This window comes from Pseudomonas monachiensis (assembly GCF_047345015.1).
GTDB classification, from domain to species: domain Bacteria; phylum Pseudomonadota; class Gammaproteobacteria; order Pseudomonadales; family Pseudomonadaceae; genus Aquipseudomonas; species Aquipseudomonas monachiensis.
This window is the reverse complement of record NZ_CP178857.1, coordinates 3596461-3652480: the sequence shown is the minus strand read 5'-3', so window position 1 is coordinate 3652480 and position 56020 is coordinate 3596461. Positions and strand designations below refer to the sequence as shown.

Below are 56020 nucleotides of genomic sequence, written 5' to 3'. Positions count from 1 at the left end.
GACTCCGTTAAATCGCTCTACACCGAGAAGGAAGGAAAGTTTGTCCTCGGTATTGAAGGCTTGCCCCAGTCTGAGGATGTCTCTGGCCTGAAGTCCAAGGTCCAGGAACTGCTGGACGAAAAGAAAGCCGCCGACAAGGCGCGCAAGGATGCTGAAGAGCAGGCCCGCCTCGATCGCGAGGAAGCTGCTCGCAAGTCCGGCAATGTCGAAGAGCTCGAACGATCCTGGACTGAAAAATACAACCGCCGCGAAGCTGAGCTGAACGGCATGCTGGAGCAGGAGCGTGGAACGCTGAGCGGACAGATCCGGGATCTGACCGTTGGCCGTACCGCTACTGACATCGCGTCCGCCTTGGCAATCCCAGGCAGCGCAGAAGCCCTGCTGCCCCACATTGAGCGCCGTCTGAGTGTCGAGCAGCGTGACGGGAAGCCTGTGGTTGTCGTGCTCGATAAGCAGGGCAAGCTTTCGGCGTCTTCGCTGGACGAGCTGAAAGCAGAATTTGCAAACAACACCGCCTTCGCGCCGTTGATCGCGGGTAGCAAGGCATCTGGCGGCGGGGCCGGAGGTGCTGGAAATGGCGGTGGGGCCGCTCTGAAACGCTCTGAAATGACGTCTGTGGCCAAGCGTGAGTTCATCACCGCAAACGGCCAGGACGCTTACCTGAAATTGCCCAAATAATGGAGTAACCCATGGCGACAACCGTCAACTCGGACATGATCGTTTACAACGACCTTGCCCAAACCGCCTATCTGGAGCGTATCCAGGACGTTATCGACGTTTTCAACGCATCTTCCAACGGCGCGTTGATTCTGGACAACGAGCTGATCGAGGGCGATCTGCGCAAGCGTGCTTTCTACAAGCTCGGCGGCGCCATTGCTCACCGTGATGTCAACTCTGTCGCGGCCGTTACCGGTCAGAAGATTGGTTCCGGCGAAATGGTCGGTGTGAAAGTGCCCTTCAAGTATGGCCCTTACGAAACCACCGAAGAGGCGTTCAAGCGCCGCGCACGCTCACCGGAAGAGTTTTCCGAACTGGTCGGTATGGATTACGCCGACGCAGTGCTGGAAGGCTATATCCAGTACGCAATGGCCGCTCTGAAAGCCGCCATCGGCGCGAACGCCAACATGGTTGCAACCGCCAGCTTTGCCACCGATGGCAAGAAGGCGTTGACCAAGGGTATGCGCAAGTTCGGTGACCGCTTCGGCCGCATCGCACTGTGGACCATGGACTCGGCGACCTACTTCGACATGGTCGATCAAGCCATCACCGAGAAGGTCTACGAAGAAGCCGGCGTGGTCATCTACGGCGGCCAGCCGGGCACCATGGGCAAGCCGGTCCTGGTATCCGACACCATCCCTGCTGAAACCATTTTCGGCCTGCAGGCGGGCGCGATCAAAATCACCGAGTCCCAGGCTCCGGGCTTCCGCTCGTACAACATCGACAACCAGGAAAACTTGGCGATGGGCTTCCGCGCCGAAGGTACTTTCAACCTGGACCTGTTGGGGTACAGCTGGAAGGACTCCACCGGTGGTGTTAACCCGAACCTGGCTGCAATCGGTGCAGGTGCCAACTGGACCAAATACGCGACCAGCGACAAAGTTACTGCCGGCGTCCTGATCGACCTGTCCGCGCCTTAATCGGCTTACTCGCAGCGGGCGGCCTTCAATGGTCGCCCTGGAGGTATTCATGGAACTCATCTATTCCGCTCAGAAGTCGGATTTTGATCCGCAAAAGCGCTACCGGAACCCTGAGCACTTCGAACGGCCAGAAGCCGGCGTGACAAGCGTGTTGGTGGTTGGCGACTGGCCGAACGTTGTTGATGCCTACGAGAATGTCGGCGTCGAAGTGGAGGTGAAGAACGTTGCGCGGGTGCTGATTGTTGGTGCTGGTGATACCAAGGCTGAACTCGAAGAGCTGATCGGCAAGCTGCGTATCGAAAGCGATATGGTCCGCGCTGTCATTGATGGGCTTGACGCTGGCGAGATTGAAAAGCCGGAAGCCGGCGAGCTCGCAATCCGTCTGTTTCAGGCGCTCGACGGCATCCGCCTTCAGATGGTCGATTTGGCCGGTCAGCGCGATGATCTCGCAATGGAAAATGAGACGCTACGCAATGAACTCGCCGAGTTGAAGGCGGCGGAAGACGTTGACGTCGAAGCCCTGAAGGCCAAGCTCGACGCTGCTGGTGTGAACTACCGGGCCAACGCCTCGAAAGAATCCTTGGAAAAGCTCGTCGCTGATCTGCCCAAGGCGTGATACTGCAGGCTGTCGGTAACCCGGCGGCCAATCGTTCAAAACTCAATCCAGCGAGTTGATCCATGACACTCATCATCGAGGACGGCACCGGCAAGCCAGACGCCGAAAGCTACGCGAGCGCCGAGGACCTGGTCATGTACGCCGGAAAGTTCGGCGTGACCATCCCGGCGGAAGTTCCTGCGCAAGAAGCGCTGCTGCGCCGTGCCGCCTTGGCGATGGATGGCATGATCTGGAAGGGGCGCAAGATGGACGGCGATCAGGCTTTGTCCTGGCCGCGCCGGGGAGTCGAACTGGATCGGCAGATCAAGCCCGACAACTACCTGCCGGCCCGCATCCAGTACGGGCAGATGGCTTTGGCTGCCGAAATCCATCAGGACGATATTGATCCGATCGAGAAGCGCAAAGGCGCGGTGACGTTGGAGCGTGTCGAAGGGGCGGTGACTCGCGAGTACGCAACGATTCCGAACACAAGCGGCCGACTGCTACCGGCGGCGCCGGACCGGCCGAGCGCCACGCAGTTTGCTGATTACCTGCAGCGGCGCGGGTTGTTTGCTGTCCGTGCTTAGAGTACGTTTCGAACTTCAATAGAATGGAGTTCTAAAATGGCAGATTTTCCGCCAAAACTTGAAGCATGGATGCGGTATAGCCAGGAAGCTTTAGGGGCAATTATTATCGCAAAAAGCGACTTGAACCCGGCAGCTGCAGCACTCGAAGCTGCTGATTATGCGGATCGGATGTTGGATATTTGGCTGCAGAAAGCTGGTTTTTTGAAGCGGCAAAAATCGGACCCTGATCGAGAGTAATCGAATGCATGCCCAGCCACTGCGCTGGGCTTTTCACATCTGGAGCCCACCATGGCCTTCTACGACGAAATGGCCGTGATGGCTCTGGAGATGATCACGGAGTTCGGCCAACCCGTGACTATCCGCGCGGTAACAGTTGGTGAGTACGATCCGGAAACCGGTACTGCACCGCCCGACACCATCACCGAGCAGACCGCCCAAGGCATCCTGCTCGACTTCACCGGCCAAGAGTTCCAGAACAACAGCCTCATCAAGCAGGGCGACAAGAAGCTGAAGGTCGCCGCGGAGGGGCTGGCGTGGGCACCTGATCTGCTGAACAAGGTCATTGCCCAAGGGCGCACCTGGTCAATCGTTCCTCCGTTGAAAGAGATCAACCCAGCCGGTACGCCGATTCTGTATGAGCTGCAGGTGAGGTCATGAGCCGCGCGGGTTCCGGGCAGTCCGGCAGCTTTGCTTTGAGTCTGGCTGAATTCGCGGCTCAGGCCACGGAAGCTATCGACGCCAGTCTGCGCGAGATCATCATCGAGGTCGGCAGCAGCGTGATCCGCATGTCACCTGTGGGCAATCCCGAGATATGGGCGCAGAACACTGTAGCCCGTCAGTACAACAAGGCCGTAGACGATCACAACAGTGATCTGCGCAGCGATCCGGCCAACTTGACGAAAGCGGGCCGCCTCAAGCCAGGACGTAAGCTGAACGATGGCATGGATATCGTTACGCCAGAAGGCTACGTCGGCGGACGGTTCCGGGCCAATTGGCACCTTTCGATTGATGTCGTTGAGAACGTCACCTTCGACGAGGTGGACCCGAGTGGAAGCGAAACCATCGCCGCGCTGGTCTCGGCAGTCAGCGACTTCAACGCCGGCCAGACTGCCTACCTCATAAACAACCTGCCGTACGCGACCCCTCTCGAGTTCGGGCATTCGACCCAGGCACCCGGCGGTATGGTCCGCATTACCGTGGCCCGCTTCCAGCAGATCGTGCAGGAGGCCATCAGGAACAACCAGGTATGAGCCACAACATCATCGCGTCGATCTTCGAAACTAAGCTGATCAACTGGGCGAAAGCCTTGCCGGTACCGCTGAAAGTCGTAGTCGAGAACGAGACCTACACGCCCGTAGACGGCACCACCTACCTGAAGGCGTTCACGCTGCCCGCCGACACCGCAAGCAACACGCTCGGCGGCGACCACAAGCTGTATACCGGCGTGTTTCAGGTCAGCATCGTGACGCCATCCGGCAAGTACCGCGGCGCGGCAGGCGCACTGGCCGACCAGATCGCCGCGTTGTTCCCGTTGTACGAGCGAAACACGAAAGGCGCGCTTACGGTGGTGACCATGAGCCCGGTAGACCCCGGCCCCGGCATTCCGGACGACACCACCTACACGGTGCCGGTCTCGTTTCTGTACCGAGCCGACACCAACTAAATCCGCCCGTTGGGCATCCCCGAAACCCGCCATTGAGTGGGTTTTGTCATATCTGCAAAGAGGAAAAACCAATGGGCTACAAACTCCCCAACGGCGCGACTATCCAGCACGGTGCCACCTACGCCGCCGAGCTGCCATTCACTGCGATGTCCAATGCCACAGAAGCAGTTGCCACGGTGGTAGGCAGCACATTGGCAGCAGGTGACATCGTCTTGGTCACTGCTGGCTGGAGTCGCCTGAACAACCGTGTAGTGCGAGTAAAAACGGCCACTGCAACGTCGACCACTCTCGAAGGCATCGATACGTCCGACATCCAGGTCTATCCGGCTGGCGGTGGTGTTGGCACCCTAAAGAAGGTCCTCACCTGGGTGCAAATCCCGCAAGTGACTGACGTCGCGTTCTCTGGTGGAGAGCAAAACTACCTGGACGTGGTTTTCCTCGAAGACGACCAGGGTAAGCAAATCCCGACAGATAAATCTGCGGCGAGCATGGCGCTGACCATTGCCGATGATCCGGCGCAGGCTTTCAACGCAGTGCTGCTCGCAGCAGATGCGGGTAAGAAGATCCAGGCTGCACGGATGAACCTTCCTGGTACCGATACCGTTCTTTACGGCGCGTACACCTCGTTCTCGAAGCAGCCGGCGGTGTCGCGTAACAACCTGCTCACCCGCACCGTCAACTTGGCGCTGCAGGCTGAACCTACCCGCTACCTGTCGTAAGGAATTCTCATGGCAAAGTTTTCCATCGCACCGAAGCCGACGTTCACTGTCGACGTAGCTATCCCGCAGGTCGGCGGTAAGGCGGCCGTGGTGCCGTTCACGTTCAAATACCGTGATCGCACTGCGCTGGCTGAACTGTTCGACGCTTGGAAGGAAAGGGCAGAAGCCATCGGCGAGCGCTTCAAGGGCACTGAGCCGACGTTGTCTGAGGTCACCGCCGCAGAAGTCGAGCAAGGCATCGACCAAATCAAGGACCTAGTCGTGTCTTGGGGCTTCACCGACAAGCTCAGCGACGAATCCATCACCGCATTGGTGAAGAGCTGCATCGGCGTTTCGGATGCCGTGGTGAAGGCCTATAGCGAAGCGTTCGGTAAGGCCCGCCTGGGAAACTGACCGACGTCGCACGCGCGCTGTACGAGCAGACCACTGATTCCGATGTCCTTTCGGTATTTGGGCTTTCTCCTTCAGATATCGATGACTCCATTGAAGTCTGGCCGGACAACTGGCCGTCTTTCCTCGTCATGGAGTCGATGGGGACTCAGTGGCGTACCGGCACGTGCGGCGCAACCGGTCTCGATTACGGCGTTCTGCCCAGTGTAATGAAGTTCGTCGGCATCCCGGTGAAGGATCGCCCCGGTGTGTTTCAGGACATCCGCGTTATGGAGTCGGAAGCCATCGCGGTTATGGCTGACGCACGCGACAACAGCCCGTGAAAGCGGGCAATTATTCAAGGTGAGTCGATGAACATTGCAGAACTCGGCATCAAGGTCGATTCGGCTGATGCCGCCAACGCTGCGACCGATCTCGACAAGCTGACGAAGGCCGGTGATCGCGCTGAGCAGTCCGCCGTCGGCCTGATGAAAGAGATGGAGGCGCTGGAGAAGTCGCTTTCGAAAGGCGCGACCTCCACGCAGGAACTGGCCAAACAACGTGACAGCCTGGCTAAGCTGACCCAAACCGGTGCCTATGGTGAAGCTGAATTCACCAAGATCAGCGCCCAGCTGGATAAGCAGCAGGTGGTATTGGCAAAGTCGACGCTGGATGAACAGAAGGCCCTCAACAGCCTGCTGGGTGCGATCGACCCCGCCCGGGCGGCCATGACCAAGCTGGACACCCAAGTTGAGCAACTTGGGAAACACCTCGACGCCGGTCGCATCAGCCAGGACCAGTACAATTCGGCCCTGAGCAAGATCGATAAGGATTACGCCAAGCTCGAAAAGACCGCAACCGGTTTCGACAAACTTCGCCTCGGCACCCGTCAGGCGCAAGAGAACGTCGTGCAGTTGGGGAATGCCTTGTCCTCGGGTGACTGGGGTAGCGGTGTTCGTGCGGTCGCTCAGTTGGGCGCAGGTGCGGGCGAGGGGGCTGCGGGGTTGCTCGCGATCCTTGCGCCGCTAGCGCTGGCCACCGCCGCTGTTGGCGTGCTTGCGTACGCTTATTACAAGGGCAGCGAAGAACAGGACAGCTACAACAAGTCCCTGATCCTCACCGGCAACTATGCTGGTGTTAGTTCTGCGCAACTGGGGGAGATGGCGCGGCAAGTGAGCGCCACTGTCGGCACGACCGGGCAGGCTGCTGAGGTTCTGGCTCTTCTGGCCGGCAACGGCAAGATTGCGGGCGAGAGTTTCACCGGTATCACCCAGGCTGCCGTGTCTATGCAGGAGGCGACCGGAAAGGCTGTCAGCGAAACCGTCGCTGAGTTCTCGAAGCTGGCAGATGACCCGGTCAAGGCTTCCGCTGCACTGAACGAGCAGTACCACTACCTGACCGCATCGGTTTACTCGCAGATCGCCGCACTGGAAGAGCAAGGCGACCACGCGGGCGCCGTGAAGCTGGCGACTGAGCAGTACGCGGACGCCATCAACGAGCGCACGCCGAAGATCCTCGAAAACCTGAGCTTCTGGGAGAGGGGCTACAACGCTGTCGCGCGCGCCGCGGACAATCTGAAGAACATCGGGCGCCGTGACATAAATGCGGAGATCGAGACTGCGCAGAACGATCTCCGTGAAGCCGAGACCATGGACGGCTTGTTTCAAAGCCAAAAATCCAAGGATGCCCTGATCGAGTTCAGACGCAATCGGCTGAACATGCTGGAGGACGAGAAGGCAGCTCAAGCAGACATCGCCAAGTGGGAGGGTGAGCAGGCGAAAGCCCAAGGCGCTGCGGTTATTGCGATGGGTAAAGTCGACGCTCTCACCAAGTCTTCGTGGACGAATGAACAAAAGCGCACCGAGGCTCTGAAGGAATACAAGCAGCAGCTCGACGATATCCGCAAGGTGACGCCGAACGACCCACGCCTGAGCCAAGTGGCCATCGACAAGAACATCGCGAACATCAACGACAAGTTCAAGGATCCAAAGGTCGCCGCAGGTAGCGTCGACACAACCGGATTCAATAACGCGAAGAACTCACTGGCCGAAACACTGGCCTACTACAAAAACGCCGACAAGGAGCTGGAAGCCTCCCAGCGCGCCGGCGTGATCAGCCAGGCCAGCTACACCGAGCAACGGGGCAGCCTGTTGAAGCAGCAGGCCGACGAAGTTGCCCAGGGCTATCAGGCGGAAATCGATGCGCTCGAAGCAGCCAAGGCCAAGAAGGGCACAACCGCTGCGCAGGTCATCCAGATTGATCAAAAGATCTCGGATGCCCGATCGGCCATGGTCAAGGCCCAGCATGACAGCGACAGCGAACTGGCCCTCATCGCTACCAACGAGGAAGGACGCCTGCGCAAGCAGACCCTCGCAGTCAACACTTACACCAGCGCCCTACAGCAACAGGTCGACACGCTGCGGCAGCAGGGATTGCGGGCGGCATCTGGCCTTGGTCAGGGTGACCGGCAGCGCGCACTGACGGATCAGCAGAACGGAATCGATGACCGCTTCAACCAGCAGCGCCTAGAGTTGGCCAACCAGTACGGCGACGGCTCGCGCGGCATGAGCCTGGACGAGTACAACGCCAAACTGAAGGCGTTGAAAGCGACTCAGCAGGATCTGCACGACACTGTTCAGGCCAATTACGACGATATGACCGCCGCCCAGGGCGACTGGAGCGCCGGCGCATCGTCGGCATGGCAGAACTATCTGGAGTCGGCGCGTGACGTGGCCGGGCAGACCAAAAGCCTGTTCAGCAATGCCTTCAGCTCGATGGAAGACGCGATAGTCAACTTCGCCATGACCGGCAAGTTGTCGTTTGCGGACTTCACCAAGTCGATTCTGGCCGACATGGCGCGCATCGCTACACGGCAAGCCAGTTCGGCATTGCTCGGCAGCCTGGTTGGTGCCGCTACCAATTATTTTGTTGGTAGTGGCACGGGTAATGGGCTGCCTGCTGGTTCTGCCGGTGCTACCTCGTCGAATCTTGGTGCCTCGCAGGCTGGCTACACCAATGTCGATTTCTCAGGCTACCGAGCCTCTGGCGGTCCGGTCGCGGCGAACTCGTTGTATGAGGTCAATGAGTTGGGGCCTGAGCTGTACAACGAGGGCGGCCGGTCCTTCCTCATGACCGGGGCGAATGGCGGCAGCGTCACGCCGCTAACTTCTGGCGGCGGGCCAGCGCTGGCCGCGATATCTGGTGGTAGTGGTGGCAACACGTACAACTTCCCCGTGGCGGTTTCAGTGCAGACCACTGGGGAGAATGGTGCGATACCGCAAGAAGCCTCAAATCAGCTCGGAAAAAGCATCCAGCAGGCGGCCAAAACCGAAGCGGAAACGGCAATTGCCCGAGCGCTTCAGCCGGGTGGATCAATCTGGCGCCTGACAAATGGGAGGGGCTGATGGCCATCGAGAAATTCACCTGGCCAACCGAACGTGGTGACTCACCTGAGATTTCTTACAGGGTGCGTACCGCGCAGTTTGGAGGCGGCTATAAGCAGCAGGTCGGCGACGGCCCCAACAACAAAGAGGATTCCTACCCGATCACCTTCACCGGCCTGAAAGTAAAGGTGCTGGAGATCATGGACTTCCTCGACCGGCACGCCGGAGCGAAAGCCTTTCTCTGGACAACGCCCCTCGGCCAGCTAGGCCTGTTCACCTGCAAAAATCCCGTGCCCACCCCGGTGGGCGGTGGTGTTTTCAAGCTCACGGCTACGTTCGAGCGAGCCTTCCAACCATAAGGGGCAATCATGCCGCTGATCAGAGATATCCAGGTGCTCGAGCCTGGCAGTGAAGTGTTGCTCTTCGAATTGGACGGCAGCGACTACGGCGCAGACGTTCTGCGCTTTCACGGGCATTCGATCCCGCACACGGCGGCCGAGCTGATCGCCGCCGGCGCCAATGCCGACCAGCTCCCGGCCAAGGCTATCTGGTGGCAGGGTAACGAGTACGGTGCCTGGCCGATGCAAATTGACGGTATCGAGTCGAATGGCGACGGCACAGCAGTGCGGCCGACGCTATCAGTCGGAAACGTCAGTGGGCGCATCACCGCGCTCTGCCTGGCGTTCGCCGATCTGCTCGAGTTCAAGTTCACGATGCGCCACACGCTGGGCACGTACCTGGATGCCGTGAACTTCCCGGCCGGCAACCCGACGGCAGATCCAACCCAAGAGATGATCGAGGTCTGGTACATCGACCAGAAGACCAATGAGGACGGCGAGACGGTCAGTTGGGAGCTGGCCAGCCCGGGCGATGTCGGCGGCGAGTCCGTTGGCCGACAGGCCACAACGTTGTGCCATTGGTGTCTTACTGGCGGCTACCGTGGACCGAACTGCGGTTACACCGGTGACTACGTCACCAAGGATGGCGTGCCCACCGATAACCCGGAACTCGATGCCTGTGATGCAACGCTGGGCCGGGGCTGCATTCCGCGCTTCGGTGAGGGCAACCCAATGCCGTTCGGTGGCTTTCCCGCCGTTTCCCTGATTGCCCGGAGCTGAATATGCGCAAGCACATTTTGAGCGCGATCCAAGTGCACGCCGCTGCTGAGTACCCGAATGAGTGCTGCGGGCTGTTGCTGGCGGTCGGACGCAAACAGCAATACTACCCGTGCCGAAACATCTCCACCGAGCCGAGCGAGGAGTTCCGGATCGATCCGGAGGAGTACGCCGCGGCTGAGGACATCGGCGAAGTGATCGGTGTGGTTCATTCGCATCCGGACACGACCAGCAGACCTTCGCCGCGTGACCTGGCAATGTGCGAGGCTACGGCGCTGCCGTGGCACATCCTCAGCTGGCCAGAGGGCGATCTGCGCACGGTCATGCCGACCGGCGACGTCCAATTGCTAAAACGTCCTTTCGTACACGGTGCCTGGGATTGTTGGCAGGTCTGCGCCGACTGGTACAAGCGTGAATGGGGCCTTGAGTTTGAGGCCTTCAAGCGGGCCGATGGTTGGTGGGAGAGCAAGGACAACGCCAGTCTGTACGAAGCGAACTACGAGGCAGCCGGCTTCTACAGGGTGGATCAGCCGCAGCGCGGTGACATGGTCGTCATGGAGGTGGGCCGCACGGTTTACCCGAATCATGCTGGCATCTTCCTCGGCAGCGATGCGGCACTACCTGGCGAGGATGCGGCGACCTTCGGTCCCGGGCCTTTCCTGTTGCACCACCTGTACGGCAGGCCATCGGAGGTGATTGTGTTCGGTGGGCCGTGGCTCGACCGGACTCGTCTGATTCTCAGGCACAAGGATGCCCAATCAATCACATGATGCGGCGGTGCCGCGGAGGTGTTTATGGATGTTCGTGCTGTGAGCGCTGATCAGAAAGCGATGAACGCTGAGGACATTCCAGTCTCTAGGGCGATGGTTGAAGTGGGATTGGCTGTTCTGGAAGAGACTGGACAATGGCCGATATCAAGGTCTACGGTCGAAAGAGCTTTTCGGGAGATGTACCTTTGCGGATTTCTAGAATCTGAGCGCGCGTCCTCACGCCCCTGATGATTTCTCCGTTTAGCGATATTGCCTGCAAAATTTTCATGAGCTTTAGGCACTGTTCTCTAAGCTCGCTGATGTTGAGTGTTGCATTCGATTTTTTTGAGTTCTTCGGCTTAATCAGGTCGGTTAACGATGCTGTTGGACCTTCATTCAGCCCCCATTGCCAATGAACAATTTTATGCCTCAACGCACTGATTGCATCGAACGATTTGAGCGTGTGCAAAAGATCGTCTACGGCCTGTTGATCGCTGATTTCCGAATGGGCTATTTGTCCTTGAACGTACCTGATCATCCCAGCCATCGAGATGTTGGCTTCGACTGAAAGCCTTTGGGCTTCGGAAACTGGCATTTTGAGAAAGAAGGCAAAGAGCTCAGAAAGCTGCCATTCGACTGCTGAGTAATTGACGATGAACTGCCCCATCGCGTGAAGGTGTTCGTCTGAGGGGCCAACATTGTATTGGCGTGGCCAATCGATAGAAAAAGGCTCTCTAGGCTTAAAGTCTTCGTTGCTCACATGACCTCCAGGTCATAAACGCGCCGGAAATGGCGCTATCCCAGTCCTTGGGCTTGCAGGCAAAGGACTGGGGAATCCGTTGCGTGAAGGCAGGAGGCTACTATCCGGTGATGGAGGGGCGTTACTGGGTATTCGTACAGGCAATAACTTTAGCCGATTCTATGATAGGAGTCGGTTACATGCTTGAGTCATTTTTAGATGAAGGTTCGCTGACAGGGTCGGTATGTAATTGAGGGGGGACCATTCGTTGTTGAGAAAAATTAGCATGCATTTTCTTTTTTTCGTTTTGATAGGTATTGAACCCAATGAAGAGTGCGAAGGCGATGATGGCGTAAAAACCGAGTAGGACGGTAATTAACGAAGAAGTTCGAATTACTCGATACCATGGTTCTCCACGCTTAACTAAATCCCAAGTGCTTTTTAGTATTGGGGCTGCTGCATTTCTTATTTCCTCGCAGCATTGAAGGATTTCTTTAAAGTCTTTATTTCGTAGTCTTCTGGCTTTTAAAACCGCTTCCATTAGCTTCGCCTCAGCGCCATTAGGGTTTTCTCTGATGTGTTCAGGATTCAGTCTAAGTTGAATTTTGCTTAGGTTTTCAACAGCTCTGGCGTAAGCTTCTTTAGTCTCCTTGTAAAACTCGATTTCTAGATTGTGTTTTTCTGTTATTGAGTGGAATTCTTCTCCGCTGAATTTGTTCGGGTTACGTGCTCTGTAGATTTCTTGTGCTGCGGAAGTGTACTCCGCAATTTCATTTCTCAAACCGTCTATCCACGCTAAACGAAATTCAGAAACTTTATTTTCTTTGGCGCTAACCATGTTCATTATAGAAAAAAAGCCAGTTAGGAGTGCGGCGGTAATAACACCGAAAGCCACAAAGACCGTTGGTGGTAAAGAGGTTATGTCCATTTAACTATCCGGATATGATTGAGGTTGTAGAGTAACGTCTTCATTATTTGAAGCGGTGTCATTATGCCATCGTGGTTGCGATAGCCAGACCTGTGGATTCATACATAGAAAGGTCCGGACAGGATCGGCTTTTTTTTCGTTTCTGCCCCTCCGATGCTACATTGCCGCCTTTCCACAGGAGTGACCTGCATGAAATTGATCGTAGGGGCGTTGGCTATAGCGTTGTTGGCGGGATGTTCTACTGCTAGCGATATCCGGAAAAACGCACCACTATTGACGCTTTCCTCTGAGAAAAAAGCGAAAAATGTAGCTGAGTGTATTCGTGACGGATGGCAATCCACATCGTTAATAGGTGGGAGCGTCGGCGGGGTTTTACAGTCCTCCGGTGAGCGATATTCAGTGATTGCGCCGGATCCTGAATCCCCTTGGCATGTTGTTGATATCACCCCCACTCCAAGCGGCTCAACTGTTGCCTACCATTTCTTTCGTACATGGCAGGACCCTTCTACGAAGGTGACAAGCGTTGTTGAGAGCTGCGCACGATAGAGAGTGTGCCTTTTGCTAAACCGCCTTTTGGCGGTTTTTTATTGTCCGGAGAAAAGAATGGCGACAACGGTAGCGCATTACTCACCACGCACTCGGGTTCAGTTGACCAGGCAGCTTGCCAATAAATTTGGCGAAGTTCATCACTTGCTCTTGGATTCCGGGCAAGGGCTGGAGGTTTTCAAAGCGCTCAATGCGACGATCCCAGGCTTTCAGGAGGAGATTAAACGACTCGATCGGCTCGGGATGTGTTTTGCAATTTACAGAAATGGGAAAAATGCAGGGCTATCTGACCTGAATCTATCTGGAACGCAGGTTCTAAAAATCGTCCCGGTAATCTCTGGTAGCAAGCGCGCAGGTGTTCTTCAAACAGTTGTGGGGGCGGTGTTGATTGCTGCCGCATATTTCAACCCATTCGGTGCTTTCACTGGGTCGGCAGTGTCTGCTCTTTACGCCGCAGGTATTGCATCAACCGCTGGCGGCGTGATTCAGATGCTCAGTCCACAGCAGGGTGGTCTCTCGTACAGCTCATCCCCCGAAAATGCGCCGTCCTATGCCTTCGGTAGCGCCAAGAACACCACGGCCAGCGGCAACCCGGTGCCGATCTGCATCGGCGAGCGCCGGTGGGGCGGCATGATCATTTCCGCCTCGATCAACGCTGAAGACAAAACGTAATTAGCACGCAGCACACAGACCGCCCAAGAGGCGGTTTTTTTATGCCTGGAGGAACGCATGGGCGCAGCACAACAGATCGAGATCCATGGCGAGAAGGGCGGCAGCAGTAAGCCAAAGTCGCCGACCGAAGCCAGCGACAGCCTGCGTTCCACGAACTTGGCCAAACTGTTGATCGCCGTGGGCGAGGGCGAGTTCGACGGTACTCCGACCGATTACGACATCTACCTGGACAACACGCCGATCCGCGATGCCAGTGGCAATTACAACTTCCCCAATGTGAAGTGGGATTGGCGGCCGGGCTCGGTGGATCAAACCTACATCCCGGGCATTCCGTCCGTGGAGAACGAAACCTCGCTGAACATCGAATTGCGCAGTGATGCGCCGTGGGTGCGCTCGATCACCAATACCCAGCTGTCGGCCGTTCGGCTGCGTTTTGCGTGGCCAGCCCTGCAACGGCAGGATGACCAGGGCAACGTGGGCGGCTATCGAATCGAATACGCCATCGATGTGGCCACCGACGGCGGCGCCTATCAGCAGGTCTACCCTGATGCCGTGGATGGCAAAACCACCACGCGCTACGAGCGCTCGCGCCGGATCGATCTGCCCGACGCCACTACTGGCTGGCAGATCCGCGTGCGCCGCCTGACGCCGAACCAGAACAGCAACAAGATCGCCGATACCATGCTGATCGCCGGTATTACCGAAGTGATCGACGCCAAGCTGCGCTACCCGAACACCGCGTTGCTCTATATCGAGTTCGATGCCGAGCAGTTCACCAACATTCCGGCGGTGACGGTACGGTGCAAGGCGCGGCGCTGGATGGTGCCGAGCAATTATGACCCAGTGGCCCGCACTTACGCCGGTACATGGGACGGCAGCATGAAGTCGGCCTGGACCAACAACCCTGCGTGGATCACCTACGGCGTATGCACCGAGGACCGCTTCGGCCTGGGCAAGCGCATCAAGCCGTGGATGGTCGACAAGTGGGAGCTGTACCGGATTTCTCAGTACTGCGACCAGATGGTGCCGAATGGCTTGGACAGTACCGAGCCGCGCTTTCTGTGCGACATGAACTTGCAGGGCAAGGCTGATGCCTGGTCTCTGCTGCGCGACATCGCCGGTATCTATCGGGGCATGACTTACTGGGCCCAAGGGCAGTTGGTAATGCAGGCTGATATGCCGCGCGCCCAGGACTTCGACTACGTCTTCACCCGGGCCAACGTCATCGATGGCAAGTTCTCCTATGGCAGCGCCTCGGCGAAGACCCGCTACACTCGGGCGCTGGTCAGCTACGACAACCCAGCGAACAACTACGACACCGATGTCATCCCGTTCGCTGATCTGGATCTGCAACGGCGTTATGGTGACCGGCCGACCGAACTGAGCGCCATCGGGTGCACCCGAGCTTCCGAGGCCCAGCGCCGTGGCAAGTGGGCGATCCTCAGCAACAACCAGGACCGCACCGTGTCGTTCAAGACCGGCATGGAAGGTGTGATCCCGTTGCCGGGCCATATCATCCCGGTGGCGGACTCGCTGCTGGCGGGGCGTGAGGTGGGCGGGCGCATCTCGGCGGTCGCCGGTCGCGTGGTGACCCTCGACCGTGACACCCAGGCCAAGGCTGGTGATCGCATGATCATCAACTTGCCCGGTGGGCGTGCCGAAGGTCGTACCGTGCAGAGCGTGAGCGGCCGCGCGGTGACCGTGACCACCAGCTACAGCGAGCCACCGTTGCCGCAGTTGCAATGGGCGCTGGATGCCGATGACCTGGCGATTCCGCTGTATCGCGTCCTGCGGACCAAGCGCACGGCCGAGGGCGACTACGAAATCAGCGCGCTGCAGTACGAGCCGAGCAAGTTCGCGTTCATTGACACCGGTGCACGTCTGGAGGAGCGTCCAATCAGTGTCATTCCGATCACGGTGGTGCCGGCGCCGGCCAGCGTCACCCTGGCTGCAAGCTCGGTAGTTTCACAAGGCATTGCTGTCGCCACCATGACGATCACTTGGCCGGCGATTCCCGGCGCGGTTGGCTATGACGTGGAGTGGCGCAAGGACAGCGGCAACTGGATCAAAGTGCAACGCACCGGGCTGACCAGCGTCGACGTTACCGGTATCTATGCTGGTGCCTATGTGGCTCGCGTTCGTGCCGTGAGCGCCTTCGACATCTCGTCGATCTGGCGTAACTCGATCCTCACCGACCTCAAAGGGAAAAGTGGTTTGCCGCCGGCGGTGGCATCCCTGACCGCAACAGCGTTGTTGTTTGGCATTCGCCTGAAGTGGGGCTTTCCAGCTGGCGCCGAAGACACCCAGCGCACAGAGCTCTGGTATGGCCCGGCCAACAACCTGGCCGCTGCAACGAAGCTGGCAGACCTTGCCTACCCGCAATGCGATTACTCGATGCAGAGCCTGCTGGCGGGCACCACGTTCTTCTTTTGGGCGCGCCTGGTCGACCGGATCGGCAACATCGGCCCGTTCTACCCAGTGATAGACGGCGTAATGGGACAGGCCAGTTCAGAAGCCGGCCCGATCCTGGACATGATCGCCGGCCAGATCACCGAGTCCGAACTTGGCCAGCACCTGCTCGATGAGATCGACAAGATCTCCGGCTATGGCCCGGAGTCTGTCAATGGTCGAATTGAAGCGGCAAAGAGCGATCTTGAGGATCAGATCAGCCAAATCACTGATGCACTGGAATACGTTCCGGCGAACAGCTACCTGAAAAACGACAACGTGCGCAAAGGGCAGCGCCTGTACACCGCCATTCTGGCCGTGCCCGCTAACGCCGGCGGGGCCAATGCGCCGCCTAATTCGACCTACTGGCTCGACATCGGCGGCATCGTGTCGACGGTCAACGCCCAAGCTGTGCAGATCGATAAAAACACGACCGACATCACCACGGTGGACGGCAAGGTCACGGCTACGTCGTCTTCCCTGCAATCACTGCAGGCGTCGTACCGGGATGAGGATGGGGAAGGGGACTTGGCTGGGGCCCTGAATGAGTGGGATAGCGCCGCGAGGTTTGCGGTGGAAGTGCGAACCAGCGCTACGGAAAGGGAGGCAACGACCACTCGCCTGACCACACTCGATGCGCAGGTCGCAGGCAACCAAGCCGGGATCAGCACTCTGGAAACGGCGATGGCCAACGACCGCGCTGCATCAGCGAGCCGCCTGGATCAGTTGAAAGCCGAGACTGACAGCAATACAGCGGCCATCGGTACCGAATCCCAAGCCAGGACGACAGCGGATGATGCGCTGGGGGTAAGGATCGGAACGGTTGAAGTAGATGTCGATGATAACGCGGCGAAGATTCAGGACGTGCAGGAAGCACTGGTGACAACCGACGCGGCGGTGGCTTCGATGCGGTCAACCGTGGAGGCCGCTTACACGGCCGGGCGGGATGACGACGCAGAGGGCGATTTGGCTGGAGCGCTTGGGGCGTGGGGATCTACGGCGAAGTTTGCCGAAGAAACCCGCGTCAGGGCTGATGGTGATACAGCCCAGGCTCGGCGCTCGGAACAGCTGGAAGTGTCGATTGGCAACACAAACGCAGCCGTGCAGACGGTCAGTCAGGCGGTGGTATCGCTCGACGGCAAAGCCAGCACGATGTGGTCGGTAAAAATGCAGCTGAATAGCCAGGGGCAGTACGTTACGGCGGGAATCGGGCTGGGCATTGAGAACGGCCCGGCAGGATTGCAAAGCAAGTTCCTGGTAAGTGCAGATCTTTTTGCCGTGGTTAACGGCATCAACGGCACGTTGTCCTCTCCGTTTGCTGTCACTGGCGGGCAAGTGTTCATGAACTCAGCCTTTATTCAGAACGCCTCAATCGGCGTTGCAAAACTGACCGACAGCCTTCAGTCCGCAAATTACGTCGCTGGACAGACGGGGCTGAAAATCAATTTTGTGACTGGCGAATTTGAACTGAACTCCGCTCTGGGAGGTGGAGGCCGGCAAACGATCAACAACCGTGGCGGTAAGGTTTTCGACGAAAACAACGTTAAGCGGTATCAATGGGGAGATCTTTCCGCATGAGCTTCGGCATAAGGACATGGGGGGCTGACGGAGCGACTCAACTTGACGAGAATTCGTTCACGATGCGGGTGGTGCTGTCGACACTGGTGACATTCTCGACCACCAATAAAGGGAGTCAGGACTTTTCTGTGCCAGGCTGCGACGCCTCCAACTCGGTCGCCATCGTTATCCCAGTCGAAACTTACAACGAAAACACCGCTTATCAATTTGAAACAGAAATGGTTTCAGGGGTTGCGCGTGTTTACAACTACACCCGTACTTTTGCGGCCAGTCTGTCCACCAGCGGAACCATGCGATTAATGGTCATAAGGTTTGCCTGATGTCTTACGGACTAACTTTCATCAACAACAACAATCAGGTGGTGGTCGACTCCGAATTTGCCCGCCTAACTGTAATTTGCAGTGGGCGATATGCGCCGACTCAAGAGTCCGGACTTGGATCATCGACGAGTTTCCCGCGTGTTATCACTAGCCAAGAGCCTCCACTGGTGTTTTGTCGACCCGACACTGGCGGCATTGCCGGTCTAACGGCTATGCAGTTGATCGGATCCCCCGGAAATTGGACCGGGTTCTATGTCCGGGCCTACGACGTGAATACCAATCAGCCAAACGGTCGGTATTTTGCAGCAAGTTTCGGTGCTCAGCCGGTGGCTTCGTTTGGCTTTCGATTATGGGATGGATCTTCGAAATTACTGTTCGATTCGGGAACACCGGCTGCGCTGTTCACGCGTGCCTTTCAGAACTGGACCTATGTTCGATATGAAACAAGCGCAACTGGTAGTACCAGAATTTTCTACACGGTCCCGTTTAACTTTCCAGAAAACGAATACCTGCTGATCAACACCTTCGGTATGAAGATGGTGACTGGGGCCGGGTCGGGAAGGCTGGTTAAAACCCTGTGGGATTTTGCAAGCGGAACGCTCTATGCCGTGACTGACGGCTTCAGTAATCCATTCGCTTTTTTCATGCCAGCTGTGTTTGCCAAGATCAACGCATAAACAAACTAAAGCCAGCCCGCCATGAGCGGGTTTTTTATTGCCTGGAGAAAACCCATGCCCTGGTATAGATCAGGAACAGTCGCTGTCACTAGCGGCAGCACCACCGTGACCGGCACCGGTACGGCCTTCGCCGCCAACGCTCGCGTGGGCGATGCTTTTCAAGGCCCGGATGGTCGTTGGTACGAAGTCTCGAACATTGCCAGCACTACGGTGCTTTCGATTCTCCCCGCCTATCAAGGTGCTACCGCCGCTGGCGGGGCGTATGCCCTGGCGCCGATGCAGGGTTACGTGAAAGAGTCCGCCGACCGCCTGCGGCAATTGGTTGACCAATGGGGCGCCACGTTGGCCGGGCTCGGCACGGTCTCTGTCGAAAACGTGGTGCCTGTTGCAAAAGGCGGGACGGGTGGCACTACTCAGGCCGCGGCACGCGCAGGCTTGGGTTTGGGCGCCGCTGCCGTCGCGGCTATTCTCGGAACCGTCTCGCAAGGCGGCGGCGTACCTTCCGGCGCCATTTTTGAAAAGGTGGTGAACGCGAACGGTGAGGCCACGAAATTTGCAGACGGCCGGCTGATTTGCACGGGGCCAATTGCGGACTTCACCGTTGCTGCCGGCGCCATCGCGACGGTGTCGCCGCTGGGCGTGTTTCCGGTTCTGTTTGTGGACACCACCTACACCTATCAGGCCTTTGGCACCCCTCAATCAAGTCTTGATGTGTATGGCTACACCACAGATAACGCAAGGGCCAACTGGTCTGCCAAGGCGATCTACCGCAATGGTCCGACCGCTCAAACAATCTCCGGTGGCCGGTATTTAGCAATAGGAAGGTGGTTCTGATGATTATCAAGCTTTCACCGCAGGGCGGCCGGGTGCCGCTTTCAGTTCAAAAAACCGGCGATGTGCTGATCATCAACGGGGAGTCGTTCGACTTTCGGCAACTGCCGGAGGGTGCGGTTCTGCCCTGGTCGGCGGTTCACTGCCAGCATGTGGTGGGGGATGTGACCCGTCTCAATGGGGATCTCATTATCGCCCTGGGGATTCCTTGCGACGAGGATTCCAGTATCGCGGTCCGCTTCCCCAGCGACATTGTTAACCCGCCCGATGGTGATGTGAGGCTTCCAGAATGAACATCGACTTCAGCCAAATGATCACCGCCGAGCAGCAGCAGGAAGATCGCAAGAATGCGGAGCTTGAAGCTGCGCTCAATGCGCGTCGGACCGCTTACCTTGCCGAGTCAGATCCGTTGCGTTTGGAGGCGGACTATGACGCGCTATCCCAAGGCCTCGAGCCTGACTATACCGCGTGGCTCGCGTCGGTGGCCGCCATCAAAGCCCGGTACCCGTTGCCGGTGAGTGCCGAAGCGTCCGAGTCCAACGAAACCTAAGTGCCTAGCGCACACCAAGGCCCGCCAAGTGCGGGATTTTTTTTGCCCGGAGAAAAGTGATGACCGTATCCGAGAATGACCGCGACATCCTCGCTCGCACGTTGTGGGGCGAGGCCCGCGGCGAATCCCTGGCTGGCCAGATCGCCGTGGCCTGGACCATCTGCAACCGCGTGAACGACGGCAAGACCAAGTCGTGGTGGGGGGAGGGCTATGCCGGTGTGTGCCAGAAGCCGTACCAGTTCAGCTGCTGGAACAGGAGCGACCCGAACTACGTCTACCTGAGCGGCGCCAAGAAGATTCCTTTTCGTGAGCTCGCGCAGGCGCGGATTGCCGCTGACCAAGTGATCGATGGAAAGGTGCCGGATCCCACCGGCGGTGCCACGCACTATTACGCGACCACTATGCCCAAGCCGCCGGCCTGGGTGAAAGGTGCCAAGCAGACATTGAAGCTCGGTCACCACGTCTTTTTCAAGGATGTGCCATGAGTCCCACCGCGCTGAAGTTGGCGCTGGTGGGTGAGCTGGCGTTGCTGCTGTTCACCGCTAGTGGCGTGTGGAAGGTGCAGGACTGGCGCTATGGAAAGCAGCTCGCCCGTCAGGACGGCCTGTATCAGGGCGATCTGACCACCAACAGCAACGCGGCTGCTTGTTAATATTTATACTTCATATCCCAGACTCTCCAAGTGTCATGGTTGATAAATGATTTTGATCGTTGCTTTAGATCTTCAATAAATAAACAAGAAAATGTTGATGGTGTTTGGCTTAGGCATTCGAGTGTGAATTTATGGCAGTTGTTGTTGAGTAGATTATATTTTACCTTTCTGCCAATTTGCGCTTTGGCGTAAGCAGCAGCTTTTCTGGAGCCGATTGGCTTGCCTCCTTTGCAGGATGTGTAAATTGCTAGCGCTGTATTTGAACCTTTTAGTCTGTTCATGAAGACATTTGCAGTCACGCATTCGATACGTCCAGAACCGTCCAAATGCACCACTCGGCCATACCCGACATATATTCCAGAATGGTCGGCTGCGCCCGAAACCAAGCCGCTGTAGACAACCCCGCCGATTGCGGGAGTTTTGATTTTGTCTAAAATAAAATGTCCTGAAAAGCCACTAATTACAGAGTCTATGATTGGGTTGCTTTCTTTTTTTTTCCTGCTGTCTGGATAGCCGGAGGTTGGCACTGACATTTCTAATATTTTACCGATGGTGCTAAGCCAGCTCATATTAAACATCCTTGTAAGAGTCAGTTAATTGAAGCATTTATCACCCATAATCAAAATGAGATCAGTAGTTGGACAATGAATCTCATATCAGGCGCTCTGTTGGTGGGCGAGTTGCCATCATACAAGCCGGGTGGAATTTTACCAATCGCGCCGATTCCTTCTGTGCGCACTTTTATGAGCTTTGCTTGGGCATCATGATGTTCAGGGCTAGCCGGTTCCGAAACCGGCGGCATGGTTTACCGAGGAGCGCGCGCCCAACTCGCCCCAGCGCATGCTCAACGAATTATCGGAATCACCGACGCGGGTGACCAAGGACTGATAGCGCTGGCGGCGTGCCAGGCATATGTGAGAGAGTTAAATCGATAGTTCTTCGCAAAGAAGTGAGCGAGCGAATAGGGGGCAGACGAGTTCTATCCATCGGCATCAGATGTTAGCTTGTAATAAAACTGATACACACGGTCTGCATCCGCACATATTTGCGCATATTGAGCAGGAGTCTTTCCAAGCCTTGCCGATTCCATGCCGAGGAATCTCTCAAGGAACTCATCACCACCTGGCATCTTGGTCGATTTCTGGAACTCAGCCATCTGCACGAGGGTAGTGCATCCACCTGAGATCTTTGCCGATACGAATGCGCCGTGAAGCTGCTGCGACTCTGTTTGATCCGCACTTGCTAACGCGCAGGAGATTAAAAGAAGCAGGCCGATGTACTGGGAAAGTCGTCCACACATGGTAATAGCCTCCTGTTTTAGCCTCAGCTTAGCTTCATAACACACTAGGGTACGAGGCCTTCCACGTAATCGTGCGAAGCTTATTGTAGAACTCGCTAATGAGCTTATTGTTGGAAAATGTTTGGAGTGACGAGCGGTCGGCAGGACGCCTGAGATGGCTGGGCCAATTTATCGGGGAAGGGCGGAGGGCTGCGGGGAATTCTTGGGGCTGGACCCTTGGATTCAAAGGCCAATCCCCCGTCTATCCACGTGTTGACGTCATAATTAAATGTCGCGTTTACCTAGCAAGTGACTGAAGAATCCTCCAAGTACTGGTGAAGCTCTGACAAGAAGTTGCAGTGCCCTTTGACCTTATCCAGTTCGGTCAACAATGCATCAATCCGGAAAGCCATCAGTTTGGCTTTGCCGTCATCCAATGGGATGCCATCGCGCTTTTCCGCATCCGACTTGTTCTTACTGATTGCCACTAGGTGCTGCCCGCCAACGTGCCTTTTGACAACCCAATGAGAAAAGGTATGTCGGAAAACCCTGTGCATTTCGATGGTTTCTACCGCTGATATAATCCTGGCTGTATTGATTTTCAGGCCGGTTCGCTCAGCTTCCTTCCTGGTATGGAGTAACACGTCGGCATCATTTAGTTTGTACGCAAAGTCACTTGGAGCACCGACCCGCTTTTCACGAAGCATGGCAATCAAACCGCGGCACAATGTGTCCGCCACGCAATACATCTGGATAAGCCCACCGATCAGGGCGAGCTCCTCCTTGCCGATCCCCTGCAGGAGTCGTAGAAGTTCGATAGTGCTATCTGCGGCTTCCAGCCGGTTCACGAGTTCCAGAGTCTCTTTATCAACATTACTCGGGGTCGAACCAGTTTTTCCATTTTTTCCTCGATTTACTGACCTGGCATGGTGGCACTCAAACGGTCTGCACCCAGCTGGCGCAGGGTGACCGATTCAATAGGGTTTGAGGTCGATCAGATAGCTGGCGATATCTTCGCCACGTTGCGCGAACTCTTCGATATCGCTTTCGAATGCCCCCACGTCCCCTGGGCGGTGCTCTTTCAGACAAGCCGCGATTGCTTTACGAAAATCGTCCGAGCTTATTTGTACGCCAAGTTCATCAAATGCTGCTTTCAACGCTCGGTGGAAGCGCTGGTCGTCCATCGGATGACCGGTATGCCAAGTGTCCACACGTAGCCAGGGTTTCAGCAGGAGCGAGAGCTTTTCAATATCCATACTTGCCTCAACGTTAAATCAACCGATGGCGGTCGGAAGTCCGTACCAATTTTTGTATCACTGACCGTGTAAAGCAGGTTAAAGCCGGGTATTCCAAAGTAAGGAAGTGCCCGGTTTCATTGGCCTTGAGTACTTTACCTTACCCCTTTAGGGTCGCGGTGTGATTATGTAGGGCAGCAATCTAGCGTTTTTCTTTTGATAGAGCGGATGGACTGGAGACCCGTTCTGGTTGAGGCCTAAACAAAAGACCTTTGCTGGGTCGCACACCTCCCGCAGAATTTTCTCCACCTCAAGTCCTCGCTTGTGACCGGCATTCCCCCAACTCACTATAACTATTCCTGCCCTAGCTGCGATCCGCCGAATGTGATCGTCGTTTTCCGAGAGGTTGACTTCCGATGCTGTGGCAAGGTGCGACGAATCGGTACCGCGAATTGACATCACGTTGAGCTGGTAATAGGCGCCGAAGCCCAAGTCCATTGCTCTGCGTATCATGCGATCAACAGTTGGATCGTCCCCTTCTTCCGCCGCACCTGAAGGGTTCATGCTGATTCCGCACGCGTAATGCTCTGGGTTGCCCCAGTGCCGGAAAAGCGTGAATCGGTGAGTTCGGTCGTCGTTGAAAAATGTGCGCTGCTCGACAAGTGCATCTACGGGGTTTTTAGGCAGCGGGGCCGCAGATCCGAAGTCAGCGGCGACGAATTTTGACATTGATAAATCTCGAAAGGAGGAAAGGACTTATTTTTCTACTTTAGCATTGGATCATCGTCGGCCACCTGGAGTCGGCCTGTTGAATCCACAGCTGATAGTCGTCACTCCGGCGTCATCATCAATGCGATAGTCATCTTGATGAATTCTTCATTCTTATCGATGGCTTCAATGGCGGCGCGCACGTTGTCGGCGACGTCGGCTGACCCGCGCTGCTCAACCCAATTCGAAAGCTCCATGATGGCTGCTTCCAGGGCGAGCTGGTTTTCATTGATCTTGTACAGCAGGGAAGGGAGTAGGTCTGAGTTCGGCATCGCGAATCCTCTATGGAGATTTCAGCGTAGCATCGGAAAATAGTGCACGTAGAGGTTGGTGTTCGTCGGCAGGACGCCGGGGAGGGGAATGTAATGCTGACATAAAGCTGTCATTGCATAGCCAAACTGAGCCATACAAACCCCAAAGGGGGATTTTTGAGGGCCTGAAAGCCGCGGTCTGCGCGGCCCTCAGGGTTGCCCTTCAAGATGATGAACCTGGATCGCTTCAATCTAAAATAGGAGAAGTTGTCGTAACGTTGGTATTGCCGGCAAAAAGTCTCCCGGCTCGCCCTCCGGCTCCTGCATCGGCGGAGGGCATTCAGCGACCATAAATCTTGGCGATCGGGGTCCAGTCTTTGTGGGCGAGTTGCTTGGCTGCCCACATTGGATTCTCGCCCGCAGATAACCTTTATCTATCCGGTTTCTGGTCCGCCAGGTAGTTATTGGTCGATCCATATCAGGCACAACGCTGCGGCAGCGCTGAACATGATTGACTGTCGAGTTGGACTTTCTCCGACGAACGATATCGATTAAATAAAAAGGCCCGCTGATTAGGCGTAATGCTGTTCACTTAAGAGATAGAACAAACAATAAGCTCCCTCGCCACAGATACAGTGTTCGTCCTTAAGTGAGCTGCATTACGCCACTAAGCAAGCCCAGCACGTAAACGCCAATGCGATGAGCCAACAGGTTGATTACGATGTCGAAGATGAACTCCATTTTTGATCCGCGTATTTCCTTGTCGGTTTTTCTACGCACATCCGAAAGACTATTCTGGTCGATGGAATGCTTAAGTAGCTGTTGCGATTGGCCATTTCTCGCCAAGCTTGGAGTCACCATAGGTTTTGATGACCTCAGAGATGATGACTTGATAACCGGCAAGCCAATTTTCCTGGGCAGCCTTTGCCTCCAGGTGACGGGGATGCTCAACCAATATCTGAAGTGCTTCGAGAGAACTCCAGTAGTACACATTGGAGAAGAGGCCAGTCTGTGGATTCTCCCAAGCTTCTTCGCCAAGGTAACCAGGGATCGATTTTGCGATTGCAGCGATTTCCTGATCGAGTCGGTGGAAGGCTTCATCAAACTGCTTTTTGGCAAAGATGAACGTTGAAGAGTACATAGGCTTTGCTCCTTTCGCGGCGTTTGGTTGCCGATGATTGGACTGACCGGACTTGGGTATGCCTCAAACCTATGCTAGCTGGTTGGCTTCCCAGCTATCAGTAGACGATGCATCTGGCGTAATGTTTTCCGCCGATTGTGTCTGATAGCGTTCCTTGTCCATGCGTAACTCCTTGTTCGGCTTGAGTGTCGCGCTAGAAACGCGACATGAGGTGAGGAGGAAAAGCGACATGACTTTTGCGCCCATTACTGGCGCATTAGCGGCGCGCCCATGGTCTGCTTTTGGCCGTTTTCTGCCTGTGGTGACCGGCAGAAAACGACCCACGCTGTGTAAAAACGCAGGCACTGTTTTGAAGTCTGCGTCGCTACGTAAAATCTGCCAGTGATTGGTTAATCAGCGGACCTGAAATTTGCGTAGGAATGCGATTTTCATTCAGGTTCTGACCATCAAACCTGTTCTAAAACGTTTTTACACAGCCTCGACTAAAAGCGGCCGGTGGTACGGCCGTAATGAGATTAGGTAGTGACTACAAAAATAGGGGCGATTCACGTTTAAATCGAAATTTCGCAAAACCGTGGTCCGCCCCTTATTGGCGGGCGGTAATTTGCTACCTGCGCCCCCTGTATTCCGGAGGACGCGTTTCAGCCTATTGCGATTCGCCGCCAGAGGTAGTCGTCGTAGTTTTCAAGTATTGATCCAGCGGTATCAGCAGATTTTTGGCTTGGCCTAGCTCATCCGAAAGTGTCTGGGCTGTTGTGATCATGTTGGCGGTTAAACCCCTGGTCGCTGCAATGTTACTTTTGGCTTTGTTTGTGGGCGAGTTGTCCATGGTTGCCGACTGTATAAGCAGAGCTAGGCCCAGATTTTTGTCCACCTTCACGCCATCGCCGCGCATATAGAGCATGCCCAGATTACCGACGGCGAGCGCATCGCCTTGCGCTGCTGCCTTGCGATACCACTGATTGGCCTGCGCAAAGTCCACGGCAGTGCCACGACCGTTTTCATACAGCACACCGAGATTGTATTGCGCGTTGGAGTTGCCTTGCTGCGCAGATTTTTCATACCAACTAATTGCTTGTGTTTCGTCCTTGGCAACCCCGATGCCCTGCTCGTACATTAGAGCCACATTGAACTGGCCATCGGCGTTGCCTGTGTCCGCAACGGTGCTAAATTCCTTAAATGCCAGCGGCAAGTCACCGGCTTGATAGGCCGTAACACCTTCCTCTAAGCCGGCTTGCGCCGGTCCGCTCAGGAAGCTGAAGATCGTCGCGAGCGCTAGGGCTGTGGTGGAGTGAAGTATTCGATTCATCGCTATCATGTGAAAGTCTCTGGTTCGTTGGTGAAGACCGCTGATCTATGATTAACACTTCTAATGACTACCAGAGGCAGACCACAGCTTAGGCTGTTACGGTTTAATCGTGGTCTATCCGTCGATACTACTGCCCTCACATCTTTTTCGCGAAACTTCTCCGGTCTTACCGGTCACCTCTCGCTACAGCCCAATGCCAAGCCTTCGCCCCGCAATTCTGCAAGTTGCGACCGGCTGTTTCTGGCCGATTTCTGCCTTCCACAATCGGCTGAAATCGACCCAGGCTGACGGTGGCGACAAACAAAAAATCGGCCGATAGCTGTCCGTCACGAAGGGCCGCAGTCAACTGATGCAGTCATTTGTGATCGTCAAGCGTATGCCAAAAAGTAAGGACCACCGTCGAGAGCTAGTCCTGCCACCGGAGTCCAAATTGGAAAGTATGTCATCCACTGTTCTGTCCTAGCCTGCTTACCCAAGTGATGGGAAGCGACGACCGGACAAGCGAAGTGGCAAATGGCTATATACACTGAGTGCCACTCTCTGTGCGGCCGGGCTCTGGAAGGTTGCAAGCGGGCGCTCTACGGCGACACCGATGCGGACAGCACAACCGAGTTTGTCACCCGGTTCACCGGCGCAAGCACCTTGGCCATGAGCGAACTGAATGAAAATGAGTGCTGACCTAAGTGGCCTCGACGAATTTCGATGCAATGCCCGGCGGCTTCATCTCGCCTGTTACTGATGACAAATAACAACACCGCCGCGTGGGTTGCCACTTGCGGCCCTGCATAAAGGAAAAATCCCACATGGCCGTGATAACAGGCACTACGAGCAATGATGATCTATTGGGGACAAGTGAGGCCGACAGCATTACCGGGCTGGCGGGGGATGACATTCTCGACGGCGGTGGTGGTCAGGATACGGCTATCTATTCGGGCAACGCCGGCGACTACCGCTTCGGATGGAGCAACGGCCAACTGACGGTCACCGACCTGAATGTCGTTGGTGGCGATGAGGGTACCGATTACCTGCGCAATATCGAAAGCCTGCAATTCGCCGACAGGGTTCTGAGCGTCAAGGCGGGCGGTGAAAGCCGGGTCAGTACGTTGACGCCGATGACTCAGGACAGTATCTCCATTACCGGGCTGGCCGACGGTGGGTGGCTGGTGTCCTTGCAGTCCTCTGATCCAGTCAATGGGAACGATATTTTAATCCAACGCTACAGTGCAGCAGGCGAGCGGTTGGGCGATGAGATTGCTGTCGCCCCTTCGCAATACAATCAGGAATACTCCGATGTCGCCGGGCTGGCTGACGGTGGCTGGGTGGTTACCTGGTACACCTATCTGCAGGTCGACACTGGCGACATCTATGCCCGGCGTTTCAACCAGGCTGGTGAAGCCGTGGGTGAACCATGGCGCGTCAATACCCACACGACTGAGAGCCAGAACAGCCCGGCTGTGACAGCACTGGGTGATGGTGGTTGGGTGGTGGTATGGATGTCGCGGGACGTCGCTGGCAATAACTTCACGATCGAGGCCCAACGCTATGACGCAGCGGGCATCGCTGTGGGGGGTGAAACCCAGGTCAACACGACGACAGGCGATAATCAGATCGTGCACTACAGCACTGACGTGACGGCCCTGAAGGACGGTGGCTGGCTGGTGACCTGGCATGCGAATCACCCAGACGAAAGCCGCTTCGATATCTATGCCCAGCGTTACGATGCAACCGGTAACAGGGTCGGCAGCGAAACTCAGGTAAACACCAACACGCTGGATGTCCAGTACATTCCTGCGGTCACGGCCTTGAACGATGGTGGCTGGCTGGTGAGCTGGTCATCCTCCAGCCTAGCTACCAATAGTAACGATATCTACTTCCAGCGCTATAACGCCAATGGTCAGGCGGTCGGCGGTGAAACCCTCGTCATAAACAGCCCTCACTATGCCACGCAGTCTCAGAGTCACTCCGATGTAACGGCATTGGCTGATGGCGGCTGGGTGGTGACCTGGGAATCGGGCGGCGAACAAGATGGCAGTGGGATGGCTATCTATGCCCAGCGCTACAACGCCGCGGGCCAAGCCGTCGGTGGCGAAACGCTGGTCAATACCACCACTGACGGCCATCAGGTTGCCGCCAAGGTCACGTCTCTGGAAGACGGTGGCTGGGCAGTGACCTGGGTGTCTATAGGACAGTCCAGTCATGTCAATGACGGCGTCTATGTCCAGCGCTTCAGTGCCGATGGCACCGCGGTACGGCTGGAGGTCACTGGCGGGAGCGGTGATGACACGCTGAACGGTCAGGGTAACATGCTGCTGGCCGGGGGCACTGGCAATGATACTTATGCAGTGGGCGACAGCCTGATTCAACTTCGTGAAGAGCTGGGTGCCGGCACTGACACGGTCAAGTCGGCTGTGAGCTGGGTGCTGGGAGCCAACCTGGAGAACCTGACGCTTACAGGGACTTCAACGATCAATGGCACCGGTAACGGCCTCGCCAACACGCTGACCGGTAACGCCGCCGCCAATACGCTCAACGGCGGTGCCGGCGCCGATGTGATGAGCGGCGGCCTGGGCAATGACATCTACTACGTCGACCATGCCAGCGACGTGGTCAACGAAACCTCCGCCACCGGCGGCGTCGACACCGTCGTTTCCAGCGTCAGTCGCACCCTCGGCATCTACCAGGAGAACCTGACCCTCACGGGCAGCGCGGCGCTCACTGGAACGGGTAACAGCCTCGCCAACACGCTGACCGGCAACGCCGCCGCCAATCACCTCTACGGCGGTGCCGGCAATGACTTTTTAAATGGCGCCGCAGGTATCGACAGGATGACGGGCGATGAGGGTTCCGACATCTACTACGTCGACAACGCGGCTGACGTCGTGGTTGAAACCAATGCCACGGCCAGCACCGGCGGCAGCGACACGGTCTACAGTTTTCTCAGCGCCTACACCCTCGCTGCCAATGTCGAGAATGGGCGCGTCCTCGCCACCGGGATCGCCGGCCTGACGGGTAACGGCCTCGACAACACCCTTTATGCCGGGGTCGGCAACAACGTCCTCAATGGTGGCACCGGCGTCGATACCGCCTCCTACCTCTATGCCGCCAGCGCAGTCACCGTCAGCCTGGCCGTGACCACGGCCCAGGCCACCGTCGGATCAGGCGCCGACACCCTGATCGCTATCGAAAACCTCACCGGCTCCAGCTACAACGACACGCTCAGGGGCAACGCCGCCGCCAACCTGCTGAGCGGTGGTGCCGAAAACGATACGCTCGACGGTGGTGCGGGCAATGACGTTTTGAATGGTGGCACTGGCGCTGACGGGATGACGGGCGGTGATGGCTCCGACCTCTACTACGTCGACAACGCTAGCGACGTCGTGGTGGAAACCAATGCCACGGCCAGCACCGGCGGCAGCGACATGGTCTACAGCTCTCTCGGCGCCTACACCCTCAGCGACAATGTCGAGAACGGTCGCCTCCTCGCCACCGGGGGCGCCGCCCTCACGGGCAACAGCCTTAACAACACCCTCTATGACGGGACCGGTAATAACGTCCTCAATGGCGGCACCGGTGTCGACTCTGCCTCCTGGCTCTATGCCGGCAGCGCCGTCACCGTCAGCCTGGCCGTGACCACGGCCCAGGCCACCGGCGGCTCAGGCGCCGACACCCTGATCTCCATCGAAAACCTCATCGGTTCCAACTACAACGACAAACTCACGGGCAACGCCGCGGCTAACTTGCTCAACGGTGGCAGCGGTAACGATACGCTCGACGGTGGGGCGGGCAATGACGTTCTGGATGGCGGCGCAGGCCTCGACCGGATGACCGGCGGCGATGGGTCTGACCTCTACTACGTCGACAATACGGGTGACGTCGTGGTTGAAACCAATGCAACGGTCGGCACCGGCGGCAGCGACACGGTCTTCAGTTCCCTCAGCGCCTACACCCTCGGCGCCAATGTCGAGAGTGGCCGCCTCCTCGCCACCGGAGTCGCCGGCCTGACGGGCAACAGCCTCAACAACACCCTTTATGCCGGTGCCGGCAACAACGTCCTCAATGGCAGCACCGGTACCGACACGGCGTCCTACGCCTATGCCGGTAGCGCAATCACCGCCAGCCTCGCCGTGACCACGGCCCAGGCCACCGGCGGCTCAGGTTCCGACACCCTGATCGCCATCGAAAACCTCACGGGTTCCAACTACAACGACAGGCTCACGGGCAACGCCGCCGCCAACCTGCTGAACGGTGGGGGCGGGAACGACATCCTCATCGGCGGTACAGGCAAGGATGTCCTCACCGGCGGCGCCGGCAGCGACATCTTCGATTTCAACGCCCTCGCAGAAACGGGGCTGACCAGTTCCACCTGGGACATCATCACCGACTTCACCCGGGGAGCCGACAAAATCGACCTGTCGACGCTGGATGCCAACACGGCGACGACCACCAATGACGCCTTCAGCTCGGTCATCGGCAGTACCGCTGCTTTCAACGCGGCCGGACAGTTGAAGGTTTCAGGGGGCGTGCTGTATGGCAATACCGATGCCGACAGCGCCGCCGAATTTGCCATCCAGATAGTCGGTCTCAACAGCGCGACCACGGCGGACTTTATACTTTAACTTGCGGATCTGGCATCTGGCAGGGTGACGCGGAGCGGGTCACCCTGGATTTTCCAGACGCATCTGACTGTCTCCTTTTGGGCGTTTTATGCCCGTCGCGAAAGGCAACTAACTGCCAGAAACAGTCATTCGTGATCGTCAAAGCATGTCATCCACTTCTCTGTCTTGATCTGCTAGCCCAAGGCGAAGGCCACTCTGCCTCCATCAATACCGATTCAACGAATCCCGGCAAACCAAACAGGCTGATCTGCAGTAGTTTGCCTGGTATAGCGGCAATGCATTGCCGGCATATCCCCCCATGAGAGGCGACAATCGGGCAAGCACGATGGCAAATGGCTATATATAATGAGTGCCACTATCTTTGCGGCCGGACAGTAGCAGGTTGCATGCGGGGCGCTCTACGGCGACACCGATACGGGCAGCTCAGCCGAGTTGGTCACCCCACTCACCAGCGTAAGCACCTTGGCCATGAGCGAACTGAATGAAAATGAGTGCTGAACTACGTGGCCTCGACGAATTTCGATGAAATGCCTGGCACCCCGCCCGTCATTGATGACAACGAACAATACGGCCGCGTGGGTTGCCACTTGTTGCCGTGATTAAAGGAAGAAACATGGGCGTGATAAGAGGCACTACGAACAACGATGTTCTGGTCGGGACAATTGAGGCCGACAGTATTACCGGCCTGGAGGGGGATGACATTCTCGACGGCGGTCTAGGTCTGGACACGCTGGAAGGCGGCAACGGGGATGACACCTACATTCTCGACAAGATTCCCGAGCTGAAGTCTGGCTTTACCGATGTATCCGGGCTTTTGATTTTCGGCGTCCTGGACCCCATGTATGTATGGGGCGCTGTTCCACCGCCAATCAACGCTATCTTCTTTTCCGAATCATCCGGACTGTATTGGGGCCAAGCCAGCTACCAGTCCCGTGGCAGCGGTATTGCCACCCACTGGGTTTCCTTTGAGTCTGCGGGGGGATTAGCCTCCCCACAGGGCGTCGGCGACAGCTTCTTCTACAACTACCACGTAGACCAGGACCAAATAGTGGACAGTGGTGGTACCGATCTGGTCAAGTCCAGCCTGGACAGCTACATCCTGGACAGCTACATCCTGGACAGCTACATCCTGGGCAGCACCCTGGAAAACCTGGAGCTGACAGGCAGCGAAAATATCAATGGTTATGGTAACGACCTGAACAACCGGCTAACCGGCAACAGCGGCAAGAATACCCTGATGGGCTACGGTGGCGACGATGTCCTGGACGGAGGCGCGGGTGCCGACTCCATGCAGGGCGGTGATGGCGCCGACACCTATTACGTCGACAATCTCGGCGATGTGGTCAGCGAAACCAGCACAGGCGGCGTTGACCTGGTCGCCAACTCCCTCGCCAACTACGTGCTCGGTGCCAATATCGAGAGTGGCCGCATTCTCTCGACCGGAACCTCCAATCTGGGCGGCAACGCTCTCGACAACGTACTCTACTCAGGTAGCGGCAATAATAGTCTCTACGGTAATACAGGCTTCGATACCGTTTCATATGAGTATGCGGGCGCTGCTGTCACCATCAATCTGGGCACCGTAACGCAAGTCACGGGTGGCTCTGGCACGGATACCCTGGGAGCCATCGAGGCGGTGATCGGAGGCCGGCTCAACGACACCCTGATCGGTAACTCGCAAGACAATACCCTGGATGGCAATGTCGGCCGTGATCTTGTCAAGGGAGAAGGCGGCAACGATACCCTGATGGCTGAAGGGGGATATTCGGCGACGCTGGAGTCGATTGAATACGGCACGACATACGATGAATCTGGCAATCTGATCAGCGGCTATGACTTCTGGTTCTACCACGGCGAAACCCTCGACGGTGGCACCGGCAACGATTTCGTCAGTTATGCCAATGCCCAATCGAGCGTGGTCGTGAACCTGACCAGCGGCTTTGGGTATGCAACGGGTGCCATTTCTGTGCTCAACAGCAGGCCCCCTCCGGAGACCGGCATAGGGAACTTCATCAACGACGTCGAGCAAGCCATCTCAGACTTTGCCGACCAGTTGTGGAGTATCGAAAACATCATCGGCAGTAGTTTCAACGATATTCTGACCGGCGATAATGGGGCCAATATCCTCAGCGGCAAGTCGGGTGCCGACACTTTGATCGGCGGACTTGGCAACGACACCTACTATGTCGACAACATCGGCGACGTCGTTACCGAAACCGATGAGACGCTCAGCAGCGGTGGTAGCGATACGGTCCATAGTTCTCTCAACGCCTACACCCTCGGCGCCAATGTCGAGAACGGTCGCCTCACCGCCACCGGGGTTGCCGCCCTCACAGGCAACAGCCTCAATAACACCCTCTTTGCCGGGACCGGCAACAATGTCCTCAATGGCATGACCGGCGTCGACGCGGTCTCGTACGTCTATGCCGGCAGTGCAGTTACCGTCAGCCTGGCCGTGACTACGGCCCAGGCCACCGGCGGATCAGGCTCAGACACCCTGATCGCCATCGAAAACCTCACCGGCTCCAACTACGACGACACGCTCACGGGCAACGCCGCTGCCAACCTGCTGTACGGTGGCGCCGGCAATGACGTTTTGAATGGCGGCGCAGGCCTCGACAGGATGACGGGCGGTGAGGGTTCTGACACCTACTACGTCAGCAGCGCCGACGACGTCGTGATTGAAACCAATGCGACGGCCAGCACCGGCGGCAGCGACACGGTCTACAGCTATCTCGACGCCTACACCCTCGGCGTCAATGTCGAGAGCGGTCGCCTCCTCGCCACCGGGGTTGCCGCTCTCACGGGCAATAGCCTCGACAACACCCTGTTTGCCGCGGCCGGTAACAACGTCCTCAATGGCAGCACCGGTGTCGACACGGCCTCTTACGTCTATGCCGGCAGTGCAGTCACCGTCAGCCTGGCCGTGACCACGACCCAGGCCACCGGCGGATCGGGCGCCGACACCCTGATCGCCATCGAAAACCTCACCGGCTCCAACTACAACGACACGCTCACGGGCAACGCCGCCGCCAACCTGCTCAATGGTGGCGCCGGCAATGACGTTTTGAATGGCGGCGCAGGCCTCGACAGGATGACGGGCGGTGAGGGTTCTGACACCTACTACGTCAGCAGCACCGGTGACGTCGTGATTGAAACCAATGCGACGACCAGCACCGGCGGCAGCGACACGGTCTATAGCTATCTCGACGCCTACACCCTCGGCGCCAATGTCGAGAACGGTCGTCTCCTCGCCACCGGGGTTGCCGCCCTCACGGGCAATAGCCTCGACAACACACTCTTTGCCGCGGCCGGTAACAACGTCCTTAATGGCAGCACCGGCGTCGACACGGTCTCTTATGTCTATGCCGGCAGTGCAGTCACCGTCAGCCTGGCTGTGGCCACGGCTCAGGCAACCGCTGGATCAGGCTCGGACACCCTGATCGCCATCGAAAACCTCACGGGCTCAAACTACAACGACACGCTCACGGGTAACGCCGCCGCCAACCTGCTCAATGGTGGCGCCGGCAATGACGTTTTGAATGGCGGCGCAGACCTTGACAGGATGACGGGCGGTGAGGGTTCTGACACCTATTACGTCGACAACATTCGCGACGTCGTGATTGAAACCAATGCGACGGCCAGCATTGGCGGCAGCGACACGGTCTACAGTTTTATCAGCGTCTACACCCTGGGCGCCAATGTCGAGAACGGTCGCCTCCTCACGACCGGGGCCGCCGCCCTGACGGGGAACAGTCTCGACAACACTCTCTATTCCGGAGCCGGCAGTAACGTGCTCGATGGCAGCACCGGCGTCGACACCGCCTCCTACCTCTATGCCGCCAGCGCCGTCAGCGCCAGCCTGGCCGTGACCACGGCCCAGGCCACCGGTGGATCAGGCTCCGACATCCTGCTGGGCATCGAAAACCTCACCGGTTCCAACTACAACGACAGGCTCACGGGCAACACCGTAGCCAACCTGCTGAACGGTGGCGCCGGCAATGACACTCTGCAGGGTGGGGGCGGGAACGACATCTTGATCGGCAGTACAGGCAAGGATGTTCTAACCGGTGGCATCGGAAACGACATCTTCGATTTCAACGCCCTCGCAGAAACGGGGCTGACCAGTTCCACCTGGGACATCATCACCGACTTCACCCGGGGAGCCGACAAGATCGACCTGTCGACGCTCGATGCCAACACGGCGACGACCGCCAATGACGCCTTCAGCTCGGTCATCGGCAGTACCGCTGCTTTCAACGTGGCCGGACAGTTGAAGGTTTCAGGGGGCGTGCTGTATGGCAATACCGATGCCGACAGCGCCGCCGAGTTCGCCATCCAGATAGTCGGTCTCAACAGCGCGACCACGGCGGACTTTATACTTTAACTTGCGGATCTGGCATCTGGCAGGGTGACGCGGAGCGGGTCACCCTGGATTTTTCAGACGCATTTGATATTCAACCGGTCGAACATAGAACGCTCAACTTCTATATTTCAGCGCCTCCACCAATGCAGAAAAGGCGGGAGACGCCTGGCGTCTGTTGGGGTAATACAAATGGTAGCCCTGAAACACAGGGCACCAGTCGGCGAGGACTTCTTTGAGTCGGCCGTCGGCCAGATAGGGTGCGACCAACTCCTCTGGTACGTAGGCCAGACCAACGCCATCAACGGCAGCATTGAGAACATGCATGATGCTGTTGAAAACGAGTTGCCCATCTGCCTTGACCGTAAACGCCTGGCCATCTCGTTCAAACTCCCAGGCGTAAATCGCCCCTGATGGCCTGTGTCGAATATTGACGCAGTCATGGGCCGTCAACTCATGGGGCGTCGCTGGTGCCGATTTGCGTTCGAAATACGCCGCAGATCCCACCACCGCCAACCGCCAATCCGGTCCTATGCGAACCGCAATCATGTCCTTGCTGATCGATTCACCCATGCGAATGCCGGCATCGAAGCGCTCCTCGACCACGTTGGTGAATCCATAGTCGACGTAGAACTCCAGTGTGATATCCGGGTAATTCTTCAAGAAACCTGCAAGCATCGGCCGAATGCACAACTCAATCTGATCGTCAGTGCAGGAAATACGAATCGTGCCACTGGGCTTGTCCCGTAATTCGCTCAAGGCTTCAAGCTCAACAGCGATCTGATCAAAAAGCGGGGCGATCGAGCGCATCAATCTTTCTCCCGCCTCTGTCGGCGACACATTGCGTGTCGTGCGGGCCAGCAGACGTATCCCAAGTCTTTGTTCAAGTGCCCGGATCGTATGACTCAGCGCAGAAGGTGTAATGCCCAGTTTGGCGGCGGCTTTGGTAAAGCTTTGATCGCGCGCCACTGCCAGAAAAGCTTGGAGATCGTTGACTTTGGTATTGGCCATTGCTGAGTTTTTCTCAAAACCACATGAAGATTACGCCTACTAATCAGGGTACCTCGAATCCGTCAAGCTCTGTCACCTATCTGGAATGGAGTACTGATGATGAGCGAGACACCTGTAACCCTCCCTGAAGCTATAGCAGCCTTGACCCCTCCAGGGCTTGATCGGCGCGAATTCGTAAAGGCCACCGGCGTCAGCATTGCGGCTCTGGGCATCCTTTCGGTCGCAGGCGGGTCGGCCTTCGCAGCTGACTCGAAAAATGCGGTCAGCCCGCCAGAGGGCGCCGACAATTTTTATAAAAGCGACAAGGTCACTGTGCAGAAGGTGACCTTCAAGAACTCATACAATCTTCAGATCGTGGGCAATCTTGTAACGCCCAAAAATCTGGCTCGAAACGTTAAAGCACCGGCGATTATCGTCGGTCATCCCATGGGAGCAGTCAAAGAGCAAAGCGCCATGCTCTATGCACAAAAGCTGGCGGAACAAGGCTTCATCACGCTGGCGATAGACTTGCCGTTCTGGGGAGAGAGTGAGGGCCTGCCTCGTAACCAGGTTGCCCCCGAAATGTATGCCGACGCATTCAGTGCCGCGGTTGACTACCTGGGTACGCGGGACTTTATCGATCGCAAGCGTATCGGCGTGCTGGGTATCTGTGGCAGCGGTGGCTTTGCCATCAGTGCGGCCAAGATGGATCTGCGTATGAAAGCCGTGGCCACCGTCAGCATGTACGACATGGGCGCCGTCACCCGTCATGGTCTGGGGCGCTCAGTGACTGTCGAGCAACGCCAGGCCATGCTCGCCAAAGCCTGCGAGCAACGCTACGACGAGTTTTCTACCGGAACAATGCAATTACTGAACTATCTGCCTACGCAGCCTGGCAAGGAAACCGACCCGGTAACTCGCGAGTTTTGGGACTTCTATCGCACGCCACGCGGTATCCATATCCCTCATGGCAGAACGTTGGAACTGACGCAAAACCGCGCCTTGACCAGTGAAGTCCGGTTCGTGAATTTCTATCCATTCAACGATATCGAGACGATTTCCCCGCGTCCGCTGCTGTTCATCGCTGGCGATCAGGCGCACTCCAGAGAGTTCAGCGAGGACGCCTACCAACACGCCGCCGAACCCAAGGAACTGGCCTGGGTTCCCGGCGCGGGTCACGTGGATCTGTACGACCGTGTGAACTTGATTCCCTGGACCAAACTCACCGCCTTTTTTACCCGGCACCTGACGGTGGTTGGATAAAAGGCAAGTGCTTCTGCCAACAACTATTGGAAGAGAGGTTTTTGAATGACGGCTCAAGTATTCGACACCCCGGCAGGTGATGCTGTCGGCACGCCGGGGACTGGGGAACTGCCGGCTTACTGGAGTGGCATCTTTGCGATGACACTGTGCGTATTCGCTCTGATCGCTTCGGAGTTCATGCCTGTCAGTTTGCTTACGCCGATTGCATCGGATCTGCAGATCAGTGAAGGACTGGCCGGGTATGGGATCGCCATCTCCGGCGCCTTCGCGGTGCTGACAAGCCTTTCGATTTCCAGGCTTGCGGGATCAATGGACCGCAAGACGCTGTTACTTCTACTGACAGGAATTATGTGCGCGTCGGGGCTGGTGGTCGGTCTGGCGCCAAACTATACGGTGTACATGATTGGTCGTGCGCTGATCGGCGTGGTGATAGGCGGGTTCTGGTCGATGTCGGCGGCAATGGCCATGCGCCTGGTACCGTCCCATAGCGTGCCCAAGGCCCTGGCAATCTTTAACGGCGGCAATGCTTTGGCAACCGTAGTGGCCGCACCACTGGGAAGCTATCTGGGGAGTGTCATCGGTTGGCGGGGTGCTTTCTTCTGCCTGATTCCGGTAGCGATCGTCGCGTTGATCTGGCAGTGGATCAGCCTGCCAGCCATGACGGTGGCGCCGCGCAAAGCAGGCGCTGGCAATGTCTTTCGATTGCTCAAGAGCCCATTGGTCAGTTTCGGCATGTTGAGTGTGGGGGCTTTTTTCATGGGGCAGTTTGTACTCTTCACCTATCTGCGCCCGTTCCTGGAGACCGTTACTGGTGTAGATGTCTCCATGTTGTCGCTGATCCTGCTGGTCATCGGCGTGGCGGGTTTTGTCGGGACCATCCTGATCGGTACTTTCCTGAAGTTCGGCATGTATCGCGTCCTGGTCTGCATTCCACTCTTGATGGCCGCCATTGCACTTTCCTTGATTGTCCTTGGCGGCGGAGTCGTGGCAGCTTTTGTATTGCTGGGGCTGTGGGGCCTGATCGCGACGGCAGCACCTGTGGGGTGGTGGTCGTGGTTGGCCAAGGCGTTACCCAAGGATGCTGAGGCGGGTGGCGGCCTGATGGTGGCAGTCATTCAGCTATCCATTGCTCTGGGCTCTACCCTCGGCGGCCTGCTGTTCGACGGGAGCGGTTATCGCATGACATTTCTCGCAAGCTCTATCTTGTTGGTTCTCGCCACAGTGATGACCTTTTTCACATCGCGAAACCAGGCTTGAGAAGGCAGATTTGAGTAAGTCAGGCAGCAGTCCGTAATTTGCCAGATCGGATTTGATCCAACGTCTGCTATTGGCCGAGAGTGTGTAAAAACGTCAGATTGGGTTTCTATATCGACGCCAGGAGACCGTGCTCACGTTTCGCAAACTGATCGAGGTCACGACGTTTCCAGGAACAGTTAAAACGGCTCAGCAGCCTCTTAAAGTCTTTTGGATAGGGCAAAAAAGACCGGTTTTCACGCCGTTAACGCTTTCATCAAGCCAGTGGTGCCGATGATTTTCATGACCCGTTTCAAGTTGTAGGCGAGCACATTCAGGCTCATCTCTGCACTCACCCCGTTAAGCTTTCGGGTCAGGAAGTGTGTCGCGCCCATCCATTGTTTGAGCGTCCCGAAGGAATGCTCAACAGTCCGTTTTCGGATTCGCATCATCTCCGGCGCGTTGCTCAGCCGGGTCTGCATTTCCTCCAGCACGGCTTCATGTTCCCAGCGCCGGACTCGCCGCTCCGTACTCGGTGTGCACTTCGGTTTCATGGCGCAGCCCCGGCATTTCGAACTCCAGTAACGGTGCAACGTTAGGCCTTTTTCAACGTTGGTATAACGCCAGATCAGCGCCTCTCCAGCCGGGCAGATGTATTCGTTTTTTGCCGCGTCATAGATGAAGGCATCGTTGTTGAAGCGCCCGTCTGCTTTGGCTCCAGAGGTCATCGGCTTGGGCACATAGGCGGTGATGCCTGCATCGTGACAAGCCAGGATTTCTTCGCTTTTGAAGTAACCTCGGTCAGCCACTACCGACAGCACTTCTGGCGCCATCGCTTCGCGGGCCTGCTTGGCCATCGAGCTGAGTTGATCGCGGTCGGAGCCGACGTTGGTGACCTCATGCGCAACGATCAAATGGTGCTGGGTATCGACCGCTGTCTGCACGTTGTAGCCGACGATTCCAGTGCCGCGCGTCATCATGGAGCGGGCGTCTGGATCGGTCAGTGAGACCTGTTTATCTGGCGATTCGTTAAGCTGGATTTCAATCGCTTGAAGCTCTTTCATTTGCGTCTTCAGCTTGGCTATCTTCTCTTCCAACCGCGCTGTTTTTGGCTCAGAGGATATGGGTTCTTGTCGATCGGCTGCATCGAGTGCCGCTAGGTAACGGTTGATGCTCGATTCAATTTCTTCCATTCGCCGCTTTAGTTTGGCGCTGGTGAAATTGCGGTCACGATTGTTGACAGCCTTGAATTTACTGCCATCGATGGCAACAAGATTTTCTCCAAACAATCCCAACTGCTGACAGAGCACGACGAACTGGCGACAAACGCCTCGGATGGCCTTGCTGTTGTCTTTTCGGAAGTTGGCAATGGTCTTGAAATCGGGCATCAAACGCCCGGTCAGCCACATCAGCTCGACGTTGCGTTGGGCTTCTCGCTCCAAACGTCGGCTCGACTGGATGCGGTTGAGATAACCGTAGATGTAGATCTTCAGCAAGACCGAGGGATGGTAAGCAGGCCGGCCAGTATCGGCTGGGATGGCACGTTCAAAACGCAGATTGACCAGGTCGAGTTCATCGACAAAGACGTCGACTACGCGCACCGGGTTGGTATCGCTGACGTAGTCGTCGAGACTCTCGGGAAGTAAGGTGCCTTGGCCTCGATGTTCACCTTGAATAAAGCGCTTCATGGGCGATCCTTGCGATGAAATCCTCAGAAATCATAGCAAGGGTTTTCGGGCTGGATAGATACTCAATCGTAGACTTATTGAACCAGCTGCCGGATCCCTAGAGACAAAATCAAACCACCGCATAATCGATCAATAGCTTTTTTCCTCCTTCGATACGCTGAAGCGATCTCAGGTTGCGAAAGAGCGATTGCGACCACTCCATACCAAGTCATCGAAACCACCACTACGACTGCCAGCATCGACAAAAACGTGCTTGGTGAAACGTAGGTGGGGGCTGCCGCTGAGAAAATAGCGGCATAGAAGGCCATGGATTTAGGGTTGCCAATGTTCGTAACGACCCCTTGGATGAATGACTGCCGAAAGTTTCCGACGACAGCATTATTACAGGGGGCAAGCGCGCTCTTTCCGGCCTTGAGCAGCAGTCGGAATCCAAACCACATCAGATAGGCTGCCCCCAGAACTTTTACGATTAGCGCCGCCCAAGGGAACGCAGCAAACACAACGCCGATACCTGCGATTGCACAGGTGGCCCAGAACAAATTGACCAATACGATGCCTGCTACCAAGGCCAAAGCTTCTGACCGCGTAGCAGCTACCGCTTTGTGGACTACTGCAACGAAATTTGGCCCTGGAATAACGACACCGGCCAGGTAAACCAAAAAGACTGTCAAAACGGCGGGACCATCGATCATGTGCATTCCTTTGCGAGTGTTGTGGCCGGGGACGGTCATCATTCAGTTCAAAGCCGTCCGCGGCTTCAACGTACAACGAAATAAAAATTCGATACAGGGCTTTTGAGCGTAGTTGTGTTTTTACACACTCTGGGCCGGTTGAATCCACAGTCGTTTTCTGCCTGTCGTGACAGGCTGAAAACTGTCCGCGGCAAGCCAATTGCAGTCCTCCGCGAAAAACTACAATCGAACAGCGGTTTTCGAATATGCCTATAAATCCCTAGACGGCTCACTCCGACGGCATTTGATTGTAGATAAGAATAGGAATTTCAACTGACAACTGTGGCTTGCGGAAAAAATGCACTTCAGAAAAATGCAAATTAACCGACATAGCAGGGGGAGCTTTATCAATCATGCCAAGGAACATCCATGCGATACCCACTTAAATTCGGTGCAATTGCAGTAACAATCGCATTCATAGCGGGGTGCGGTCCCAAACCACCTGGCTGCGACAACGAAACGGTAGCAAACATTATCGGCGATGATGTCAAGAGCCAGATTCGGCAAGTACTCATCGACAACGCTAGACCTATGGTAGGCGGGCCGAAGGTAGACGAAACGGAAATTCAATCCATCCTGTCGGAGTTCAAACCCAAATTAATAAGCACGCGTACCACCAAGGTCGATGCTGCGATCAACAAAAGTTATTGTGCCGGAAAAATAGCTTTCGATGTCTCGAAAGATGCACTCTCGCGCGCGACAAAAGGAATGGACCACAACAACCTCGATAGCTCAATGAATTTGCTACTCATGGGGGTTTGGACGCATTCTCCGAATGGAGATTTCGACGCATATGGAGCCAAAGCAGGTATTAAAACCGGAGAGCGTGAATATGCTCAGGACATCGAATATACCGCGCAGCCTACAGATAATGGCGATCAAATGTATGTCGAGTTCAGTAAGTCACCGACCGTTACATCCTTTTTAGCGCAGCTGTCGTCAGCAGCCATCAACGGGAACCGACCTCCGAGACTAGCTCAACCAGTACCAGTTGCTAACAGCACAGACCCCGATAAATGCGTCGAAGGTAAGGTCGCAGAATTCCGTAGGAGCCAAGGTGAGGAAGCCCCTGTGATGAACGATATGCTCGAAGAATGGGAGCAGGATTGTGCTAATGGCCGGTAACTTTTTCTAGCCGGAGACAAAATCGTATCGGTTGAGTCTGCACGAAAAGAGACTTTGAGGATGATCGCCCAATCTATTGGGTAATTGTCGAGAGAAAAAAAACCTCCGCACGCTCAGCGTGTGGAGGCTTTTTCCAATATGCGTTGATACCCTTTCTTTTAGCGGTCTGCATCATCCTTGATTTAGGTTGACTGACTTCCTCAGGGCGTGAAGCGGACTGTCGCCTGGGCGAACTCTGAGCGGTTTGGTATTCTCGACAGGAATTCAATATATGAAATTAATGAATTTCTATTATCGCTGTTTATGACCTAAGTTGATTCAAGGACATGGAGAACCGCCCTTGAAATCATTAACACTCAACTCAGCTGAAAAGTTCGATAACACACGGGCCAATGAGTACGGACGACAGAGCCGAATTGCACTGGCAGGTTATGACGCCTGTCAGGACTTGGTGGCGTGCATGCTCGCGGCAAGCCTTGGAAATATGGGCTCGGCAAAAATACTGGTAGTCGGCGCTGGCGGTACGGCGCAGGAGATAATCGCGATGGCCAGGCTTGAGCCGGGCTGGCATTTCACCGCAGTTGATCCATCTGAGCCGATGCTTGAAACCGCGAAACAGCAGTTAGCCGTAAACAACGTGCTCGAAAGAACGGACCTGCATCTGGGGCACGTTGAAGACTTGGCGGCAGATGAGTCCTACGACGCAGCCACTTTGATCGGTGTACTCCATCATCTCGACGGGAATGATGCCAAAGGACAAATTTTACGATCCATTCGGGCTCGTCTGAAACCGGGGGCTGCGCTGATTGTCGCCGGCAATCAATATGCCTATGCCAGCCAGCCGTTACTCCTCGCTGCCTGGGGGCAACGCTGGCGGCAGCACGGAGCCAGCCCGGATGAAGTGAAGGTCAAGCTTGGTAAAATTCTTCAAGGAGCTGACCCTCCACATTCTGAGGCGGCGGTGCAGAAGCTTTTGCATGACGCGGGTTTTGGGGACGCTACGCGTTTTTTCAGCAGCCTGTTCTGGGGTGCTTGGTTGACGTGTAAATCAGTCTGAACAGCGATGTGATAGGCCGTTTCTGGCCGATTATGGCTGTCGCGACCGAGAAAAAGTGAGAAAACCCGTCTCGTTATGGGGGCGAAACGATGGTTGTCGCCCCCTGAAGCCTTGACCAGACCTAGCCCTGTTATTGCTTAAGCTGCCAGGCTGTAGAGCCGGCCGCGGCCTTGAACTTCGCGCGGTTTTCCGGCGTGGCCGGTGGTTCCGAGTCGCCAAAAATCGCTTTGAGCCAGTGGCCATCGGTCGGGTTCGGGAAGATGATGAACTTGCGACCGAACTGCTCCTTGTCTTCGATCATGAGGCTATTGCGTTGTTTAACGTCAGCAACGTAGTACTTGCGTTTGAAGTCGTTGAGGTTGTCACCCAGCATCACCACGACATCGTAATCCTTGGCGATCTCTGATTGACGTGGCTCCTTGTTGGAGCTTTCACGATAAACCGTCAGGTGTTTATCATCGGCAAACGGAAGATTGTTTTTCCGAAGATTCGCCAAAGCGTATTCGAAGGTTTTTTCGCCCTGGTCACGGCTGGTGACGTAAAAAACCTCAACGCCCTTTGATTGCGCATAGCTCAAGAAATCCACCGCGCCAGGCGTGGCAACCGGACCATTGTCGGCCACCCATTTATCCCATGCGGCGTCGTCGAAAAACTCTTTGTCGGCATTGATCATATAGCCCCAATAGCTGTTGCTACTGAGCACGGTGTCGTCGACATCGCTGATGATCGCTAACGGTCGGTCACCCGCTTTGTGGGCCTGGAGGGCTCGATCCAGCTGCATTCTTGCTACGTTGAACCCTTGATAATAAAGCGCTTCAAACTCGGCGGCGGTTTGCTTCCAGGCAACGGCAGCCGTTAAAAGATTTGAAGGTGGGCTGGCGACGTCCTCGGCAAAGCTGGGAGTCCCATGAAGCATCAGCAGAGAGAGGAACAAGGGGGAGATTAGGATTTTCTTTGTTTTTATTTTCACATTCGAGCCCTTAGAACACGGATTGAACAACTGTGGAAAATGCTGCCAAGGTGTTCTATATCAGCCCGTGTTTGAGCTCAATGCGGGTGTCGCATTTCTAGATCATTCGGGCGTAATTCCTGTCATTTATCTGTAATAAATTCGCAATGAGCTGAGTGCAGCACCCGTGTCAGGAATACTTGCGAGTGACCGAACGAGCGCTTTTTGGCCGATTCTGTTGAAAAAGTCGGTTCTTCCAGACCGCCTGCATACGGACCGCTGACAATGCCTTTTTTTGCGCGCCGCTACGCGAAATCTGAGCCGGGAGTCCTCCGCTCAATGCAAAGATTTTAATCTCAAGCGTGTACTTTTCTACCGTGAAAACCATGGCCGACTTTTCAACAGAATCGGCCGATCCGTGCTGCTCGACCCAGTTCGACAGTTCCAGGATGGCAGCTTCCAGGGCGAGCAGGGAAGGGAGTAGGTCAGAGTTTGGCATCGCGAATTCTCCGTGGAGATTTCAACGTAGCAACGGGCAATAGTGCATGAAGGGACTGGTGTTCGGTCGGCAGGACGCCGGAGAGGGGGTACGCAGACATAAAGCTGTCATTGATGGTATGCCCTCGGCTGTGGGTTTGTATCCGCAGGTATCCGCAACGCCCGCCGTTACCCGGGCATACAAAACCGCCGTTTCCCGACACCCGGGCGATACACGGCGGCCTTCCAATGGAACCACCGGCATCGCGCCAATTTCGGCGCGACCTGGCGTGGTTCAACTGGAGGAAAGACAATGTTGCGTACCCACACCCGTCACACCCTCGGCAAGCTTGGTCTGGTCCTGGCCGCCGCCGGGCTCGCCACCTTCGCGGGTTTCTCTCAAGCCCAGGAAGCTCAGCCGGCCCCGGCGATGAAAAGCTGGCAGCAGGGCCTGCATCGCACCGACCTGGTACGTGAAGACTTGGGCGCCGCCAACCGCGAAGTCCTTCAGGTGCTCGTGGACTTCGATCCGGGCGTGACGTCGCCCAGACATGCTCACCCCGGTGTCGAGGTGGCGCACGTGATCAGCGGCACCTTCGAGTATCAACTGGAAGGGCGGGCACCGGTGACGCTCAAGGCCGGTGATTCGTTGTACATCCCCGAAGGCGTTGCCCATGTGGCGAAGAACGTGGGCCAGGGCAAGGCTTCGGAGCTGGCGACCTACATCGTGAACAAAGGCGAGCCGCTGCTGATCCTGAAGGAGTAGGCGCGCTACCGGGTCATTGCGAACTGCAAACCTCCCACACACAACCGCGCAGCCAGCGATGCGCCGGGTCGGCATCCATGCGCGGGTGCCACAGCATCGAAACCGTGATCGCCGGCGTGGGGAACGGCAGGGCAAAGCAGTGCATCCCCTGGCACAGGTTGCCGACGTGCCGCTGCGGTACGCTGGCGACCAGATCTGAAGCCCGCGCCAATGCAATCGCCGAAGAGAAGCCGGCGACAATGGTGGCGATGTCGCGCCTCAGTCCCAGCTCGTTCAAGGCGTCGTCCATGACGCCTTTTTCGTGGCCCCGGCGCGAGACCAGGATGTGCCGGGCGGCGGCATAACGGACCGCTGTCATCTCGCCGCGAGCCAGTGGATGGCCCTTGCGCACGACGCCCACGAACCGGTCGCGAAACAGCATCCGGGTCCGCACTTCCGGGCTGGTGGATTCGCCGATCACACCGGTTTCCAGGTCCACAGAACCTTCGCGCAGCAGGGTGCTGTCCTTGTTCAGCTTCTGCACGAAACTCAGGCGCACACCAGGTGCGTCCTGATGGAGGCGGGCGATCAGGGGCGGTCCGAAATTTTCCACGAAGCCATCGCTGGTGCGCAGGGTGAAGGTGCGCACCAGTTGGTTGAGGTCCAGTGCCTCGGCGGGGCGCAGCACGGCTTCGGCGTCCTGTACCAACAGGCCGACGCGCTCACGCAGCTCCAGCGCCCGGGGCGTGGGAACCAGTCCGCGCCCGGCCCGCACCAGCAGCGGATCGCCGGTGGTTTCGCGCAACCGCGCCAGCGCCCGGCTCATGGCCGACGGGCTCAGGCGCAAACGCTTTGCCGCGCGGGCCACGCTGCCTTCTTCGAGCAAGACGTTCAGGGTGATCAACAGATTCAGATCGGGCATCGAATCAATTCCTGTGGGAGCGGGCTTGCTCGCGAAAGCGGTGTGTCAGCCAACGTTAATGGTGAAGCTGACGGCCTCTTCGCGAGCAAGCCCGCTCCCACACTGGGTTGTGGGTAGGTGGCGTTATATGCATGTATACAGTGCAAATGCTGCGTCTTCCGCCATGTTATGGCCAGGCTTAGGCTCGGGACAACCATTTGCGGAGTCGCGAGAAAATGAAGTCCATATCGATCCGGGGCGCCTTGGCCAGCCTGTCGTTATCCATGCTGCTGTCGTCCCTGGGCACCAGCATTGCCAGCGTGGGTTTACCGACATTGGCCGAGGCGTTTTCAGCGTCGTTCCAGGCCGTGCAGTGGGTGGTGCTCGCCTACTTGCTGAGCATCACCGCGCTGATCGTCAGCATCGGCCGGCTCGGCGACCTTCTGGGGCGGCGGCGCTTGCTGCTGATCGGCATTGCGCTGTTCACCGTCGCCTCGCTCCTGTGCGCCCTGGCGCCCAATCTGTGGCTGCTGATTGCCGCCCGGGCCTTACAGGGCGTCGGCGCGGCCACCATGATGGCGCTGACCATGGCGCTGGTGAGCGGGGCGGTGCCCAAGGAAAAAATGGGCAGCGCGATGGGCGTGCTCGGCACGATGTCGGCGATTGGCACCTCGCTCGGCCCGACCCTTGGAGGTTTTTTGATTGCCAATCTGGGGTGGCAGGCAATTTTTCTGGTCAATGTGCCGGTGGGTGTTTTGGCGATGGGGCTCGCGCTCTACTTTTTGCCGAGTGATCGCAGTGAGAAGAAGGCGGATCGAGCGGGCTTCGATGTGCCCGGCACGCTGGTGCTGGTTCTGATGCTGCTGGCTTATGCACTGGCGATGACCCTTGGGCGTGGCACCCTGGGGCCGCTGAACATGACGCTGTTGCTGGTGACGGTTTTCGGGCTGGGCGTGTTTGTATTCGTCGAGCACACGGCCGAGTCGCCTCTGGTTCGATTGACGATATTCCGTAACTCGCAGATGAGCGCGGGATTGGTCATGAGCATGCTGGTGACCACCGTGGTCATGGCGACCATGGTGGTAGGGCCGTTTTACCTCACTGGCGCACTGGCGTTGGATGCAGCGAGTGTCGGGCTGGTGATGTCGACGGGGCCGTTGGTGGCGGCGCTGGCAGGCGTGCCGGCGGGCCGGTGGGTCGATCGTTTGGGCACGTATCGAGCCAGCACGACTGGATTGATCGCCATGTTGACCGGCGCTTGCATCCTGCCGGCCTTGCCAATGACGTTCGGTGTGCCCGGCTACATCGTGCCGCTGGCTGTCATTACCGCCGGTTATGCGCTGTTCCAGGCGGCCAACAATACCGCCGTCATGCTGGAAATCGAGGCGCGGCAGCGTGGTGTGGTGTCCGGATTGCTCGGCTTGTCGCGCAATCTCGGATTGATCACGGGCGCCTCGGTCATGGGCGCGGTGTTCGCCTTCGGCACGGCCAGCGGCGATATCCTGCAGGCGCAACCCGAGGCCATCGCGCAGGGGATGCGGTTGACGTTTGCGGTGGCTGCGGGGCTGATTCTCGTGGCCCTGGTGCTGGGCGCGATCAGCAAAATCGTTTCACGTCGCTTGATTGCGCCGTGCTGAAAAACGGCGCGACTGTCGTGAAAACGACCTGTTTGCGCTGAACGCGAAGCCTTGCGAGTTTTCTATTGAACGAGTGTTCAGTCTGGACTATGTTGGGGGCCACCTTCCCCCGGCTGGTTGCGGGCTTGCGTTTCTTCAATTCGAACGAGGCACTGGCATGCGGTTTTCACCCTTTGTTGAACGGATCAGTGGCCAAGGCGTTGCCGCCTGGGATATCCACTACGCGGCCAGCGCGGCACAGCGCAAAGGCGAGGACGTGATCATCCTCAGCGTCGGCGACCCGGATTTCCCCACCCCCGATTTCATTACCGATGCCGCGATCCACGCCTTGCGTGAAGGCGATACCCACTACACCGAAATCGCCGGTCGCCAGGCCTTGCGCGAGGCCATTGCCGGCCGCTACAGCCAACTGATCGACCGCGAACTGCAGGCGTCCAACGTCATTCTCACGGCCGGTGCGCAGAACGCCTTGTTCGCCACCTCGATGTGCCTGCTCGGTGCCGGCGACGAAGTGATTGCCTTCGATCCGATGTACGTCACCTACGAAGCCACGCTCAAGGCGTCCGGCGCCACGCTGGTGCGGGTGCCTTGCGCGGCGGACTCGGGTTTCCGCCTCGATGCCGCCGTGCTGGCCAAGGCCATCACCCCGCGCACCCGGGCGATTTTCTTCTCCAACCCGAACAACCCCACCGGGGTGGTACTGGGGCGCGAAGAGCTGCAAGCCATCGCCGAACTCGCCATCGCCCATGACCTGTGGGTGGTGGTGGACGAGGTCTATGAGAGCCTCGCCTACGAGCGTGAACACTTGAACCTGGCGGCGTTGCCGGGCATGGCCGAGCGCTGCGTGGTGATCGGCAGCCTGTCCAAATCCCATGCCATGACCGGTTGGCGCATCGGCTGGGTCGTGGCCAATGAAGCCCTGGTCAATCATGTCGAAACCCTGGTGCTGAGCATGCTGTACGGCTTGCCCGGGTTTGTCATGGAAGCGGCGCTCAAGGCCGTGCAGTCCCATGACGACGTCACCCATGGCATGCGCGAGATCTATCGTCGGCGCCGCGACCTGGTGGTATCTGGCCTGGCGGATTGCCCGGGCATTAGCGTGCTCAACCCCGATGCCGGCATGTTCGTGCTGGTGGACGTGCGCGGCACCGGCCTGACCTCGCTGGAGTTCGCCTGGCGCCTGCTGCGCGAGGCCGGTGTCTCGGTGCTCGATGCGGCGGCATTCGGTGAGCCGGCCCAGGGGTTTGTACGGCTGTCGTTCACCTTGAGTGACGAGCGCCTGGCCCAGGCCTGCCAGCGCATTCGCGGCTTCGTCCAGGTGCTCAACGGTGAAGCGCCGCGGCCGGTGATCGGCACGGTGACCAGCACCGCCACCGTCGAACCGGTCGCCGCCAAGACCATGATCGAGGTCGATGGCCTGCACAAACGCTTCGGCAATATCGAAGTGCTCAAGGGCGTTTCCCTGACCGCCCGCGAGGGCGACGTGATCTCCCTGATCGGTGCCAGCGGCTCGGGCAAAAGTACCTTGCTGCGCTGCATCAACATGCTCGAAGTGCCGGACCAGGGGCGCATCCTGGTCGATGGCGAAAGCATTCACCTCAACCAGAATCGTCCCGGCGCTCCGCTGGTGTCGGACGCCAAACAGCTGGTGCGCATCCGTTCCAGCCTGGGCATGGTGTTCCAGAACTTCAACCTCTGGCCCCATCGCACGGTGCTGGAAAACCTTATCGAAGCGCCGACCCAGGTCCTGCGTGAAAGCCGTGCGGAGGCCACAGAGCGGGCCGAAGCCCTGCTCGAACGCGTAGGTCTTGCGGCCAAGCGCAACGAGTACCCGGCGTTTCTCTCCGGGGGACAGCAACAACGGGTGGCCATCGCCCGGGCCCTGGCCATGCGGCCCAAGGTCATGCTGTTCGATGAACCCACCTCGGCACTCGACCCGGAACTGGTCGGGGAAGTGCTGCGGGTGATCCGCTCCCTCGCCGAAGAAGGCCGGACCATGATCCTGGTGACTCATGAAATGGCTTTCGCACGCGATGTCTCATCCAAAGTCGCCTTTTTGCATCAAGGGCTGATCGAGGAAACCGGTTCGCCGGACGAAGTGTTCGTACACCCACGCAGCGAGCGTTGCCGACAATTCGTCAACGCTCATCAGACTCGCTAACTCATCATAAAAAGACGGGAAAACAACATGGGAAATCGACGTTTTGCAAACTGGTTGACCGGTGCGGCCTGCGTAATGCTGGTCGGCATGAGTGCTGCTCAGGCGCAACCGATCAGGTTCGCGGTGGCAGCGGAACCCTATCCGCCGTACACCGAAAAGCAGGCCAACGGCGTGTGGAAAGGTTTTGAAGTCGACCTGATCCACAAGCTGTGCAGCGAAATGAAAGCCGAGTGCGAGATCAAGGAAGTGGCGTGGGACGGCATCATTCCATCGTTGCTGGCGAAGAAGATCGACGTGATTTTCTCGTCAATGTCGGTGACCGAGGAGCGGGAAAAACAGATCGCCTTCAGCAAGGCTTATTACGACTCGGTGATTGCCGTCGTCGGCCCGAAAGAAGCATCGGTGAAGAAATACCCGGATGACCTCAAGGGCAAGATCATCGGCGTGCAGAACTCGACCGTGAGCGCCAGCTACCTGAAGACCTACTACGAAAAAATTGCCGACGTTAAGTACTACGACACCCAGGACTCGGCCAACGCCGACCTGATTGCCGGGCGCATCGACCTGATGATGGCCGACGGCACCGCCATGGCCGCGTTCATCAAAACCCCGGATGCCAAGGACCTGGCCTACCTCGGCACCGTGCCTTATGACCCGATCTTCGGCAAAGGCGTTGGCGCTGGTTTGCGCAAGGACGACACCGAACTCAAGGCCAAACTGGACAAGGCCATCCAGGAATTGCTGGCGAGCAAGGACTACGACGAGCTGTCCCAGAGCTACTTCGGCACCAGCGTGAAGCCTGCGTTCTGATGGCTGGCTAAACGCAAGTCCTGAGGAAAAGCAGATCCCTGTGGGAGCGAGCTTGCTCGCGATAGCGGTTGTTCAGTCACCATTGATGTTGACTGGCATGGCCTCATCGTCGGAACGCCGCCCGGAGCAAGCTCGCTCCCACAGGATCCGGCGGTGTGTTCACGACCGCATACTGGAGACTGAAATGCCGGCAATGTTCGATCTGATCAATTTCACCGAGCAGGGATGGGGCAGTGCGCTGTTGAAGGGTCTCTGGATGACCCTGCAGATTTCCGCCGGGGCCTTTGTGCTCGGGCTGGCCATCGGGCTGGTGGTGGCGTGCCTCAAGCTTGGCGCGCCGAAGCCGATTGCAGCGCTGATGCGTGGCTACACCACCTTGTTCCGGGCTGTTCCGGAGTTGCTGCTGATTCTGTTGCTGTACTACGTCGGCTCCATGCTCCTCAATTCGCTGATGACCCATCTCGGCTACGGCGTGGTCGATGTCAGCGGTCCGCTGGCGGCCATCGTGGTGCTGGGGCTGGTGCAGGGCGCCTACGCCTCGGAGATTTTCCGCGCGGCGATCCAGGCGATTCCCTTCGGCCAGATCGAAGCGGCCAAGGCGTTCGGCCTCAACGGTTTCGGCCTGTTCCGCCGGGTCACGCTGCCGATCATGGCGCCCTATGCCATGGCCGGGATGGCCAACCTGTGGATCAACCTGATCAAGGACAGTGCACTGATCAGCGTGGTCGGCACCAACGAGTTGCTATACACCGCCAAGCAAGGCGCGGGGTCGACGCGCCACTATCTGTTGTTCTACCTCACGGCTGCGGCGCTGTATTACGCAGTGACTCTGGTGTCCAACTACCTTTCGGGACGGTTGGAGCGACGCATTCGTCGCTGGATGCCTCTTGTTGACTGAACCGGCAGAGAGAATGAAATGATTCCAGCGTGGATAGTTGAATACGCGGCACTATTGGGCCGGGGGCTGCAAACCACCCTCACGATTTTGTTGATCGCCAGTGTGTTGGGTTATGGCCTGGCGGTGTTGGTGGCGCTGGCGCGGATCTCGAAAAACAAGGTGATCGCCAAGGTCAGCCTGTTCTACACCAGCGTCACCCGCGGCACGCCGTTGCTGATCCAGATCTACATTTTCTACTACGGCCTGGGCAGTCTGTTTGCCCAGTTCCCGCTGATTCGCGGCAGTTTCCTCTGGCCCTACCTGCGCGATGGTTACTGGTACATCGTGTTTGCCCTGGTGGTGTCGGTGGGGGCTTATGTTGGCGAAGTGATTCGCGGTGGCCTGCTGGCGGTGCCCAAGGGGGAAATGGAAGCGGCGTCGGCCTTCGGCATGACGGCGCGCCAGTCCTTGCTGCGGGTGCGCTTGCCCCGGGCGATGCGCCTGCTGTTACCGACCCTGGCCGGGGAAACCGTGATGCTGCTCAAGTCCACGGCGCTGGCCTCGACCATCGCCGTGATCGATCTGCTCGGCGCCGCCAACGTGGTCCGCGCACAAACCCTGCAAGTGTACGAACCCTTGTTGCTGGTGGCCGGCGTCTACGTCTGCCTGACGTTCCTGATCGAGGCGCTGTTTGCCTTTGCCGAACGGCGCGGAACGCCCGTACGCAGGTCGGCCTGATGAGTTCTTCAACCGTTGACCGCTCGCTGCAAGGCATCGGCCTGTGCACTTTGGGCTATGCGTTCCTGGCGTTGCAGGATGCGGTCATCAAGTGGCTGGTGGCCGACTATTCGGTGGTTACCATTCTGTTCTGGCGCGCCGCGGTGGTGGTCGTGGCGGTGCTGCTGGCGGGGCGCCTGCGCCTGATCCAGCGGGCCTGGCGCTCGCCGAGCCGGCGTCTGCTGGTGGTGCGCGGGTTGCTGTCGATTGTCGCCTGGGTGCTGTACTACACGGCGGCCCGGGACCTGACTCTGGCCGAGATGACCACCCTGTATTTTTCCGCGCCGATCATGGTCACGGTGCTGGCGGCGGTGATTCTCAAGGAGCGCGCCGGCGGCTGGCAGTGGTTCAGCCTGATCATCGGTTTTGTCGGGGTGGTCATTGCCTGTCGTCCCGACAACATGACCGATCCGTTGCCGATCGTCCTGACCCTGCTGGCGGCGATGTGTTGGGCATTCACTTACATTCAGCTGCGTCAGGTGGACGAGCAGACCTCGGTGCTGGAGCAGATGCTGATCACCAACGTGGTGTTCGTGATTTGCATGGCGGTCGCCTTGCCCTGGACCCACACGCCATCACCGACGCCGGCCTGGCTGGGCATGCTCGGCGCCGGCCTGGTGGGCGGCATCGGTCAGTTCCTGTTGTTCGCCAGTTTCCGCCGCGCCACCGCGACCTTGCTCGCGCCGTTCGAATACACCGGGCTGATCTGGGCGTTTGCGCTGTCGAGCCTGATCTGGGGCACGCTGATGGACATGTCGCTGATGATCGGCGCCGGGTTGATCGCGGTCAGCGGCACCCTGGCGATGATCTTCGGCCGGCACCCGTCACAGGACGTCGTCGGTGCTGAATGCTCCGTGACGCAGCCCCTTTATCCAGCAACGGCAGATGTGCAGGCCGTTGGCGGCGCTGAAGGTCTCGGGGTTCAGGCACCACTCGAGCCAGAGACCGTCGAGCATCGCCGATAAGCCGATGGCGGCCAGGCGCGTGTCGTGAATCACGAAACCTTCGCTGGCGGCCAGCCCGTCGAGCAACTGGCGGATCAGGTCGAGGTAGGCGCGGTAGCTTTTTTCGTGGGACTGGCTGACGTGTTCGGAGTGACGGATCAGGCTCCAGAACACCACCCACACGCCGAGCAGTTTCGGGTCCATGACCCTGGGCGAGAACGAGCCTTCCAGGAAAGCATCGATCTTTTGCGCCGGTGTCTGGGCCTGCTCGATTTCCTGGAGCAGGGCGGTGGTCAGTTCGCTGGCGAGCCGCTGGTAGGTGTCGGCGATCAGTGCCTCGATGCTGCCGAAGTGATGGTTGAGCAACCCCACGGAAACCCCGGCCTCGGTAGCAATACGCCGCACGGAAATCCCGGCGTGACCGTCGCGGCCCAGGCAGCGCAGGGTGGCGGCCACCAGCATTTCGCGACGGTCTTCGGGTTCGGCGCGGCGGTTTTTCGGGGCATCGGTTGTCACAAGGCTGTCCTTGGGTGAGGTTCCACGATGCCGAGCTTAGTTGAACGTCTGTTCAATCACCAGCTTCGGCAGCAGCGATACAACGTTTTTCAAGGTTCATGACGGGAGTGAAAGCCAATGCCGCAGGATATTTCGTTCAGTGTTCGCAACAACAACGGTGACGCCGTGCGGGTCGGTGCCTGGCGCTATGCAGGCGACGGCAGCGGGCCAAACGTACACCTGCAAGCCGGCGTACATGCCGATGAAATCGCCGGGATGCTGGTCCTGCACCTGCTGATGCAACGGCTGCAAAACGCCGAGGCCCAGGGCCGGCTCAAAGGCAACATCACCGTGGTGCCCCAGGCCAATCCGCTGGGCATCGGGCAGTTTCGCCAAGGGCGGATCCTCGGCCGTTATCACGACGCCACCGGGCAAAACTTCAACCGCGCGTTCGACCAGTCGGCAGCCATGGAACGACCTTCGACCTGCGTCCAGCAATGGCAAAAGCAACTGGTGCAACTGGCTGCCCCGGCCGATGTGATGCTCGACCTGCACACCGATGACGAGGCCTTGCCGTACCTCTACGTGCACCGCAGCTTCTGGCCCCGTGGCCGCGAACTGGCGGCGGCGATGAAGATGGACGTGGCGATCATCTGGGATGACGGCGGCGATGGCTCCTTCGAGGAAACCATCATTGCCCCGTGGATACGCGACGGAGTCACTGCGGGGCGCATGGCCGCGACCCTGGAGCTGCGCGGGCAGGGCGATGTCAGCGACCGTTTTGCCGAGTCGGATGCCGAAGGGCTATACAACTGGCTGTGCGGTTGCGCTGTCATCGATGAACCAGTGGCGCCCACGGACTGGCCCGTCGAAGCCGTGGAAATGGGCCACATGGAAACCATCGTCGCCCCGCAACCCGGGGTGCTGATCTTCGAAAAAGAGCTGGGGGATTTCGTCGAAGAAGGCCAGCGCTTTGCACGGATACTCGGGCGGCCGGGCGACCCGTCCACCGAAGTGGTGCTGCACGCCGAACAAGCGGGGCGCCTGGTGACGCGCTATCGCGATCGCCTGATCCCCCAGGGCATGGGCGTGGCGAAATTCACTGGTAGCCGGGTGTCGAGAAACTGGAGTGGCGGGTTGCTGGACCCGAACTAGAGATGGCCCAGCCAACATCAAACACACAAAACCTGTGGCGAGGGAGCTTGTCGGAACGCTGCACCGTCCCGCTGGGTCGCGTAGCGGCCCCCCGCTTTTCTTCAGTCAGACGGTGCAGTCAGGTTTTGCGACGGCTTCGCCGCCGAGCGGGGGCAATGCCCCTCGCCACGGGGGGAGTGTTAGTCACAGATTCAGTGTCTATGCGGGCGGGTCGATTTGGTCCAGCACCCGATTCGCCGTGATCTCCGCCAGCATCACACTGTTGGAAATCCCCAGCAGGGCATT

General features: G+C 57.5%; 57 protein-coding genes and 2 pseudogenes (2 of these 59 running past the window's edge). 41 read left to right on the top strand and 18 right to left on the bottom strand.

Features of this window, described 5'->3' with window-relative positions; genetic code table 11:
- From ACMDB8_RS16285 to ACMDB8_RS16215, 15 genes are all read left to right on the top strand, one after another.
- Positions 1-678 carry the 3' portion of a hypothetical protein gene (locus ACMDB8_RS16285; protein WP_409078667.1) on the top strand. Its footprint begins 42 nt before the window's first position, so the window shows 678 of its 720 coding nt (coding positions 43-720); its start codon lies beyond the left edge, outside the window; it ends in the stop codon at positions 676-678.
- Positions 679-689: 11 nt separating this feature from the next.
- On the top strand, positions 690-1637 hold the full coding sequence (locus tag ACMDB8_RS16280; protein WP_409078668.1) for a major capsid protein: 948 nt from the start codon (positions 690-692) through the stop codon (positions 1635-1637).
- Between the two features lie 49 nt (positions 1638-1686).
- Positions 1687-2253 carry a hypothetical protein gene (locus ACMDB8_RS16275; protein ID WP_409078669.1) on the top strand — a complete coding sequence of 189 codons (567 nt, stop codon included), beginning with the start codon at positions 1687-1689 and terminating at the stop codon, positions 2251-2253.
- Between the two features lie 62 nt (positions 2254-2315).
- Positions 2316-2819: a DnaT-like ssDNA-binding protein gene (locus tag ACMDB8_RS16270; RefSeq protein WP_409078670.1), complete on the top strand. Its 504-nt coding sequence runs from the start codon at positions 2316-2318 to the stop codon at positions 2817-2819.
- A 36-nt stretch (positions 2820-2855) separates the two neighbouring features.
- On the top strand, positions 2856-3056 hold the full coding sequence (locus ACMDB8_RS16265; protein WP_409078671.1) for a hypothetical protein: 201 nt from the start codon (positions 2856-2858) through the stop codon (positions 3054-3056).
- A gap of 51 nt (positions 3057-3107) precedes the next feature.
- Positions 3108-3476, top strand: coding sequence for a hypothetical protein (locus ACMDB8_RS16260; protein WP_409078672.1), 369 nt, complete (start codon positions 3108-3110; stop codon positions 3474-3476).
- Positions 3473-4069: a hypothetical protein gene (locus tag ACMDB8_RS16255; RefSeq protein ID WP_409078673.1), complete on the top strand. Its 597-nt coding sequence runs from the start codon at positions 3473-3475 to the stop codon at positions 4067-4069. Before ACMDB8_RS16260 ends, ACMDB8_RS16255 begins: the two co-directional genes overlap by 4 nt.
- The gene (locus ACMDB8_RS16250; protein WP_409078674.1) at positions 4066-4482 is read left to right on the top strand and encodes a phage tail terminator-like protein; all 417 of its coding nucleotides are present in this window, start codon (positions 4066-4068) and stop codon (positions 4480-4482) included. The genes ACMDB8_RS16255 and ACMDB8_RS16250 overlap by 4 nt, the downstream gene beginning before the upstream one ends.
- A gap of 71 nt (positions 4483-4553) precedes the next feature.
- Positions 4554-5201: a phage tail protein gene (locus tag ACMDB8_RS16245; protein ID WP_409078675.1), complete on the top strand. Its 648-nt coding sequence runs from the start codon at positions 4554-4556 to the stop codon at positions 5199-5201.
- A 9-nt stretch (positions 5202-5210) separates the two neighbouring features.
- Positions 5211-5594 carry a phage tail assembly chaperone gene (locus ACMDB8_RS16240; RefSeq protein WP_409078676.1) on the top strand — a complete coding sequence of 128 codons (384 nt, stop codon included), beginning with the start codon at positions 5211-5213 and terminating at the stop codon, positions 5592-5594.
- A complete protein-coding gene (locus tag ACMDB8_RS16235; protein WP_413966581.1) occupies positions 5591-5914 on the top strand; it encodes a DUF1799 domain-containing protein in 324 nt (107 codons plus the stop codon). Before ACMDB8_RS16240 ends, ACMDB8_RS16235 begins: the two co-directional genes overlap by 4 nt.
- Positions 5915-5941: 27 nt before the next feature.
- A complete protein-coding gene (locus tag ACMDB8_RS16230; RefSeq protein WP_409078677.1) occupies positions 5942-8974 on the top strand; it encodes a phage tail tape measure protein in 3033 nt (1010 codons plus the stop codon).
- On the top strand, positions 8974-9312 hold the full coding sequence (locus tag ACMDB8_RS16225) for a phage tail protein (RefSeq protein WP_409078678.1): 339 nt from the start codon (positions 8974-8976) through the stop codon (positions 9310-9312). Before ACMDB8_RS16230 ends, ACMDB8_RS16225 begins: the two co-directional genes overlap by 1 nt.
- A 9-nt stretch (positions 9313-9321) precedes the next feature.
- Positions 9322-10071: a phage minor tail protein L gene (locus ACMDB8_RS16220; RefSeq protein WP_409078679.1), complete on the top strand. Its 750-nt coding sequence runs from the start codon at positions 9322-9324 to the stop codon at positions 10069-10071.
- 2 nt (positions 10072-10073) lie between these two features.
- A complete protein-coding gene (locus ACMDB8_RS16215) occupies positions 10074-10838 on the top strand; it encodes a C40 family peptidase (RefSeq protein WP_409078680.1) in 765 nt (254 codons plus the stop codon).
- Positions 10839-10989: 151 nt separating this feature from the next.
- On the opposite strand, the gene ACMDB8_RS16210 is transcribed toward ACMDB8_RS16215, so the two are convergent.
- On the bottom strand, positions 10990-11577 hold the full coding sequence (locus ACMDB8_RS16210) for a hypothetical protein (protein ID WP_409078681.1): 588 nt from the start codon (positions 11575-11577) through the stop codon (positions 10990-10992).
- A gap of 175 nt (positions 11578-11752) precedes the next feature.
- The gene (locus ACMDB8_RS16205; RefSeq protein ID WP_409078682.1) at positions 11753-12484 is read right to left on the bottom strand and encodes a hypothetical protein; all 732 of its coding nucleotides are present in this window, start codon (positions 12482-12484) and stop codon (positions 11753-11755) included.
- 189 nt (positions 12485-12673) lie between these two features.
- Between ACMDB8_RS16205 and ACMDB8_RS16200 the strand changes: the two genes are divergently transcribed.
- Genes ACMDB8_RS16200 through ACMDB8_RS16155 form a run of 10 tightly spaced genes read left to right on the top strand, consistent with a single transcriptional unit; the run spans position 12674 to position 20758 of the window.
- The gene (locus ACMDB8_RS16200) at positions 12674-13030 is read left to right on the top strand and encodes a hypothetical protein (RefSeq protein WP_409078683.1); all 357 of its coding nucleotides are present in this window, start codon (positions 12674-12676) and stop codon (positions 13028-13030) included.
- A 57-nt stretch (positions 13031-13087) separates the two neighbouring features.
- The gene (locus tag ACMDB8_RS16195) at positions 13088-13702 is read left to right on the top strand and encodes a tail assembly protein (RefSeq protein ID WP_409078684.1); all 615 of its coding nucleotides are present in this window, start codon (positions 13088-13090) and stop codon (positions 13700-13702) included.
- A 57-nt stretch (positions 13703-13759) separates the two neighbouring features.
- Positions 13760-17728: a phage tail protein gene (locus ACMDB8_RS16190; RefSeq protein ID WP_409078685.1), complete on the top strand. Its 3969-nt coding sequence runs from the start codon at positions 13760-13762 to the stop codon at positions 17726-17728.
- Between the two features lie 8 nt (positions 17729-17736).
- On the top strand, positions 17737-18048 hold the full coding sequence (locus ACMDB8_RS16185) for a hypothetical protein (protein WP_409078796.1): 312 nt from the start codon (positions 17737-17739) through the stop codon (positions 18046-18048).
- Complete coding sequence (locus ACMDB8_RS16180) at positions 18048-18725, top strand: hypothetical protein (protein WP_409078686.1); 678 nt, start codon at positions 18048-18050, stop codon at positions 18723-18725. The genes ACMDB8_RS16185 and ACMDB8_RS16180 overlap by 1 nt, the downstream gene beginning before the upstream one ends.
- A gap of 54 nt (positions 18726-18779) precedes the next feature.
- Positions 18780-19559, top strand: a complete 780-nt coding sequence (locus ACMDB8_RS16175; protein WP_409078687.1) for a phage tail protein — start codon at positions 18780-18782, stop codon at positions 19557-19559.
- A complete protein-coding gene (locus ACMDB8_RS16170; protein ID WP_409078688.1) occupies positions 19559-19849 on the top strand; it encodes a hypothetical protein in 291 nt (96 codons plus the stop codon). The genes ACMDB8_RS16175 and ACMDB8_RS16170 overlap by 1 nt, the downstream gene beginning before the upstream one ends.
- On the top strand, positions 19846-20106 hold the full coding sequence (locus ACMDB8_RS16165; protein ID WP_409078689.1) for a hypothetical protein: 261 nt from the start codon (positions 19846-19848) through the stop codon (positions 20104-20106). The genes ACMDB8_RS16170 and ACMDB8_RS16165 overlap by 4 nt, the downstream gene beginning before the upstream one ends.
- Positions 20107-20165: 59 nt before the next feature.
- Entirely contained in the window at positions 20166-20591 is a 426-nt protein-coding gene (locus tag ACMDB8_RS16160; protein ID WP_409078690.1) for a cell wall hydrolase, read from the top strand.
- Positions 20588-20758 (top strand): hypothetical protein, encoded by a 171-nt coding sequence (locus tag ACMDB8_RS16155; protein WP_409078691.1) that lies wholly within the window; start codon positions 20588-20590, stop codon positions 20756-20758. Before ACMDB8_RS16160 ends, ACMDB8_RS16155 begins: the two co-directional genes overlap by 4 nt.
- Here the strand turns inward: ACMDB8_RS16155 and ACMDB8_RS16150 are convergent.
- Entirely contained in the window at positions 20755-21327 is a 573-nt protein-coding gene (locus ACMDB8_RS16150; protein ID WP_409078692.1) for a lecithin retinol acyltransferase family protein, read from the bottom strand. The two genes, ACMDB8_RS16155 and ACMDB8_RS16150, sit on opposite strands and share 4 nt — an antisense overlap.
- Positions 21328-21525: 198 nt before the next feature.
- On the opposite strand from ACMDB8_RS16150, the pseudogene ACMDB8_RS16145 reads away from it, so the two are divergent.
- Positions 21526-21693 (top strand): annotated as a pseudogene (locus ACMDB8_RS16145) (lysis protein); the annotation flags it as partial.
- Positions 21694-21737: 44 nt separating this feature from the next.
- On the opposite strand, the gene ACMDB8_RS16140 reads toward ACMDB8_RS16145, so the two are convergent.
- From ACMDB8_RS16140 to ACMDB8_RS16110, 7 genes are all read right to left on the bottom strand, one after another.
- Positions 21738-22058, bottom strand: a complete 321-nt coding sequence (locus ACMDB8_RS16140) for a hypothetical protein (protein ID WP_409078693.1) — start codon at positions 22056-22058, stop codon at positions 21738-21740.
- Positions 22059-22339: 281 nt separating this feature from the next.
- Positions 22340-22885 carry a hypothetical protein gene (locus ACMDB8_RS16135; protein ID WP_409078694.1) on the bottom strand — a complete coding sequence of 182 codons (546 nt, stop codon included), beginning with the start codon at positions 22883-22885 and terminating at the stop codon, positions 22340-22342.
- 126 nt (positions 22886-23011) lie between these two features.
- Entirely contained in the window at positions 23012-23293 is a 282-nt protein-coding gene (locus ACMDB8_RS16130; protein WP_409078695.1) for a hypothetical protein, read from the bottom strand.
- Between the two features lie 147 nt (positions 23294-23440).
- Entirely contained in the window at positions 23441-24001 is a 561-nt protein-coding gene (locus ACMDB8_RS16125; RefSeq protein WP_409078696.1) for a DUF1643 domain-containing protein, read from the bottom strand.
- Between the two features lie 101 nt (positions 24002-24102).
- Positions 24103-24312 carry a hypothetical protein gene (locus ACMDB8_RS16120; RefSeq protein WP_409078697.1) on the bottom strand — a complete coding sequence of 70 codons (210 nt, stop codon included), beginning with the start codon at positions 24310-24312 and terminating at the stop codon, positions 24103-24105.
- A gap of 790 nt (positions 24313-25102) precedes the next feature.
- Positions 25103-25432 carry an antibiotic biosynthesis monooxygenase family protein gene (locus ACMDB8_RS16115; RefSeq protein ID WP_056724165.1) on the bottom strand — a complete coding sequence of 110 codons (330 nt, stop codon included), beginning with the start codon at positions 25430-25432 and terminating at the stop codon, positions 25103-25105.
- 646 nt (positions 25433-26078) lie between these two features.
- Positions 26079-26750 (bottom strand): tetratricopeptide repeat protein, encoded by a 672-nt coding sequence (locus ACMDB8_RS16110; protein WP_409078698.1) that lies wholly within the window; start codon positions 26748-26750, stop codon positions 26079-26081.
- 504 nt (positions 26751-27254) lie between these two features.
- Between ACMDB8_RS16110 and ACMDB8_RS16105 the strand changes: the two genes are divergently transcribed.
- The 3 genes from ACMDB8_RS16105 to ACMDB8_RS16095 all read left to right on the top strand — a co-directional run bounded on the left by ACMDB8_RS16105 (position 27255) and on the right by ACMDB8_RS16095 (position 35744).
- Entirely contained in the window at positions 27255-27419 is a 165-nt protein-coding gene (locus ACMDB8_RS16105) for a hypothetical protein (RefSeq protein ID WP_223542058.1), read from the top strand.
- Between the two features lie 125 nt (positions 27420-27544).
- On the top strand, positions 27545-31357 hold the full coding sequence (locus ACMDB8_RS16100) for a beta strand repeat-containing protein (RefSeq protein ID WP_409078699.1): 3813 nt from the start codon (positions 27545-27547) through the stop codon (positions 31355-31357).
- A gap of 613 nt (positions 31358-31970) precedes the next feature.
- On the top strand, positions 31971-35744 hold the full coding sequence (locus ACMDB8_RS16095) for a beta strand repeat-containing protein (protein ID WP_409078700.1): 3774 nt from the start codon (positions 31971-31973) through the stop codon (positions 35742-35744).
- Between the two features lie 93 nt (positions 35745-35837).
- Here ACMDB8_RS16095 and ACMDB8_RS16090 read toward each other — a convergent pair whose 3' ends face one another.
- Positions 35838-36731: a LysR family transcriptional regulator gene (locus tag ACMDB8_RS16090; protein WP_056727425.1), complete on the bottom strand. Its 894-nt coding sequence runs from the start codon at positions 36729-36731 to the stop codon at positions 35838-35840.
- Positions 36732-36827: 96 nt separating this feature from the next.
- On the opposite strand from ACMDB8_RS16090, the gene ACMDB8_RS16085 reads away from it, so the two are divergent.
- Positions 36828-37973, top strand: coding sequence for an alpha/beta hydrolase (locus ACMDB8_RS16085; RefSeq protein WP_409078701.1), 1146 nt, complete (start codon positions 36828-36830; stop codon positions 37971-37973).
- Positions 37974-38018: 45 nt separating this feature from the next.
- A complete protein-coding gene (locus ACMDB8_RS16080; RefSeq protein WP_223542055.1) occupies positions 38019-39230 on the top strand; it encodes an MFS transporter in 1212 nt (403 codons plus the stop codon).
- Between the two features lie 233 nt (positions 39231-39463).
- Here ACMDB8_RS16080 and ACMDB8_RS16075 read toward each other — a convergent pair whose 3' ends face one another.
- Both ACMDB8_RS16075 and ACMDB8_RS16070 read right to left on the bottom strand, forming a co-directional pair.
- A complete protein-coding gene (locus tag ACMDB8_RS16075; RefSeq protein ID WP_223542648.1) occupies positions 39464-40894 on the bottom strand; it encodes an IS1182 family transposase in 1431 nt (476 codons plus the stop codon).
- A 74-nt stretch (positions 40895-40968) separates the two neighbouring features.
- The gene (locus tag ACMDB8_RS16070; protein ID WP_409078702.1) at positions 40969-41586 is read right to left on the bottom strand and encodes a LysE family translocator; all 618 of its coding nucleotides are present in this window, start codon (positions 41584-41586) and stop codon (positions 40969-40971) included.
- Positions 41587-41994: 408 nt separating this feature from the next.
- On the opposite strand from ACMDB8_RS16070, the gene ACMDB8_RS16065 reads away from it, so the two are divergent.
- Both ACMDB8_RS16065 and ACMDB8_RS16060 read left to right on the top strand, forming a co-directional pair.
- Complete coding sequence (locus ACMDB8_RS16065) at positions 41995-42750, top strand: hypothetical protein (protein ID WP_056727421.1); 756 nt, start codon at positions 41995-41997, stop codon at positions 42748-42750.
- 340 nt (positions 42751-43090) lie between these two features.
- Complete coding sequence (locus ACMDB8_RS16060; protein ID WP_056727419.1) at positions 43091-43807, top strand: class I SAM-dependent methyltransferase; 717 nt, start codon at positions 43091-43093, stop codon at positions 43805-43807.
- 130 nt (positions 43808-43937) lie between these two features.
- Here the strand turns inward: ACMDB8_RS16060 and ACMDB8_RS16055 are convergent, their stop codons facing one another.
- Both ACMDB8_RS16055 and ACMDB8_RS16050 read right to left on the bottom strand, forming a co-directional pair.
- On the bottom strand, positions 43938-44777 hold the full coding sequence (locus ACMDB8_RS16055) for a 5'-nucleotidase, lipoprotein e(P4) family (RefSeq protein WP_409078703.1): 840 nt from the start codon (positions 44775-44777) through the stop codon (positions 43938-43940).
- A 169-nt stretch (positions 44778-44946) separates the two neighbouring features.
- Positions 44947-45255: a hypothetical protein gene (locus tag ACMDB8_RS16050; protein WP_409078800.1), complete on the bottom strand. Its 309-nt coding sequence runs from the start codon at positions 45253-45255 to the stop codon at positions 44947-44949.
- Between the two features lie 291 nt (positions 45256-45546).
- Between ACMDB8_RS16050 and ACMDB8_RS16045 the strand changes: the two genes are divergently transcribed.
- Entirely contained in the window at positions 45547-45999 is a 453-nt protein-coding gene (locus tag ACMDB8_RS16045; RefSeq protein ID WP_056727414.1) for a cupin domain-containing protein, read from the top strand.
- A 13-nt stretch (positions 46000-46012) separates the two neighbouring features.
- On the opposite strand, the gene ACMDB8_RS16040 is transcribed toward ACMDB8_RS16045, so the two are convergent.
- Positions 46013-46900, bottom strand: coding sequence for a LysR family transcriptional regulator (locus ACMDB8_RS16040; protein ID WP_056727412.1), 888 nt, complete (start codon positions 46898-46900; stop codon positions 46013-46015).
- Between the two features lie 215 nt (positions 46901-47115).
- Here ACMDB8_RS16040 and ACMDB8_RS16035 point away from each other — a divergent pair, with 215 nt between their 5' ends.
- The 6 genes from ACMDB8_RS16035 to ACMDB8_RS16010 all read left to right on the top strand — a co-directional run bounded on the left by ACMDB8_RS16035 (position 47116) and on the right by ACMDB8_RS16010 (position 54106).
- A complete protein-coding gene (locus tag ACMDB8_RS16035) occupies positions 47116-48516 on the top strand; it encodes an MFS transporter (RefSeq protein ID WP_409078704.1) in 1401 nt (466 codons plus the stop codon).
- 157 nt (positions 48517-48673) lie between these two features.
- Entirely contained in the window at positions 48674-50677 is a 2004-nt protein-coding gene (locus tag ACMDB8_RS16030; protein ID WP_409078705.1) for an aminotransferase class I/II-fold pyridoxal phosphate-dependent enzyme, read from the top strand.
- Between the two features lie 27 nt (positions 50678-50704).
- Entirely contained in the window at positions 50705-51487 is a 783-nt protein-coding gene (locus ACMDB8_RS16025; RefSeq protein ID WP_223541814.1) for a transporter substrate-binding domain-containing protein, read from the top strand.
- Between the two features lie 184 nt (positions 51488-51671).
- Positions 51672-52385, top strand: coding sequence for an ABC transporter permease (locus ACMDB8_RS16020; RefSeq protein ID WP_056727405.1), 714 nt, complete (start codon positions 51672-51674; stop codon positions 52383-52385).
- Between the two features lie 18 nt (positions 52386-52403).
- Positions 52404-53102 (top strand): ABC transporter permease, encoded by a 699-nt coding sequence (locus ACMDB8_RS16015; protein WP_056727404.1) that lies wholly within the window; start codon positions 52404-52406, stop codon positions 53100-53102.
- Positions 53102-54106, top strand: a complete 1005-nt coding sequence (locus ACMDB8_RS16010; RefSeq protein ID WP_223541813.1) for a DMT family transporter — start codon at positions 53102-53104, stop codon at positions 54104-54106. Before ACMDB8_RS16015 ends, ACMDB8_RS16010 begins: the two co-directional genes overlap by 1 nt.
- Here the strand turns inward: ACMDB8_RS16010 and ACMDB8_RS16005 are convergent.
- A pseudogene (locus ACMDB8_RS16005) lies at positions 54062-54547 on the bottom strand (TetR family transcriptional regulator C-terminal domain-containing protein); the annotation flags it as partial. The gene ACMDB8_RS16010 and the pseudogene ACMDB8_RS16005 sit on opposite strands and share 45 nt — an antisense overlap.
- A 171-nt stretch (positions 54548-54718) precedes the next feature.
- Here ACMDB8_RS16005 and ACMDB8_RS16000 point away from each other — a divergent pair.
- Positions 54719-55735, top strand: coding sequence for a M14 family zinc carboxypeptidase (locus ACMDB8_RS16000; protein WP_409078706.1), 1017 nt, complete (start codon positions 54719-54721; stop codon positions 55733-55735).
- A 198-nt stretch (positions 55736-55933) separates the two neighbouring features.
- Here the strand turns inward: ACMDB8_RS16000 and ACMDB8_RS15995 are convergent, their stop codons facing one another.
- Positions 55934-56020, bottom strand: partial view of a DUF6124 family protein gene (locus ACMDB8_RS15995; RefSeq protein WP_409078707.1) — the 3' end only. Its footprint extends 273 nt past the window's final position; only the last 87 of its 360 coding nucleotides appear in the window; the start codon falls outside the window, past its right edge; its stop codon occupies positions 55934-55936.

Coding starts and splice junctions, on each gene's coding strand:
- ACMDB8_RS16280 (WP_409078668.1), top strand. CDS start 690: ATGGCGACAACCGTCAACTCGGACATGATCGTTTACAACGACCTTGCC.
- ACMDB8_RS16275 (WP_409078669.1), top strand. CDS start 1,687: ATGGAACTCATCTATTCCGCTCAGAAGTCGGATTTTGATCCGCAAAAG.
- ACMDB8_RS16270 (WP_409078670.1), top strand. CDS start 2,316: ATGACACTCATCATCGAGGACGGCACCGGCAAGCCAGACGCCGAAAGC.
- ACMDB8_RS16265 (WP_409078671.1), top strand. CDS start 2,856: ATGGCAGATTTTCCGCCAAAACTTGAAGCATGGATGCGGTATAGCCAG.
- ACMDB8_RS16260 (WP_409078672.1), top strand. CDS start 3,108: ATGGCCTTCTACGACGAAATGGCCGTGATGGCTCTGGAGATGATCACG.
- ACMDB8_RS16255 (WP_409078673.1), top strand. CDS start 3,473: ATGAGCCGCGCGGGTTCCGGGCAGTCCGGCAGCTTTGCTTTGAGTCTG.
- ACMDB8_RS16250 (WP_409078674.1), top strand. CDS start 4,066: ATGAGCCACAACATCATCGCGTCGATCTTCGAAACTAAGCTGATCAAC.
- ACMDB8_RS16245 (WP_409078675.1), top strand. CDS start 4,554: ATGGGCTACAAACTCCCCAACGGCGCGACTATCCAGCACGGTGCCACC.
- ACMDB8_RS16240 (WP_409078676.1), top strand. CDS start 5,211: ATGGCAAAGTTTTCCATCGCACCGAAGCCGACGTTCACTGTCGACGTA.
- ACMDB8_RS16230 (WP_409078677.1), top strand. CDS start 5,942: ATGAACATTGCAGAACTCGGCATCAAGGTCGATTCGGCTGATGCCGCC.
- ACMDB8_RS16225 (WP_409078678.1), top strand. CDS start 8,974: ATGGCCATCGAGAAATTCACCTGGCCAACCGAACGTGGTGACTCACCT.
- ACMDB8_RS16220 (WP_409078679.1), top strand. CDS start 9,322: ATGCCGCTGATCAGAGATATCCAGGTGCTCGAGCCTGGCAGTGAAGTG.
- ACMDB8_RS16215 (WP_409078680.1), top strand. CDS start 10,074: ATGCGCAAGCACATTTTGAGCGCGATCCAAGTGCACGCCGCTGCTGAG.
- ACMDB8_RS16205 (WP_409078682.1), bottom strand. CDS start 12,484: ATGGACATAACCTCTTTACCACCAACGGTCTTTGTGGCTTTCGGTGTT.
- ACMDB8_RS16200 (WP_409078683.1), top strand. CDS start 12,674: ATGAAATTGATCGTAGGGGCGTTGGCTATAGCGTTGTTGGCGGGATGT.
- ACMDB8_RS16195 (WP_409078684.1), top strand. CDS start 13,088: ATGGCGACAACGGTAGCGCATTACTCACCACGCACTCGGGTTCAGTTG.
- ACMDB8_RS16190 (WP_409078685.1), top strand. CDS start 13,760: ATGGGCGCAGCACAACAGATCGAGATCCATGGCGAGAAGGGCGGCAGC.
- ACMDB8_RS16180 (WP_409078686.1), top strand. CDS start 18,048: ATGTCTTACGGACTAACTTTCATCAACAACAACAATCAGGTGGTGGTC.
- ACMDB8_RS16175 (WP_409078687.1), top strand. CDS start 18,780: ATGCCCTGGTATAGATCAGGAACAGTCGCTGTCACTAGCGGCAGCACC.
- ACMDB8_RS16170 (WP_409078688.1), top strand. CDS start 19,559: ATGATTATCAAGCTTTCACCGCAGGGCGGCCGGGTGCCGCTTTCAGTT.
- ACMDB8_RS16165 (WP_409078689.1), top strand. CDS start 19,846: ATGAACATCGACTTCAGCCAAATGATCACCGCCGAGCAGCAGCAGGAA.
- ACMDB8_RS16160 (WP_409078690.1), top strand. CDS start 20,166: ATGACCGTATCCGAGAATGACCGCGACATCCTCGCTCGCACGTTGTGG.
- ACMDB8_RS16155 (WP_409078691.1), top strand. CDS start 20,588: ATGAGTCCCACCGCGCTGAAGTTGGCGCTGGTGGGTGAGCTGGCGTTG.
- ACMDB8_RS16150 (WP_409078692.1), bottom strand. CDS start 21,327: ATGAGCTGGCTTAGCACCATCGGTAAAATATTAGAAATGTCAGTGCCA.
- ACMDB8_RS16140 (WP_409078693.1), bottom strand. CDS start 22,058: ATGTGTGGACGACTTTCCCAGTACATCGGCCTGCTTCTTTTAATCTCC.
- ACMDB8_RS16130 (WP_409078695.1), bottom strand. CDS start 23,293: ATGGATATTGAAAAGCTCTCGCTCCTGCTGAAACCCTGGCTACGTGTG.
- ACMDB8_RS16125 (WP_409078696.1), bottom strand. CDS start 24,001: ATGTCAAAATTCGTCGCCGCTGACTTCGGATCTGCGGCCCCGCTGCCT.
- ACMDB8_RS16120 (WP_409078697.1), bottom strand. CDS start 24,312: ATGCCGAACTCAGACCTACTCCCTTCCCTGCTGTACAAGATCAATGAA.
- ACMDB8_RS16115 (WP_056724165.1), bottom strand. CDS start 25,432: ATGTACTCTTCAACGTTCATCTTTGCCAAAAAGCAGTTTGATGAAGCC.
- ACMDB8_RS16110 (WP_409078698.1), bottom strand. CDS start 26,750: ATGATAGCGATGAATCGAATACTTCACTCCACCACAGCCCTAGCGCTC.
- ACMDB8_RS16105 (WP_223542058.1), top strand. CDS start 27,255: ATGGCTATATACACTGAGTGCCACTCTCTGTGCGGCCGGGCTCTGGAA.
- ACMDB8_RS16100 (WP_409078699.1), top strand. CDS start 27,545: ATGGCCGTGATAACAGGCACTACGAGCAATGATGATCTATTGGGGACA.
- ACMDB8_RS16095 (WP_409078700.1), top strand. CDS start 31,971: ATGGGCGTGATAAGAGGCACTACGAACAACGATGTTCTGGTCGGGACA.
- ACMDB8_RS16090 (WP_056727425.1), bottom strand. CDS start 36,731: ATGGCCAATACCAAAGTCAACGATCTCCAAGCTTTTCTGGCAGTGGCG.
- ACMDB8_RS16085 (WP_409078701.1), top strand. CDS start 36,828: ATGATGAGCGAGACACCTGTAACCCTCCCTGAAGCTATAGCAGCCTTG.
- ACMDB8_RS16080 (WP_223542055.1), top strand. CDS start 38,019: ATGACGGCTCAAGTATTCGACACCCCGGCAGGTGATGCTGTCGGCACG.
- ACMDB8_RS16075 (WP_223542648.1), bottom strand. CDS start 40,894: ATGAAGCGCTTTATTCAAGGTGAACATCGAGGCCAAGGCACCTTACTT.
- ACMDB8_RS16070 (WP_409078702.1), bottom strand. CDS start 41,586: ATGATCGATGGTCCCGCCGTTTTGACAGTCTTTTTGGTTTACCTGGCC.
- ACMDB8_RS16065 (WP_056727421.1), top strand. CDS start 41,995: ATGCGATACCCACTTAAATTCGGTGCAATTGCAGTAACAATCGCATTC.
- ACMDB8_RS16050 (WP_409078800.1), bottom strand. CDS start 45,255: ATGCCAAACTCTGACCTACTCCCTTCCCTGCTCGCCCTGGAAGCTGCC.
- ACMDB8_RS16045 (WP_056727414.1), top strand. CDS start 45,547: ATGTTGCGTACCCACACCCGTCACACCCTCGGCAAGCTTGGTCTGGTC.
- ACMDB8_RS16040 (WP_056727412.1), bottom strand. CDS start 46,900: ATGCCCGATCTGAATCTGTTGATCACCCTGAACGTCTTGCTCGAAGAA.
- ACMDB8_RS16035 (WP_409078704.1), top strand. CDS start 47,116: ATGAAGTCCATATCGATCCGGGGCGCCTTGGCCAGCCTGTCGTTATCC.
- ACMDB8_RS16030 (WP_409078705.1), top strand. CDS start 48,674: ATGCGGTTTTCACCCTTTGTTGAACGGATCAGTGGCCAAGGCGTTGCC.
- ACMDB8_RS16025 (WP_223541814.1), top strand. CDS start 50,705: ATGGGAAATCGACGTTTTGCAAACTGGTTGACCGGTGCGGCCTGCGTA.
- ACMDB8_RS16020 (WP_056727405.1), top strand. CDS start 51,672: ATGCCGGCAATGTTCGATCTGATCAATTTCACCGAGCAGGGATGGGGC.
- ACMDB8_RS16015 (WP_056727404.1), top strand. CDS start 52,404: ATGATTCCAGCGTGGATAGTTGAATACGCGGCACTATTGGGCCGGGGG.
- ACMDB8_RS16010 (WP_223541813.1), top strand. CDS start 53,102: ATGAGTTCTTCAACCGTTGACCGCTCGCTGCAAGGCATCGGCCTGTGC.
- ACMDB8_RS16000 (WP_409078706.1), top strand. CDS start 54,719: ATGCCGCAGGATATTTCGTTCAGTGTTCGCAACAACAACGGTGACGCC.